A 57671-nucleotide genomic window follows, 5' to 3' on the forward strand; every position below is an offset into this window, starting at 1 on the left:
CCCCATGCCATAGCGCGGCCATGTTCGTCGATGCCGCCGCGGCCCTTCTGTCATGGTATGACGTCCACGCCCGCACGCTGCCGTGGCGGGCGCCCCCCGGCGCGCCCGCTGCCGACCCCTATCGCGTCTGGCTGTCGGAGGTTATGCTGCAGCAGACCACCGTCGCCGCCGCCCGCGCCTACTTCCTGCGCTTCACCGAACGCTGGCCCACCGTCGAGTCGCTGGCCGCCGCCGGCGAGGAGGCGGTGATGGCCGCCTGGGCGGGCCTCGGCTATTATGCGCGGGCCCGCAACATGCTGGCGTGCGCGCGCGCAGTGGCGGCGGCCGGCGGCCGCTTTCCGGATACGGAAGCCGGGCTGATCGCGCTGCCCGGCATCGGCCGCTACACCGCAGCCGCCATCGCCGCGATCGCCTTCGGCCGGCGCGCGGTGGTGGTGGACGCCAATGTCGAGCGGGTCGTCGCCCGCCTGTTCGCGATCGAGACGCCGCTGCCGGCGGCGCGCGCCGCGATCCACGCCGCCGCAGATGCGATCACGCCGGATGCGCGCGCCGGCGATTTCGCGCAGGCGATGATGGATCTGGGCGCCACCATCTGCACCCCCCGCGCGCCCGCCTGCGCGATCTGTCCGCTGCGGGAAGGGTGCGCCGGCGTGCGCACCGGCGCGCCGGAACGGCTGCCGGTGAAGCCGGCGAAGCGCGCCCGGCCGCGCCGCCACGGCACCGCCTTCTGGCTGGAGCGGGACGGCCACGTCCTCCTCCACCGCCGCCCGGCCAAGGGGCTGCTCGGCGGGATGCGGGCGCTGCCCAGCGGCCCGTGGACGCCCGCCGACGCCGATATGGCGGACACGGCCGCCGACGGCGGCATGGCCGACGCGCCCGCCGCCGCCGCGTGGCGGGCGGTGGGGCGGGTGGAGCATGTGTTCACCCACTTCGCCCTCGATCTCGCCGTCGTCGCCGCCGAGGCGGAGGGGCGCCACGCGGCCGGCGACGCGGGCGAGGGCGAATGGTGGCCGGTCGATCGCATCGCCGAGGCCGGCCTGCCCACCCTGTTCGCCAAGGCGGCCACCCTCGCCTGCGCCGCCCGCTCCCGCCCTGCTCCTGGAGACCAGCCTTGACCGATCTCACCCCCGGCTTCACCGGCTCGCCGCTCGACCGGCTCGATCACGAGCGCGACGATCCGGCGGCGCTGGCCGCCCATATCGCGAACCCGCGCGCCCGGCTGCTGCTGCTCGACGGGCTCGATCCGATCGTGGGCGCGGACGGCACGCTAGCCTGGGGATCGCTGGCCGATGCGCCGGCGGACGCGGAACTCGCGCTGCTCGGCCTGATCGAGGGCACGCCGCGCTTCGCCGCATTGACGATGCCGCCGGCCGATCGCGGCGCCTACCCGATCTTCGCCCTGCTCGCCGCGCTGCCGCCGGGCGAGGCGGCCACCTATGCCGCCGCCCGCAGCCTGATCGGCTGGCATGCGCGCAACCATTTCTGCGCCCGTTGCGGCACCCCCACGGCGGTGATGCGCGCCGGCTGGGCACGACGCTGCACCGTGTGCGACGAGGAGCATTTCCCGCGCACCGACCCCGTCGTCATCATGCTGGCCGAACATGGCGGGCGGGTGCTGGTGGGCCGCCAGCCGCGCTTCCCGGCCGGGCGCTACTCGGCGCTCGCCGGCTTCCTGGAGGTGGGCGAATCGCTGGAAGAGGCGGTCGCGCGGGAACTGCACGAGGAGGCGGGCGTGCGGGCGACGGCCGTGCGCTACGTCGCCAGCCAGCCCTGGCCGTTCCCCTCCTCGCTGATGATCGCCTGCATCGCCGAGGTCGCCTCCGACGAGATCGTGCTCGACACCAAGGAGCTGGACCATGCGATGTGGGTCACGCGCGAGGATGTCGCCGCCTCGCTCGCCGGCGATCCCGCCGCGCCGTTCATCGCGCCGCCGGCCTATGCCATCGCGCATACGCTGTTCGTGGCGTGGCTGGCCGGAAGATAGCTCCCCTGCCGGGGGGGGTAGGCGTCCGGGCTGGATCGACATCGAGCTTTCTGCATGTCCGCTCATCCTGAGGAGGGGCTGAGCTGAGGCGAAGACCCGTCTCGAAGGACTTCCCCTGTATTCGAGACGCCATGTCGACACGCTCAATGGCCCCTCAGGATCAGCGGTCGGCGTGAAATGCGATTGAGATCGGCTTGATCTGCCCGATGTCGATCCGGCCTAGCCCAGCTTGCGCTCCCGCGACTGCGGATAGGTGCCCAGGATGCGGACCCACTTGGTGTGGAACGCCAGTTCCTCGATCGCACGGCGCACGGCGGCGTCGTCCGGATGCCCCTCGATATCGGCGTAGAACTCGGTCGCGGCAAAGCTGTCGCCGCGCTGGTAGCTTTCCAGCTTCGTCATGTTGATGCCGTTCGTGGCGAAGCCGCCCATCGCCTTGTAGAGCGCGGCCGGCACGTTCTTCACCGCGAAGATCAGCGTCGTCATCGATCGCGCGGCCGGCGGGCGATCCGGCTGGTCCAGCGCCAGCACGACGAAGCGGGTCATGTTGTGCGCCTCGTCCTCCAGCCCCTCGGCCAGGATGTGCAGGCCGTACAGCGCGGCTGCGGCGCGCGGCGCGATGGCCGCCGTCTGCGGGTCGCCGCGCTCCGCCACCAGCGCGGCGGCGCCGGCGGTGTCGGGATAGGGGATCGGGCGCAGCCCGCGCCTGCGCAGCCAGTGGCGGCACTGGCCCAGCGCCTGCGGATGGCTCGTCACCTCCGCGATCACGGCCGCCGGATCCAGCCCCATCAGCGCGTAGCGGATCGGCAGGAAATGCTCGCCGGTGATCACCAGCCCCGATTCCGGCAGCAGGAAGTGCATGTCCGCCACGCGGCCGTGCAGCGAATTCTCGATCGGGATCATCGCGCAGTCGGCCCGCTGCTCGCGCACCGCGTCGATCGCATCCTCGAAGCTGAAGCAGGGCAGCGCCAGCCCCTGCGGAAACGCTTCCGCCACCGCGATGTGCGAGTTCGCGCCCGGCGCCCCCTGGAAGGCCACGGCGCGTTCCGGCGCGGCGGCCGCGGCGGCGGTCATCTCCGCGACGAGCGCGCGGGCGGGTGCGGGATAGCTTTCCATGATGGCGGCGAGCGATTAGGCCGGTGGGGACTGCACCGCAAGCGCGCTTGCGGTAGGACACTGGCGAATCTAAAGGGATCGCGCTTCGCGCATCCAGTGTAGCGCGAGCGAGGAGGTTTCGAGGGGCATGGACGACCGCACGAACACGATAGCCGGCTGGGCGCTGGCCGGCGGTATCGCCGCACTGGGCCTCTCGATCGTCACCGGCGAATATTTCCACGAGGGCCGGCCCGAGAAGATGGGCTACACCGTGGAAGGCGTCGAGGAAGAGGGCAGCGCCGAGGCCGGCGCCCCCGCCCAGCCGGTGGAATTCTACCTCGCCAGCGCCGATCCGGCCAAGGGCGCGGACGTCTTCAAGAAGTGCGCCGCCTGCCACAATGCGGACAAGGGCGGCGCCAACGCGCTCGGTCCGAACCTGTGGGGCGTGCTCGGGGAGAATATCGGCAAGGGCGCAAACGGGTTCGCCTTCTCCGATGCGCTGGCCGGCAAGGGCGGCACGTGGAACTGGGGCAATCTGAACGAGTGGCTGACCAGCCCGAAGAAGTTCGCCCCCGGCACGAAGATGACGTTCGCCGGCCTGGGCAAGCCCGAGGATCGCGCGAACGTGATCGCCTATCTGAACAAGCAGAGCGATTCGCCGCTGCCGCTGCCGGCCGCACCCGCCGCCGGCGCGGCCCCGGCCGCCGGCGCTCCCGCAGCGGGCGCCCCGGCCGAGGGCGGCCCGGCCAACGCCACCGGCGCGCCGACCGCCGAGGCCGGTGCCACCGCTGCCCCCAAGGGCAAGGACGTGCCGGTGCAGATCGAAGCGCAGGCCGCCAAGAGCCCGCAGGGCAACATCCACGGCGAGGCGGCCCCGGCAACCTCCGGCACCGCCACGCAGGAACGACGCTGACGACGCGAAGCGATCGTTGAAGCGGGCGGCCGAGGCGATGCTCCGGCCGCTCTGTTCATGGCGGATATGACCAGCGCAAGATGGCGCGGCACTTGCGCCATTGCCTCCGTCGCAACCTGAAGCTGACTCAGCCGGCCTAACGCATCCGCTCAGGCCGGGGCTCGCTGAGTACCGCGAGGTGCCGTCGCGAAACACGCCCAAGCCAGCCTTGGCGGTGAGCCCTGACCGTATTTGATCCGTCTCGACACCCACCCGTCATTCCAGCGCAGGCTGGGATCCATGTCTCTCAACCTTTACCGACGGCTCCTGCGGCGACGATATCGGCTCCAGCCTACGCTGAAGCGACAGGGTGAGGTGTCGGCGGGCCATCGAGACCTGTCGGCCGAGATCCATGAGATCGGTCGTCCGGAATGGACGGGTTCAAACGACATTCCAGCCCGCGCCGCTCAGATCTCCACCTGGCTGCCCAGTTCCACCACGCGATTCGTCGGCAGGCGGAAGAATTCCATGGCGCTTTCCGCGTTGCGCAGCATCCAGGCGAACAGCTTCTCGCGCCAGATCGCCATGCCGGGGCGGGAGGACGCGATCAGGGTCTGGCGGGCGAGGAAGAAGCTGGTGTCCATCATCTTGAACTGCGGGCCGCACTGGGTGGTGTCCGCCAGCGCCGCCGGCACGTCCGGATCCTGCATGAAGCCGTAGCGCAGGATCAGCCGGTAGAAGCCCTGGCCGAGATCCTCCAGCGAGGAGGTGCGCGCCTGCTGGCCCACATAGGGCACGTCCTCGATCTTCACCGTCAGCAGCAGCACCCGCTCGTGCAGCACCTTGTTGTGCTTGAGGTTGTGGAGCAGCGCGTGCGGCACGCCGTCTGCCGAGGAGGTCATGAACACGGCCGTGCCCGGCACCCGCACGGCGGAATTGGCGGCCGACTTCACGAACACCTTCACCGGCATCGCCGCCTCGCGCATCCGCGCGATCATCAGCTGCCGGCCGCGCGCCCAGGTGGTGAGCATGACGAACGCGATCGAGCCGACGAGCAGCGGGAACCAGCCTCCATCCGGCACCTTGGTGAGATTCGAGGTGAAGTAGACGCCGTCCACCAGCAGGAACACGGCGATGAACAGCCCCGCCACCAGCTTCGGCCAGTTCCACACGCGGAACACCAGCACCGCCAGCATGCAGGTGCTGATGAACATCGTGCCGGTGACGGCGATGCCGTAGGCCGCCGCCAGGTTGGACGATTCGCGGAACATCAGGACGAGCAGCATCACCATGATCATCAGCGCCCAGTTGGCGCTGGGCACGTAGATCTGCCCGGCGGCGGACGCGCTGGTGTGGGCGATCCGCACGCGCGGCATCAGACCCAGCTGCACCGCCTGCTGCACCACCGAGAAGGCGCCGGTGATCACCGCCTGGCTGGCGATCACCGTGGCCATCGTCGCCAGGATGACCAGCGGCAGGCGCCACTGATCGGGCGCCATCAGGAAGAAGGGATTCTCCGCCGCTTCCGGCGCGCGCAGCAGCAGCGCGCCCTGCCCCAGATAGTTCACCATCAGCATCGGAAAGACGAGCCACAGCCACGCGACGGAGATGGGCTTGCGGCCGAAATGGCCCATGTCGGCGTACAGCGCCTCCGCCCCCGTCACCGCGAGCACGACCGAGCCGAGCGCGAGGAAGGCGAGGACGTGATCGTGCAGGAAGAAGCGCACGCCCCATACCGGGTTCAGCGCCCACAGCACTTCCGGATTCTGGATAATGCTCATCACGCCGAGCACGCCGAGCGCGAAGAAGTAGACGAGCATGATCGGGCCAAAGAACCGCCCGATCAGCGCGGTGCCGTGCGATTGCAGCACGAACAGGCCGATCAGGATGGCCAGCGCCAGCGGCAGCACGAAGGGCGTGAAGCTGGGCTCCACCACCGTCAGGCCCTCGATCGCCGACAGCACCGAGATGGCCGGCGTGATCATGCAGTCGCCGAAGAACAGCGCCGTCGCCAGCACGCCCAGCAGCACGAGCCCCGCCGTCCAGCGGCCGCCGCCGGTGCGCCGCTGGATCAGCGCCAGCAGCGCCAGGCTGCCGCCCTCGCCCTTATTGTCCGCGCGGAGGATCAGGAGGACATATTTGATCGTGACGATCAGGATCAGCGACCAGAAGATCAGGCTGAGCACGCCGTAGATGTGCAGCGGATCGACGACCAGCCGGTGGTGGCCGACGAAGATCTCCTTCATCGCGTAGAGCGGGCTGGTGCCGATATCGCCATAGACCACGCCGATCGCGCCCACGGCGAGCGACATCAGCCCGGCCTTCTCGTGGCCGGACCCGCCATGCTCGACATGCTGCATCGGTAGATCGGTAACGGCTGCCCCGTTGACGCTCATCGACGGATGGACCTTGCCATGCGCATCGCCTGCCTGCCCATCTTTCCCGCCCCATCACGCCGGAGCGACGCGCGGCGCCTAGCATGGCCCCAATCCGCCTGCAACAAGCCGCGGCGGGGCAGGTTCCTGCCCCGGTGGCGGACAATCGTCCGGTGGCGATCGACGAGGATCGACAGCCACCCCGCGCCGCCCGGCCGGCGGGAACAGGAGCGGAACATCGGGCGTTGGGCCCGCATCTTCAATGGAGTGCCGCGATGTCGACCGAAAATCCCAAGACCCACCCGACCTCCAACGCGGAGAAGGATCCCGACGACTGGACCACCGGCGACGAGCCGATGACCGGCGCGCAGGCATCGTACCTGAAGACCCTGAGCGAAGAGGCGCACGAGGAGTTTGACGACGGCCTGAGCAAGGCCGACGCCTCCAAGAAGATCGACGCGCTGCAGGAGAAGACCGGACGCGGCAAATAGCCGACGCCGGGACAGGATCGCTACTGGCCCATCTGCTGCTGCGCGCGCAGCTGCACCAGGCGCTGCTCCACGTCGGCCCGCCACGGCGCGCCGGCGGGGGCACGGTCCAGCAGCGCCTGCCACGTCGCCTCCGCGCGATCGAGCTGGCCGGCCTGGGCGAAGGCGAGGCCGAGGAAGAAGGGCGGGCCGGGATGATCCGGCGCCAACGCCGCCGCCCGATCGAAGGCGAGGCGCGCCGCGGGCGACATCAGCCCGCCGCCATAGATCACCAGCGCATTGCCCAGACCGACCCACAGGTCGGCGCTGCGCGGCCTTTTCTCCAGCCCGCCGCGCAGCACGGCGATCGCATAGGCATCCAGGCCCTGGCGGTGGAAGGCGTCGGCCGTGTCGAGCACCTGGGCGTCGCTGCCCATCATGCTCATCATGCCCTCGCGCGATTTCGAGAACTCGCTGTCCGGCTGCTTCGCCTCCGCCTTGGGCGGCGTCGGCTTGCCGGGCAGGCCGGGGCTGCCCTGCCACGCATAACCCGCCACGCCCAGCAGCAGGGCGGCGGCGACCAGCTCCAGCGCGCCCTTCGGCAAGGCGGCGAAGCGCCACAGCGCGACGCCGACGGCGAGCGCCATCGCCAGCAGGATGATCCAGCCCATCAGCGCGCGCCCCGCCGCCGCAGCCGGCCCCGCACCAGGAACAGCCCGGCGCCCAGCAGCAGCAGCGGCATCGCCCAGAGCGGCCACGTCTCGGCATCGAGCGGCGGATCGTAGCTGACCCACTTGCCGTAGCGCGCCACCAGCCACGCGCGGATATCCTCCGGCCGCTCCCCCTCGGCGATCTTGCGGCGGACGAGCGCGCGCATGTCGCCGGCCATCTCGGCATTGCTGTCGGCGATCGACTGGCCCTGGCAGACGAGGCAGCGCAGCGTCTCCATCAGCGCCGCCGCCTGCGCCTCCTGCCGGGGATCGGGCAATTGCGTATCGGCGAGAGCGGCGGACGGCAGCAGCGAATCGGCATGCGCCGGCGCGGCGAGCAGAAGCGCGGCGAGCAGGAGCGCTGCATCCCACCCAGACGCACCCGTCATCCCGGACTTGATCCGCGATCCACGGACACGAAGCGATCGAGATCGCGAGCGGACCGCCGTCCATGGATCCCGGCCTTCGCCGGGATGACGGATGAGGGGAAATGAGACGCTCACTCCGCATTCCGGACGGCGGCCAGTATCGCCGGCACGTCCTCGGGCCGGATCTCGCCGATATGCTGGTGGCGGATGATGCCCTTACCGTCCACGACGAAGCTCTCCGGCACGCCTGCCGATCCCATGGCGATCTGCACGCTCGATTCGCGATCGCTGCCGATCGCGCGATAGGGGTCGCCCCATTTGGCGAGGAAGCCGGCCACGTCCTCCGGCCGGTCGCGGATGGCGATCGCGTCGATCGGCACGCCGGCCTGGGCCAGTTGCAGCAGCTGCGGCGCCTCGGCGGCGCAGGGCACGCACCAGCTGGCGAACACGTTCAGCAGGCGCGGGCGGCCCTGGCGGAATGCCGCATCGGCCAGCGGCGGGTGGCCGGGCGCACCCTCCGGCAGGGTGAAGCGCGGGATCGGCTGGCCGATCATGTGGGACTTGATGTCACGGCTGGTCGGCTTCAGGAGCCCGCTGGCGAACATCGCGAGAAAGATCAGGAACAGGATCAGCGGCGCCCACAGGATCAGCCGCATCCCGCGCGATGCGCCGCTCCGCTCCGCTCCGCTCATGCGTAGGCCTCGCGCGGGGCGCTCCGCCGCTCCCGCCGCACGCGGCCGACCAGCGAGAGGAAGCCGCCGAACGCCACCAGCCCGCCGCCGGCCCAGATCAGGGTGACGAACGGCTTCCACCACAGGCGCAGCTGCCAGCGCCCGTCATCGTCGCCCTTGCCCAGCACGACGTAGAGCTGCCCGTCCCACAGGGTGCTGATCGCCGCCTCGTTCGTCTCGGTGGGCGGCGCCCAGAAGCTGCGCGCCTGCGACTTCAGGACGAGCGGAGCGCCGCCGTGGCGGGTGGCCGAGAGCGTCGCCTCGATCGCCGTCCAGTTCGGCCCGGCGATCGGCTGCACGCCGTCCAGCCGGATGCTCCAGTCGCCCACCTTATGCACCTCGCCGACGCGGGCGGCGACGAGCGTCTCCTTGATGAACGCGCTCTCGGCGGCCATGCCGGCCAGCGCCACGGCGATGCCGAGGTGCGAGACGACCATGCCGTAGGTGAACAGCGGCGTGCGGCGCAGGTTGCGCTTCCACAGCGGCGCGATGCTGGCGGCGGCGACGCCGGCGGCGAGCACGAGGCCGAGCAGCGGGAAGATGCCGATCGGCGGCGCCAGCAGCACGACGGCGAGAAGCGCCACCGCCACCAGCAGCACCGGCAAGGCGAGCCGGGTGGCGAGCGTCCTCAGTTCGTCCCGCCGCCAGCGCATCAGCGGCCCGGCCGCCATCACCGCGACCAGGATCAGCGCCAGCGGCCCGGCGGCGGTGTTGAAATAGGGCGGGCCGACCGAGAGCTTCTCGCCCGTCACCGCCTCCGCGCCGAGCGGATAGAGCGTGCCCACCAGCACGATGCCGAGGATGGCCGAGAGCAGCAGGTTGTTGATGACGAGCGCGCCCTCGCGGCTCACCGCGTCGAAGCGCGATCCCTCGCGCACCGTGCCCACGCGCAGCGCGAACAGCGCCAGCGCCCCGCCGATATAGAGCACCAGCAGCGCCAGGATGAAGCTGCCGCGCCGCGGATCGACCGCGAAGGCGTGCACCGAGGTGAGGATGCCGGAGCGGACGAGGAAGGTGCCGACCATGCTCATCGAGAAGGCGACCACCGCCAGCATCACCGTCCACGCGCGCAGCCCGTCCCGCGTGGCCAGCACCGTGCACGAATGGAGCAGGGCGGTCGCCGCCAGCCACGGCATCAGCGAGGCGTTCTCCACCGGATCCCAGAACCACCAGCCGCCCCAGCCGAGCTCGTAATAGGCCCAGTAGCTGCCGGCGGTGATGCCCAGGGTCAGCATGATCCACGCCGCCAGCACCCAGGGCCGCATCGCCCGCGCGAAGGCCGCGCCGACATCGCGCGTCACCAGCGCGCCGACCGCGAAGGAGAAGGCGACCGACAGGCCGACATAGCCGAGGTAGAGCGTCGGCGGGTGGAAGGCGAGGCCGGGATCCTGCAGCAGCGGGTTCAGCCCCTGCCCTTCCTCCGGCGCCGGAAACAGGCGCGAGAACGGGTTGGAGGCGAACAGCAGGAAGGTGTAGAAGCCCAGCCCGATAAAGGCCTGCGCCGCCAGGGTGGCGATCAGCGTGCGCTCGTTCAGGCGATGCTCGAACAGGGCGACGGCACCGCCGGCGACGGCGAGGATCGTCACCCACATCAGCATCGAGCCCTCGTGATTGCCCCATGCGCCGGCGAACTTGTAGAGCAGCGGCTTGGCCGAATGATCGTTGGCGGCGACGAGCGCCACCGACAGATCGACCCGTACGAACACCGCGATCAGGCAGATGAAGGCGATCGCCGTCAGCACCGCCTGCACCAGCGCGATCGGCCGTACCGGCGCCAGCAGCGCCTCGCGCCCACGCGTCAGGCCGATCGCGCCCATGCCGAATTGCAGCAGCGCGAGCGCCGCCGCCAGCCACAATGCCGCGAGCCCCGCCTCGGCGATCACGTGCGCCCGCCCCCTCTTGTCGTCGCGGCGCCGGTGTCCAGGCTCTCCGACTTGTGCATCTCGCCGGCCACCTGCGGCGGCATGTAGCGCTCGTCATGCTTGGCCAGGATATTGTCGGCGACGAAGCGGCCGGACGCCTCGAACCGCCCTTCCGCCACCACGCCGGAGTTTTCCTTGAACAGGTCCGGCGTGATGCCGCGGAACACGACCGGCACCTTTTCCACCCCGTCGGTGACGACGAAGTCGATCGTCACGCCGTCCGCTGCCCGGCGGATCGATCCGCCCTCCACCATGCCGCCCAGCCGCACCGCCTGCCCCACCGGCAGCCGATCCTTCTTCGCATCGGCCGGCGTGTAGAAATAGGCGGCCTGATCCTTCAGCGCCGACATCGCGAGCAAGGCCGCGCCGACGATGGCGACGATGGCGAGCAGCGCCAGCACCAGCCGCTGATGCTTGGCCTTCATCGCCCGCGCCCCTTCAGCGCGTCCGCGGCCCGCTCCGCGCGGCGCATCGCCGCGAAGCTCCAGAGCGTCAGCCCCGCCGTGCCGCCGAGCGCGATCGCATAAGCGGCGATGATGAACGGCCAGTGGTTCATGATGCGGGCTCAGTCATGCGCCATCCGCTTCAGCCGCGCCTCCACCTTGCCCTCGGCCAGCAGCGCCCGCATCCGCATCAGCACGATCGCGGCGAACAGCAGGGAGAAGCCGATCAGGGCGATCGGCAGCGGCCACAGCATCGACCCGTCGATCGTCGACTTCGTCAGGGTGATGCTCTGGCCCTGGTGCAGGGTGCGCCACCACAGCACCGAATAGTGGATGATCGGCAGGTTCACCGCGCCCACCAGGCCGAAGATCGCCGCCACCCGGCTCGATCCGCCGCGCTCGGAACTGGCGCCCGCCAGCGCGACATAGGCGATGTAGAGGAAGAACAGCACCAGCATCGAGGTGAGCCGCCCGTCCCACTCCCACCAGGTGCCCCACGTCGGCCGGCCCCAGATCGATCCGGTTGCGAGGCATATGGCGGTGAACAGCGCGCCCGGCACGGCGATCGCCCGCGCCGCCACGGCGGCGAGCGGGTGACGCCACACCAGCTGCATCAGGCTGGCCACCGCCAGCCCCGACCAGCCGGCCATGCCCAGCCATGCCGCCGGCACATGGACGTAGAGGATGCGCACGCTCTCGCCCTGCAGATAGTCGCGCGGGGTAACGAGCAGGCCGGAGACGGCCGCCACCGCCACCAGCAGCGCGCCGCTCCACCCCAGCCATGGCGTCAGCGGCCGGGCGAGTGCGAGGAAACGATTGGGATTGGCGAAGATGTGCATGCGGGTGGCGCGCTATTAAAGCAGCTTTGGGTCGGGGGGAAGCATGCGCGCGACTTGCCGCGCGACGAGCGAACCGCCTATGCGCGCGATCACAGCCCCGAAAAGATCATGCGATCCCCCGCACCTCCCACTCCCGCGCAGGAGCGACGCCTTGCCGGCATCGCGCTGCGCGTGGCCGCCGTCACCGCCTTCGCGGTGCTGGCGGCGGCGATCAAGCTGTCGTCGGCGCGGGACGTGTCGCTGGCGGAGATCATGTTCGCCCGCAACGCCTTCGCCATGCCGCTGATCGTCGGCTGGATCGCGGCCGGCCCGGGCCGGGCGGCGCTGCGCACGCGGCGCCCCGCCGCGCACGTGATCCGCGCCGCGCTGGGCCTCGGCTCGATGGCGCTCAACTTCGGCGCGATCATCCTGCTGCCGCTGGCCGATGCCACCGCGATCGGCTTCTCCGCGCCGCTGTTCGCCACCCTGCTGTCGGCGCTGCTGCTGGGCGAGGCGGTGGGGCCGCACCGCTGGGCGGCGGTGGCGCTGGGCTTCGTCGGCGTCGTCGTGGTGATGCAGCCCGGCGGCTCCGCCATCCCGCCGCTGGGCCTGGCGATGGCGATCGTCGCGGCGCTGGGCGTCGGTACCGTCAACATCACCCTCCGCCAGATCAGCGCGACGGAGGGCGTCGCCACCACGGTATTCTGGTTCACCGCCGCAGGGCTGGTGGTCGGCGCCTTGCTGATGCCCTTCTTCGCCACCGCGCACGATCCGGCGACATGGGGGCTGATGATCGTGATCGGGCTGGCGGGCGGCGTCGCGCAGATCTGCCTCACCGGATCCCTGCGGCTGGCGCCCGTCGCGGTGGTGGCACCGTTCGATTATGTGCAGCTGCTATGGGCGTCGCTACTCGGCTGGGCGATCTGGGCGACGCACCCCACGCCGCACATGGCCGCCGGCGCGGCGCTGATCGTCGCGAGCGGGCTCTACACCCTGTACCGGGAGCATCTGTTCCACCGCGAACGCCTGCCGGCCACGCCCCCGGAAGGCTGAGCGGCGGCGGTGGCCGGCCGCTCAGATGCGGGCGGCCGCCAGGATCGGGCCGCCCGTGCCCGCCTGCACCAGGATCGCGCCGCGCCACACCGGATCGGCCGGCGCCGGAATGGAAACCCGCGTCGCCGCACCCGTCCACGTGCCGACCGGGGCGAGGGTACGGACGATGTTGCGGTGCGGCAGGGTTCGGCCCGCATTCTCGCCCGCCTTCACCGCCACCGCCAGCGTGCGCGGATCATAATATACCAGCCAGACGGTGGCCGGCGGGCCGCCGCGCGCCGCGCCGATTGACACCTGCGCGCCGGCCCGCGCGATCTCCGGCCCGCCGCCCGGCCGATCGAGGCGGCGGATGGTATCGGCCAGCTGCGCCGGATTGCCGCCGACGATCGCACCGCGCCCGTTGACGATCATCTGCGGCGTGGCGACGTTGCCGCGCCCGGCCGCGCGGGCGTAATCTCGCTGGCGGGCGGTGAAGGCGGGCTGCGCAAAACCGTCCTTCCAGCCGAGCTGATCCCAGTAGGTCACGGCGAAGCTCAGGGCCAGCACGTCCGGCCGGCCGGCGATGGCGTTCAGATTGGCGTTGGCCGGCGGGCAGGAGGAGCAGCCCTGGCTCTGGAACAGCTCCACCACCGCCGGATGGGCCGGATCGGCGGCCGTCGCCGGCCCTGCGGCCAGGGTGATCGCCGCGACGAGGGCGGCCATCGGCGCACCGGCCAGTTTCGCTTCAGTCATCGCGCCCTCCTGTGTTTCCTGTTCGTAAACGCCGCACCCGATGAATCAGATCAGCGTTGAGAACCTTCATAGATTGTTTCCCCAAAGTTTCAGCATTCGCCGTCGAATCTTCAGGAACCCGCCGTGATGTTGCGCGTGCGAAGGGCAAATGATCGAAAACTGCGACATTCTTGTCACAGTATCGCGCTTGTAGCGGCATCTGTCTTCTTCGCGGGGTTTCGAAAGCGCCGGGGGCGAGCTAGACAGCGCAGGTTCATCAAAATTGCCCGGAGTGCTGCCATGTATCGACCTCGCCTTGGACTCGCGCTCATGCTTTCGGCGAGCGCCTATACGATCGCCGGTGCCGGCGCCGCTCAGGCGGTGACGCTGCAGGCGGTGCGCGGCGGTACGACGCTGGTCACGCTCGACAGCGCCACGCCGGCCACGGCGACCAACACGGTGACGATCACCGGCCTCGGCTCCGGGCAGACGATCGCCGGCATCGACTATCGGCCTAGCCCGCTCGCCACCTCGGCCAACGCGTCGCGCCGCCTGCTCTACGCGATCAGCAACACGGGCCAGCTCTATGCGGTGAACGGCACCACCGGCACCGCCGTCGCCGTGGGCGCCACTCCGGCGGTGAACCTTGCCCTCGTCGGCAACCCGGCCGTGGGAATCGACTTCAACCCCACGGTCGATCGCATCCGCCTGGTGACGACCAACCGGACCGACTATCGCCTGGTGCCGGATACGGGCGCCCTCGCCGCGACCGACGGCAACCTGACCTATGCCGGTACCGACCCGAACGCCGGCGCCGTGCCGGTCGTTTCCGGCGCCGCCTACACCAACAACGTGCCGGGCGCGACGACCACGACGCTCTACGTGATCGACACGCGCGGCGGCACGGCGGCGGCGCGCCTGGCGACGCAGGGTCAGGGCGCCGTATCGCCGAACAGCGGCACGCTGTTCACGGTGGGCTCCACCGGCGTCACGACGAACAACAATGTCGGCTTCGACATCGCGACCAACGGCACCGCTTATGCCACGCTGACGAACCCGACGACGGGCGTCACCTCGCTCTACACGATCAACCTGGCGACCGGCGTCGCCACGTCGGTCGGCGCGCTGGCCGGCAACACCACCTATGGCGGCCTCGCCGCCACGGTGCTGGCGCCGTTCCAGTCGATGGGCGCCACGGCCAACCAGCAGGCGGCGGGCGCCGCGCTCGATCGCTTCACGATCGCCACCGGCGGCCTGCTCGCGCCCAGCGTGGCGGGCCTGTTCAACGGCATCGACAGCCTCACCGGCAACCCCGGCGCACAGGCCGCCGCCCTCCAGCAGCTCACCCCGGCCGCCTACAGCCTGCTGCCGGATATCGCGCTGAACGCGATCGAGGTGCAGGAGACCACCGTGCTGCGCTACACGCGCGATCTGCGCGGCAACGCGACCATGCCCGACGGCTCCGTCGCCACGCTGGACGAGGCCGGCAAGATCGGCGCCTGGGTGTCCGGCGGCTCGCGCTTCGGCCGCTACAAGGGCGATGTCGACCGCTACGGCGCCGATACGGACGAGTATCACTTCCTCGGCGGCGCGGACTTCCGGCTCAACCCCAAGATCGCGTTCGGCGGCTTTGGCGGCTACAGCAAGGTCAACGGCAACACCGCGCCGTTCGGCCGCGGCAAGGCGGATCTGCGCAGCTTCTTCGGCGGCGCCTACGGCACGGCCGCGGTCGGCCCGCTCTACATCGATGCGTGGGGCAGCTACACCGATCTCGATTTCGCGCTGGAACGCTCGATCTCGATCGGCAACTATGGCACCACCCTCACCGCCCGCGCCTCCAAAGGCCGGGTGTGGACGGGCGGCGCCGCGACCGGCCTCAGCTTCCAGCTCGGCAATTTCGAGGTCGAGCCGTTCGGCGCGGTCCGCTACTCCGACATCCGCATTCGTGGCTTCACCGAAGTGGGCGGTGGTGCCGGCGGCCTGACGATCGGCGACTTCGATCGCGTGTCGCTGCGCACCAACGCCGGTGCCCGCGTCGGCACCAAGTTCGAGGTGATGGGCGCGATCGTGCGGCCGCAGCTGCGCGGCGGCTGGTATCACGAGTTCCGGGATCAGGCGCGCGTGATCACCGCCGCGTTCAACACGCCGGGCATCGCCAATCCGTTCAGCTTCACCACCACCCCGCTGAGCGGCGACTATTTCAACGCCGGCGCGGCGCTGAACATCTCGGGCAACGGCCCGGTGTCGATGGTCGCGGACTTCGACTCGCAGTTCGACGACGATCGCGAATATTACACGATGACGATCGGCGCCCGCCTGGCCTTCTGATCGGCCGAGCGATCGCAAAAAGGGGCGCGGCATCCACGGATGCCGCGCCCCTTTTCGTTCCGGCCGCCGACCGGTACTTCGATCCACTGAAGCCTAATCGCCGCTTCCCGAGGGGCGGATCAGATGCAGTTTCGGCGCGCCATGATCTCCGCCCGGTCCCTCCAGCGAGCTGAAGCCTGTCTCACCATCCGCAGGCGACAGCTTCGGACGGGACACAAACGGGCTCCAGTCTGCGCTGGAATGACTTGGGGATCGCACATGCCGGCACTCGCCCGCCTCGCAGGCGCGTGCGCGCGTCGACACACCGCGTCGCCAGGCTCCACGAGCGAGACGAAAATGGGCGGCGGAACCGAGGTTCCGCCGCCCTTTTTCTGCGGCACCGGCACTGTCCGGCACCGCGCTTATCAAGCCTTGGTCAGCTGACCTTGGCGCAAGCCGTAAGGTTCAGGCCGCGGAAATCGTCCGACAGGGCCGTGGCGAGCTCCGTGAGGTCGGCGGTGAACTCCGGCACCCACTTGCCGGTGATGTCGACGGCGGGGCTGTCGTCGTTGAACGCCGTCTTCTGGGCGGAACGGACGAGCGCCGTCGCCACCGCCGGGAAGCCCATGCGATCGACCCGCGTATAGGCCGACGGCGCATCGGTGCGGAACACGAAGCCGCTGCCGGTGCCGGGCACCGTCGTCACGCCCTGGGCGGGCGCGAGATAGGGGAAGCCGGCCGGCAGCGGCACGTCATTGCCCGACGGATTCAGCGGGATCTTCGCGAACGTATCCGCCCCATGCGTCTTCAGATCGAGGAAGATCGCGGCGAGGGTGACGTCCACCACCGGATCGCTGAGCCGGCGGCCGTTGGGGAAGCCCTGCGCCGCCGCGAGGTTGAGCTGCAGCACGTCCGGCACGACGAGATCGGCCACCTTGCGGGTCGCCGTCACCTGCTGGGTGAGGCACGGCGTGACATCCAGCGCGGAGCCTGTCTGCCCGCCGGAGCTGCTGGTGCTGGTGCTGCCCGAGCCGCCGCTGCCACCGCCGCCGCAGGCGGTGAGGGCGAGCAGCGCCGCGAGCGCGAACGGGGTGGTCCTGCCAAGCATGGTCATGGTTCAAGCCCCCTGGATGCGGCGGGTTTCAGCCCAGATCTGGATCGGGTTGCTCCCGTTCTCGATCGCGCTGCGCGGGAATTCGATGACGAACGAGGTGTCGTTCTTGCCAGCGAAGAAGTTGCGCGTGTTCTTGATGCTCAGCGTGCCGGTCGCCTTCGTCTCGTTGAAGCCCTGGAGATCGAAGAAGAAGGGATCGTCGAACAGGCCGGCGGTCGCCTTCACGACCGTGCCGTTCGCCAGCACCGTCTGCACCGGGCCGGAAACCGTGCCGGTGGCGCCGGGAATGCCCTCGAACTGGACGCCCCAGTTGCCGGCGGCATCGCGCCCGTAGCGGATGTTGATGTCCCGCTCGCTCGTCTCGGGCTTGCCGTCGTTCGAGATGTGGACCTGATAGATCACGTTCCGATCGTAGACCGGCCCGATGCCCTGCGGCTGCGGGCCGGCGCCGGTCACGGCGATCGTCACCGTGGTGGCCGTGTTCCACGCGAACACGTCGGCGATGTCGGCGGCCGAATCTGCCGTGGGGTTCACGGCCGGGTCCGTCCTTGCCGGCGGATCGAGATGGTCCGCCGCCTCGGCCGACTGATAGACCCACAGGCCCCCGGTCGCGACGACCGCGAGCGCGGCCGATGCCAACGCGGCTGTCGCTTTCCTCATACGCATTGTCGTGTCCTCCGGATTGGCAGATTGCTTGTGTCTGTTTTTAAGCACGACCAAGACCTTCCGTCCGATAATCGCGGCCGGAAGGCAAGTCTTAATCGAGCGTTCAGTCACTCGGCGAAGTGCTTCCGAAGATGATACGTCTCGGAAATGGGGGAGGCGACGCCTCCCCGCTCTCTCAGCCGACGATTTCGTCGGGCTTGAAGAAGTAGGCGATCTCGATCGCGGCATTCTCCGCGCTGTCCGATCCATGCACCGAATTGGCTTCGATCGACTCGGCGTGCACCTTGCGGATGGTGCCCTCGTCGGCATTGGCCGGGTTGGTCGCGCCCATGATCTCGCGGTTGCGGGCCACGGCGTTCTCGCCCTCCAGCACCTGCACCACCACCGGGCCGGAGATCATGAAGCCGACCAGATCGTTGAAGAACGGACGCTCGCGATGCACCGCGTAGAAGCCCTCGGCCTGCTCCCTGCTCAGCTGCAGGCGCTTGGAGGCGACCACGCGCAGGCCGCCTTCCTCCAGCATGCGGGTGACGGCGCCGGTCAGGTTGCGGCGGGTGGCATCGGGCTTGATGATCGAGAACGTGCGTTCGGTCGCCATGGCGATCGGCTCCATCGGTTCGGGGAGGGTGGAAAAGTGGCGGCTCTCTAGGCGTTCGCCGCCCGGCCGGCAAGGTGCCCGCCCCTCCCGAACACCGTCCTGCGTTGGGCCACCCGGTGCCGCTCAGGCCACCTTGCCCCAGCGGCCCGCCTCGTCCTGCCGCCAGAAGTTGCGCTCGATGCCCTCGCGCGGGGCCAGCGCCTTCCACGCCTGCCGGGCGGCGGCGATCGTCGCCTCGTCGAACAGGTGGAAGGCGCGATCGAAGGCGAGCGCCTCGTCGCGCCAGGCCCCGTCCGCCAGCGCGATGTGGCGGGCGCCGTTCAGCGGCTCGGGCGCGGTCGCGATCAGGATCGGCTGGTCGGCCTCGCCGCCCTCCCCGGCCAGCCCGTGCGGCAGGAAACTCTCCGGCGCGACGCTCCACAGCGCGGCGTCCAGCGCCGCCGCCTGCGCGTCGTCCGCCGCCACCACCAGCAGGCGCCCGCCGCCGTCCAGGATCCGCTCGGCGATGCGGGCGATCACCCGCTCGGGCGCGCCCGCCGCGAGATGGTAGAAGTCGACCTGCACCCGCGCGCCGCTCAGCCCTCGAAATTGTCGGCGACGAAGCGATCGAGCAGGCGCACGCCGTAGCCGGTGGCGCCCTTGTCGTGCAGCGTGCCGGGCTTGGCCGCCCACACCATGCCGGCGATGTCCAGATGCGCCCAGCGCACGCCTTCCTCGATGTACCGCTTCAGGAATTGGGCGGCGGTGATCGATCCGCCGTCGCGCGGGCCGACATTCTTCATGTCGGCGATCGGCGAGTCGATCAGCTTGTCATAGGGCTCGCCCAGCGGCAGCCGCCACAGCTTGTCGCCGCTGGCGAGGCCCGCCGCCCGCAGCTGGTCGGCCAGCGCATCGTCGTTGGCGAACAGGCCGCCATGCTCGTGGCCGAGCGCGACGATCATCGCCCCGGTCAAGGTCGCGAGGTCGACGATCGTCGCCGGGCGGTAGGTGCGCTGCACCCAGGTGAGCGCGTCGCACAGCACCAGCCGCCCCTCCGCGTCGGTGTTGATCACCTCGATCGTCTGGCCGGACATGGAGGTGACGACGTCGCCCGGGCGCTGCGCCTTGCCGTCCGGCATATTCTCCACCAGGCCGCACACCCCGACGACGTTCACCTTCGCCTTGCGCGCGGCCAGCACGTGCATCGCGCCCGCCACGGCGCCGGCGCCGCCCATGTCCCACTTCATGTCCTCCATACCGGCGGCGGGCTTGATCGAGATGCCGCCGGTATCGAAGGTCACGCCCTTGCCGACGAGCGCCAGCGCCGGATCGCCCGCGGCGCCGCTGCCGTTCCAGCGCATCGCCAGCAGCCGCGCCGGCCGCTCCGAGCCCAGCGACACGCCGAGCAGCGCGTTCATGCCGAGCGCCGCCATCGCCGGCTCGTCCAGCACCTCTATCTCCACGCCCAGATCGCGCAGCGCCAGGCACCGCTCGACGAAGCTCTCCGGATAGATGATGTTCGCCGGCTCGGTCACGAGGGTGCGGGTGAAGGCGATGCCGTCCGCCAGCGGCTTCAGCGCGTCCCACACCGCCTGCGCGCGCGGGCCGCCGCCGACGATGATGATGCCGGTGAGGCTCACCTTGGACTTGGGCGGCACCTTGGTGCGGTAATCGTATCGCCAGCCGCGCAGCACCGCGCCCAGCGCGACATGCGCCGCCGCCTGCGCGGGATCGGCCGCGTCCAGCGCGGAGACGTCGATCACCAGATCGGTCTCGCCCGAGGTGAGCAGGCGGGCGGCGAGCGCGCCGCCGGCTTTCTCGAACCCGCCTGTGCCATCCTTCGCGAAGGTGCCGGTGCCGGTGAGCAGCACGCGGCGCGCCTCTCCGTCCTCCGGCACGAACAGCTCGGCGATGCCGCCCGCCTCGCCCTCGAAGCGGGCGGCGGCGATGGCGCGGCGGCCGATCGCGGCATGCGCCGGATCGAGCCCGCCGAGCCGCTCGGCCGTTCCCCCGCCGGCCACCAGCAAGGCGAGGACATGGGCACCCTGGGGGCGCGCGTCGGCGAAACTGACCTGCATGAGCGTGAGACCTCTTTTCTCTGTTGCGGCCTGTCTAGAACGGGAAGCGCCGGGATTGAAGCACCGTTGCGCCCATGCCGGTCGTGCGATAGGCGGCGGGAAGAGCGGATCGGGGCGCACGACCATTGTGAAAAGTTTGCGGCTGAGTTCCTTCGCCCTGCTCGCGATCGCCGCCGTGCCGGCCCACGCCCAGGATCTCGGCGATCGCCCCGTCCCGCCGCCGCCCTCCGGCTCCGCGCCGATGCCGGCGAACGACCAGGAGGTGACGTTCAGCGCCGCCGCGCTCGATTATGACGACAACACCCAGATCGTCACCGCCAGCGGCGACGTGCGGATGCTGCGCGCCGGCAACCGCCTGCGCGCCGACAAGGTGGTGTGGAACCGCCAGACCGGGCGCGTGCGGGCCGAGGGCAACGTCGCCGTCGTCAATCCGGGCGGCGACACCGCCTATGGCGACAGCATCGAGCTGACCGATACGCTGCGCGACGGCGTGGCCGAGAACATGCTGCTGGTGCTGGAGGGCGGCGGCCGCCTGGCCGCCCGCCACGGCGAGCGGGTGGACGGGCGGACGACGCTGGAACATGCCGCCTACACCCCCTGCGCGGTGGTGGACAGCGACGGCTGCCCCAAGGATCCGGTGTGGAAGATCACCGCCGTGCGGGTGATCCACGATCCGCTGAAGCACCGCATCGCCTACAAGGATGCGCGGCTGACGATGTTCGGCGCCACCATCCTGTGGCTGCCCGGCCTCTCCCATCCCGACGGATCCGGTGGCGGTGGCAACAGCGGCCTGCTGGTGCCCGATTTCCGCTACAGCCGCACCAACGGCGCCGAGGCGGCGCTGCCTTATTACTATCAGATCGCGCCCAACCGCGATCTCACCATCACGCCGCACGTCTATTCCGAGGTGCTGCCCGCGCTGGAGGCGAAGTATCGCGCGCTGACCGGCAACGGCGCCTACCAGATCTCCGGCATGATCACCGAAGGCTCCCGCCTGCCCGCCGGCGCGCCTTTGGACACCGGCGACCGCAGCCGCGACGTGCGCGGCTATCTGGACGCCAACGGCCGCTTCCAGCTCGATCCCGCTTGGAGCATCAGCGCATCGAGCCGGCTGGCGACCGACAAGACCTTCCTGCGCCGCTACGACATCTCGCGCGACGATCGCCTGCGCTCCACGATCAACGCCGAGCGGATCGACGCCAACAGCTATCTCTCGATCGCCGGCTATGCGACGCAGAGCCTGCGGGTGAACGACGTCGGCGGCCAGCAGCCGATCGCCCTGCCGGCGATCGACTATCGCCTGCGCCTGGCCGATCCGATCGTGGGCGGGCGGATCGAGCTGCAGGCCAACAGCCTCGCCATCCTGCGGACCGACGGCCAGGATACGCAGCGCGCCTTCGCCAGCGCCCGCTGGGATCTGCGCCGCTACACCCCGCTGGGGCAGGAGGTGGTGCTGACCGCCTACGGCCGCGGCGACGTCTACCACACGGCGCAGACCGCCAACACGGTGACGGAGAGCTATCGCGGCACCGCCGGCTGGACCGGGCGCGGCATCGCGGCCCTGGCGCTGGACGTGCGCTGGCCGTTCGTGGGCGAGGTGTTCGGCGGCACCCAGCAGCTCACGCCGCGCGTGCAGGTGGTCGCCTCCCCGCCCACCGCCAACCTGCGCATCCCGAACGAGGATGCCCGCGCCGTGGACCTGGAGGACAGCAACCTCTTCGCGCTCAACCGCTTCCCCGGCTATGATCGCTGGGAGGACGGCACCCGCGTGACCTACGGCGTGGAGTGGCAGTTCGATCGCCCGCGCTTCTCCTTCCGCACGATCGTGGGCCAGAGCTACCGGCTGACCGACAAGCCCAGCATCTTCCCGGTCGGCACCGGCCTGTCCGGCCGCTACTCCGACATCGTCGGCCGATCCACGCTGCAATATGGCCGCTTCCTGGAAGTCACCCACCGCTTCCGGCTGGACAAGGACAATCTCAGGTTTCGCCGCAACGAGGCGGACGTCACGATCGGCAGCCGCCGCACCTACTTCTCCGCCGCCTATCTCCGCCTCAACCGCGACATCGACACCGCGATCGAGGATCTGCGCGATCGCGAGGAGGTGCGGCTGGGCGGCCGCATCCAGCTTGCGCGTTACTGGTCGGTGTTCGGCTCCACCGTGATCGATCTCACCGGCCCGGCCGAGGATACGACCTCGCTCTCCGATGGGTTTGAGCCCGTGCGCCACCGTCTCGGCCTGCTCTACGATGACGAGTGCATGGAACTGGGCGTCACCTGGCGACGCGACTATGAGCGGATCGGCGATGCGCGGAAGGGCAATACCTTCCTGTTGCGGGTGGCGCTCAAGAATTTGGGCCGCTAAGCGTGCGTTCAGCCGTTCCGGCGCAGATCGTCGGCGTTATGGCATGAGATCGATGGGGCAAGAGTGACGCTTACAGGCAAGACGCTGGCAGGCAGGACGGGTGCGAAGCTGGGCGTGGCCGCCCTGGCCGCGGCAGCCACGTGGATGGCGGCGATCGCGCCTGCGCAGAGCGTCGACGAGCCGATGGAGGCGCCGTCGATGGGTCTCAATCTGCCCACCGATGTGACGATCTTCGGCAAGTCCGATCCCACGATCCACAAGGCGACCGCGATCGTCAACGGCTCGATCATCACCGATACCGACGTGGACCAGCGGCTGGCGCTGGTGCTCGCGGCCAATGGCGGCAAGGTGGAGGGCGAGGAGCGCGACCGGCTGAAGCTGCAGGTGCTGCGCAACCTGATCGACGAGACCCTCCAGATCCAGGAGGCCGCCGCCCAGAAGATCGAGATCAGCAAGGCCGAGATCGACCAGACCTACAATCGCGTCGCCGGTAACTTCAAGCGCAGCCCGGCCGCCTTCGCTGCCTATCTGGCCGAGCAGGGATCGTCCGAGCGGTCGATCAAGCGCCAGATCGAGGGCGAGCTTTCGTGGCGCCGCGTGCTCGGCCGCAAGGTGGAGCCCTTCGTCGCGGTGGGCGAGGACGAGGTGAACGCCGTGATGGCGCGGCTCAACGCCTCCAAGGGCCAGGCCGAGTACCGCATCGGCGAGATCTTCCTCTCGACCACGCCCGAGACCAGCAACGACACCCGCGCCAACGCCGATCGCATCATCCAGCAGATCAAGCAGGGCGCGTCGTTCGTCGCTTATGCCCGCCAGTTCTCCGAGGCGTCCACGGCGGCGGTGGGCGGCGATCTGGGCTGGGTGCGCGCCGAGCAGCTGCCCGAGCCGATCGCGGCGACCGTGCAGACGATGACGACCGGCCAGATCAGCGAGCCGGTGACGGTGCCTGGCGGCTACTCGATCATCGCGCTGATCGACAAGCGGCAGGTGCTCACCGCCGATCCGCGCGACGCCGTGCTCGCGCTGAAGCAGATCGCGATCAGCTTCCCCAAGACGATGACGCAGGCGCAGGCAGCCCCGAAGGTGGAGGCGTTCGCCACCGCGCTGAAGGCCACCGCCGGCTGCGGCAAGGCGGACGAGGTGGCCAAGGCGGTCGGCGGCGAGGTGGTGGACAACGATCAGGTCCGCATCCGCGATCTGCCGCCGCAGCTGCAGGAGGTGATGGTCAACCTCCAGGTCGGCCAGTCCACCCCGCCGTTCGGCTCGCTGGCCGATGGCGTGCGCGCGCTCGTGCTGTGCGGGCGGGACGATCCCAAGGGCGCGGGCGCGCCCTCCTACGACGCGATCTACTCGCAGATGGAGGAGGAGCGGGTGAACCGCCGCGCCCGCCGCTACCTGCGCGATCTGCGTCGCGACGCGGTCGTCGACTACCGATGAGCCGAGCCGGGGGCCGGCCGCGGTGAGGCCGCTCGCCGTGTCGCTCGGCGATCCCGCCGGTATCGGGCCGGAGATCGTCGGCAAGAGCTGGGCGCGGCGCCATCAGCACGGCCTCACCCCGTTCTTCGCCGTGGGCGACGCGCGATCGATCGAGGCGGTGTGGGACGGCCCGGTCGTCCGCGTCTCCTCGCCCGAGGAGGCCGTGCGCTATTTCGACGACGCGCTGCCGCTGATCCAGGTGGAGGATGCCGGCCCGATCGAGCCCGGCCAGCCCAACCTGCCGGGCGCGCGCTGCTCCCTCGACTCGCTGGAGATGGCGGCCGGGCTCACCCGCTCGGGCGCGGCCAGCGCGCTCGTCACCGGGCCGGTCAGCAAGGCGCAGCTCTACGCGATCGGCTTCGATCATGCCGGGCAGACCGAGTTCGTCGCCGAGCGGTGCGGCGTCTCGCCGGAGAATGCGGTGATGATGCTGGCCGGGCCGAGCCTGCGCACCGTGCCGATCACCACCCACGTGGCGCTGCGCGACGTGCCGGACATCCTCTCGATCGAGCTGATCGTCGCCAAGGCGCGCGCCACCGATCGCGGCCTCACCCGCAATTTCGGCATCGAGCGGCCGCGCCTGGCCATCGCCGGCTTCAACCCTCACGCCGGCGAGGGCGGCGCGCTGGGCCGCGAGGAGATCGAGCTGATCCTGCCCGCGATCGAGTTCCTGCGCGCCGAGGGGATCGACGTGGTCGGCCCGCTCGCCGCCGACACCATGTTCCACGCCCGCGCCCGCGCCGCCTATGACGCGGCCCTGTGCCTGTACCACGATCAGGCGCTGATCCCGCTGAAGACGCTGCATTTCGACGAGGGCGTCAACATGACCCTGGGCCTGCCGATCGTCCGCACCGCGCCGGACCACGGCACCGCCTTCGACATCGCCGGCAGGGGCGTGGCGGAGCCGGGCGCGATGATCGCCGCCATCGCCATGGCGCGCAGCGCCGCCGACTGGCGCGCCCAGCAGGCGTGAGCGCCTCCCCCGCCCTCCCCCCTTTGCGGGAGGTGATCGCCCGCCATGGCCTGAGCGCGAGCCGGGCGCTGGGCCAGAATTTCCTGCTCGACGGGCAGTTGCTCGATCGCATCGCGCGGGTGCCCGGTCCGCTGGCGGGCGCGACCGTGTACGAGGTCGGCCCCGGCCCCGGCGGGCTGACGCGGGCGCTGCTGGCCACGGGCGCGCACGTGGTGGCGGTGGAGCGGGACGATCGCTGCCTGCCGGCGCTGGCCGAGCTGGACGCGGCGTTTCCGGGCCGGTTGCGGGTGATCCCCGGCGATGCGCTGGCGATCGACGAGGCGGCGGAGGCGGGCGCCGGCGCGCACATCGTCGCCAACCTGCCCTACAATGTCGGCACCGCGCTGCTGGTGCGCTGGCTGACCGCGCCGGCCTGGCCGCCCTTCTGGGCCTCGCTGACTTTGATGTTCCAGAAGGAGGTGGCGGAGCGGATCGTCGCGCGCGCGGGCGGCGAGGCCTATGGCCGGCTGGCCGTGCTGGCGCAGTGGCGGGCGCGGGCGAGCCTGGCCTTCACCGTCCACCGCTCCGCCTTCGTGCCGCCGCCGAAGGTGATGTCGGCGGTGGTCCATCTGGTGCCGGCGGCGCAGCCCGCCGGCGTGGACGTGGCGACGATCGAGGCGCTGACCGCCGCCGCCTTCGGCCAGCGGCGCAAGATGCTGCGCCAGAGCCTGAAGGGCATGGCCGGCGCGCTGACGGCGCTCGACGCCGTCGGGATCGATCCGGCGCGCCGGGCGGAGACGCTGTCGGTGGACGAGTTCGTGCGCGTGGCCCGCGCGATCGAGGCCGCGCGGTGGTGATCGGCCGGGTGTCGGCCGCCTTGCTGGCGCTGGCCGCCGCCGCGCCGGCCGAAGCGCAAGGGGATGGCGCCGCGCTCACCGCCGCCCGCTTCCGCAGCGAGTGCCTCTACTGCCACGCGCGGGCCGCGCCGGAGGGTCTGGCGCCGGAGATCATGGCGGGCCTGCGCCCGGTCGCCGGCCTGCGCCCGCGCGACGCGATGCCCGGCCTGTTCTGCCGCCGGCGCTGCACGCGGTGCGGTTCGCCCGACGGCGGCGCGGCCGGGGCGGCGCGCTGAGCGGCGGCTCAGGCCGCCTGCACGCCTTCCACGTCGACGCGCTCGGCATCCGCCCGCAGGCCGATCACGCGAACGCGCTTGCCGACGAGGTCCACCGGCGTGCGGTGCAGGTCCAGCCGCCAGAGCCCGCCCGCATCGCGCCGCAGGGCGAAGCCACCGCCGACGCGGAGGAGCATGCCGGTCTCGTCGATGCGCTCGTCCGCCACGATGTCTCCTCCCTTGCCCGCCTCAGTCGACGAACAGCAGGGCCGGCGTCTCGATCAGGCGGCGCACCGCCTGGATGAAGCTTGCCGCGTCCCAGCCGTCCACCACGCGATGATCGAAGCTGGACGAGAGGTTCATCAGCTTGCGCACCTCGATCCGGCCATCCACCACCGCCGGCCGCTCGACGATGCGGTTGACGCCGACGATCGCCACCTCCGGCCGGTTGATGACCGGCGTCGAGACGATGCCGCCGAGCGGCCCGAGCGAGGTGAGTGTGATGGTCGACCCGCCGAGTTCCTCCCGCGATGCCTTGCCGCGCCGGGCGGCGTCGGCCAGACGCACGATCTCCGCCGCCAGCGACCAGAGGTCGCGCCCGTCCGCATCGCGGATCACCGGCACCGTGAGGCCGGCATCGGTCTGCGTTGCCAGGCCGAGATGGACCGGGCGGTAGCGCGAGACGATGTTCCCCTCGTCGTCGTAGCGCGCGTTGATCATCGGGAAGTCGGGCAGCGCGCGGGTGATCGCCTTGATGAGGAACGGCAGCAGCGTGAGCTTGGGCCGATCGCCGCGCGCGGCATTCATCGCCTGGCGCAGCGCCTCAAGCTGGGTGACGTCCGTCTCCTCGACATAGGCGAAGTGCGGGATGCGGCGCTTGGCTTCCGCCATGTTCTCGGCGATGCGGCGGCGCAGGCCGGTGACGCGCACCTCCTCGACATCGTCGTCGCCATCGTCCCGGCGCTGCACCGGCGAAGCCGCCGCCGCAGACGCGGGCGACGCGGCGTAGCGCAGATAGGCGTCCAGATCGGCGTGGCGCACGCGATCGCCATGGGCCGGCCGCACGCTCGTCAGATCGACACCGAGATCCTTCGCCCGGGCGCGGACAGCGGGAGAAGCCAGCACGCGGCGCGTCTGCCCCTCGGCCGAAGCGGCCTCGCGCGGGGCGGACGGGGCGGCCTGGCGCGGCGCGGCCGCTGACGGCGCGGCGCGGGGCTCCGCCGGCGCGGCGGCGGGTTCGGGCTTCGGCGCGGCGACCTGCGAGGCTTCGGGCGGGGCCACCGCCACCTCCGGCTCCACGGCGCCGCCGGCCTCGTCCGCGCTCTCGAACACGGCCAGGACGGAGCCGATCGCCAGCATGTCGCCCACCGCGCCGGCGATCTCGACCACGGTGCCCGCGACCGGCGACGACATTTCCACCGTCGCCTTGTCGGTCATCATGTCGGCGAGCGGCTGATCCTCCTCCACCACGTCGCCGACCTGCACGTGCCACGCGACGATCTCCGCCTCGGCGATGCCCTCGCCGATGTCCGGCAGCTTGAAGTTGATGCGTGCCACCTAGTCCTCCATCACGCGCTTGATCGCCTGCCCCAGCCGCACCGGGCCGGGAAAATAGGCCCATTCCAGCGAGTGGGGATAAGGCGTGTCCCACCCGGTGACGCGCTGCACCGGCGCCTCCAGCGAGTGGAAGCAATGCTCCTGCACCAGGCTGGAGAGTTCGGCGCCGAAGCCGCTGGTCTTGGTGGCTTCGTGGACGACGATGCAGCGGCCGGTCTTCCTCACCGAGGCGGCGATCGTCTCGATATCCAGCGGCACCAGCGTGCGCAGGTCGATCAGCTCGGCATCGACGCCGCTGTCCGCGATCACGCCGGCGGCCACGTGCACCATCGTACCGTAGGCCAGGATCGTCAGGTCGTCGCCGGGGCGCACGATCGCGGCCTTGCCCAGCGGGATGCGGTAATGCCCCTCCGGCACGGCGCTGGCCGGATGTTTGGCCCACGGCGTGACCGGGCGATCATAGTGCCCGTCGAACGGGCCGTTGTAGATGCGCTTGGGCTCGAAGAAGATGACCGGATCATTGTCCTCGATCGCCGAGATCAGCAGGCCCTTGGCGTCGTACGGGGTGGACGGGATCACCGTCTTCAGGCCCGCGACATGGGTGAAGATGCCCTCGGGGCTCTGGCTGTGGGTCTGCCCGCCGAAGATGCCGCCGCCGAACGGCGAGCGCACCGTGATCGGCGCGGTATATTCGCCGGCGGAGCGGTAGCGCAGCCGGGCGGCCTCCGACACGATCTGGTCGAGCGCGGGGTAGATATAGTCGGCGAACTGGATTTCCGGCACCGGCCTGAGGCCGTAGGCGGCCATGCCCACGGCGACGCCGATGATGCCGCACTCGGTGATCGGCGTGTCGAACACGCGCGTCTTGCCGTACTTGCGCTGCAGGCCCTCGGTCGCCTTGAAGACGCCGCCGAAATAGCCGACGTCCTCGCCGGTGACGATGATGTCGGGATCGCGATCCATGCACACGTCGATGGCGGAGTTGATCGCCTGGATCATGTTCATGGTGCGGGTCTCGCCGGCGTCGCTCATATCCCCGCCGCCTCGCGCTCGGCATGCATCTGGGCCGATTGCTCCTTCAGGTGCCACGGCATCTCCTCGAACACGTCCTCGAACATGGTGTCGAAGGGCTGGTGCATGCCGTCGCCCAGGATACCCTGCTTCTCCGCCTCGCGGGCGGCGGCGCGCACCTCCTCGGCCACCTCTTTGTCCATCGCGGCGTGGCGATCCTCGTCCCACGCGCCGATGCGGATCAGGTGCGCCTTCAACCGCGCGATCGGGTCGCCGAGCGGCCAGGCGGTGCGCTCCTCGGCGGAGCGGTACTTGGTCGGGTCGTCGGAGGTGGAATGGCCTTCGGAGCGATAGGTGAAATGCTCGATCAGGGTGGGGCCGTGATTGCCGCGCGCCCGCTCGGCCGCCCACTCGGTGGCGGCGTAGACGGCGAGCGCGTCGTTCCCGTCCACCCGCAGCCCGGCGATGCCGTAGCCCACGGCGCGCGCCGCGAAGGTGGTCGCCTCCGCCCCGGCGAAGCCCGAGAAGGACGAGATCGCCCACTGGTTGTTGACCACGTTCAGGATCACCGGCGCGCGGTAGACGCTGGCGAAGGTGAGCGCGGAGTGGAAATCCCCCTCCGCCGTCGATCCCTCGCCGCACCAGGCGGTGGCGATGCGCGTGTCGCCCTTGGCGGCGGACGCCATCGCCCAGCCGACCGCCTGCGGATATTGCGTGGCGAGATTGCCGGAGATGGAGAAGAAGCCCGCTTCCCTGGCCGAATACATGATCGGCATCTGGCGGCCCTTCAGCCGATCGCCGGAGTTCGAGTATATCTGACACATCATGTCGGCGAGCGGCCAGTCCCGCGCGATCAGCACGCCCTGCTGGCGGTAGCTGGGGAACACCATGTCGCCGCGATCCAGCGCGTGGGTGGCGGGGATGCACGTGCCCTCCTCGCCGGTGCACTTCATGTAGAAGCTGGTCTTGCCCTGGCGCTGGGCGCGGTACATCCGCTCGTCGAACGCGCGGGTAAGGGCCATGTGGCGGAGGATGCGCAGCAGCCTATCGGGCGACAGCCGCGGATCCCAGGGGCCGACGGCGTCGCCCTGCTCGTCCAGCACGCGGACTAGGCCGTAGCTGTGACCGCGCATGTCGTCCGGCGCGGCATCGATCGGCGGGCGCGGTGAATCGCCGGCGGGCGGGATCTCGAAATGGGTGAAGTCCGCCGCGTCGCCGGGGCGGAAGCGCGGCTCCGGCACGTGGAGAGTCAGCGGAGGGAGGTTGCGTCCTGCGCGATCGTCGGCCATCGGTCCCTCCTCAGCGCGAATGCGATACTGTCTGCATCGCAGAACCGGCACCGGACAGCGCCGGTTCCGGTTGTTCCTTTGTTGTGCAGACTTGTTATTTTATTTCAACGCTGATCACCAGCTTTTTTTACATGCGGATCGTCCGTGTAGGTCGTCGGCAACCGGCAGACGGCCTTCAGCCCGCCTCCGTCGCGATTGCGCAGGATCAGGGTGCCGCCATGATCCTGCACGATGCTGCGCGCGATCGTGAGGCCGAGACCGATGCCGCCGGTGTCGCGATTGCGCGAGGGATCGCCGCGGACGAAGGGCTGGAAGACATGCTCGATCCGGTCGGGCGCGAGGCCGGGTCCGCGATCGGCGACCGTCAGCACCGCTTCGCCAGTTTCCGCCGACAGCGAGAGGGTGACGCCGCCGCCATAGGCCACGCCATTGTCGATCAGGTTCTGGACGAGCCGCTCCAGCGCCACCGGATCGCCGGCGATCGTCACCGGCCGCACCGCGTCCAGCCGCACCGGCCGCCCCACCTCCTGCTCCGCATCCGCCATGCGCCGGACGAGCGTGTCGAGCGACATGGGCCGGATGTCGCCCGCCCGCGTGCTGCCGCGCACGAAGCCGATCGTCGCCGCGATCATGGCGCGCATCTGCTCGATATCCTCCTGCACCTTGTCGCGCACCGGCTCCGGCGCGGCCTCGATGCGAAAGGCGATGCGGGCGAGCGGCGTGCGCAGATCGTGCGCGATCGCCCCCATCATCGCCGTGCGCTCCGCCACATAGGCGGCCAGGCGATCCTGCATGCGGTTCAGCGCGTGGGCGGTGACGCGAAGCTCGGCCGGGCCTTCCTCCGGCACGCTGGGGCTCAGCGGATCATGCCCCATGCGATCGGCGGCGGCGGCGAAGCGGCTGATCGGCCGGGTGAGCAGGCGGGCGAACACCCAGGCGAACGGCACCAGCATCAGCGCACACAGGGCGAACCACAGGATCATCCGACGCTGCCACGCCGCCAGCAGCGGCGCCGGCGGCGTCCGCACCACACGCCAGCCGCCGTCCGTCTCCATCGCGGCGACCAGCGTATCGAAGAACAGCGGCTCGCCGCGCCGCATCGGCACCAGCCGCCGCGCGCGCCGGCGCTGCGGCAGGTCGGCGCGCTGATCCGGCTCGAAATACAGCAGCACGCGGTCGCGCGGCACGCCGATGCGGGCGGCCAGCATGCCGGTGAAGCGCGGATCGCTCGTCATGTCCGCATCCGGCACCGGCGCGGCGGGCTGCCGGGTTACGGAGAGCGCCCGCTCCCGCCCGCCGCGCTCATGATCGCGCCCGGCGAGCGCATCGGCGATATCGGACAGGCGGTTGAAATCGGGGCGTGGCGGATCGAACAGCACGAACATCGCCACCGTCATCGCCTGCGAGGCGACGAGGCTGGCGAGCAGCAGCAGCAGGGTCGCCCAGAAGATCGGCAGGCGACCGAGCCGGCGGATCACTCGTCCACCCTGAGGGTGAACATATAGCCTTCGTTGCGCACGGTGCGGATCGGATCGTCCGGCCCCAGTTTCTTGCGCAGGCGGCTGATCGTCACGTCGATGGCGCGATCGAAGACGTCGCTGTCCGCGCCCTTGCCATGCTCGATCAGCTGGTCGCGCGTCAGCACCCGCTGCGGGCGATCGAGGAAGGCGGCCAGGGTGCGGAACTCGGCGTCGGTCAGCGGCGCGGGCGCCATGCCGGGGCGCGACACCTGCCGCTCGACCAGGTCGAGCGTCCAGTCGCCGAAGCGGCGGACCGGGCCGGTGGGCGTACCCCCTTCGCGCCGGCGCAGCACCGCGCGCACGCGGGCGAGCAGCTCGCGCGGGTTGCAGGGCTTGGGCACGTAATCGTCCGCCCCCACCTCCAGCCCGATGATGCGATCGGTATCGTCGCCCATCGCCGAGAGCATGATGACGGCCGGGCCGCCCGGCCGGCGCAGGCGGCGCAGGATCGACAGGCCGTCCTCGCCGGGCATCATCAGATCGAGAACGATCAGGTCGAAGCGGCCGGCGGCGAGCCTGACGTCCATCTCCGCGCCGCCGGACGCCGTCTCGACCGAGAGGCCGTTATTGCCTAGGAAGTCGCCGATCAGGCCGCGCAGATCGGCATCGTCGTCCACCACCAGGATGCGGGGCTGCTCGCTCATCGCGGGCGCTTCGGCGGCGGGGCGACGCGCGTCGGGTCGCAGTTCGTGGCGGCGGACTGCGCCGGCGTCTTCGGCAGGGTCGCGAGGGTCAGCGCTCCGGCCTTGGCCTTGTCCAGCTGGGCGAAGCGATCGGCGGCGGCGGCGCGGAACTCGGCCAGGCTGACGCCGCGATTGAAATCCGCGTCGGCGGCGGCGACCGGCTCGGGGATGTTGAGGAACGCCCAGCGGCCGGCGCCCAGCGGATCGCCATAGCCCTCCGCCTTCTTCCGCTCCGCCCGCGTCGGCGGGCGCATGCCGGCGGCGCCGCGCGGGGTGTAGAGGCGGATCTCGGGCGCGATGTCGCGCTCGTAGGCGGTCACTTCGGATGGGATCAGCTCGCCGTCGCGATCGGTGTCGAGCCGGGCGAAGAATCTGTCCGCATCGGCGGCGAACTCGGCGGGCGTGATGCGGCCGTCGCGGTCCGCATCCAGCCGGACGAACCAGACCGTCATCGGGTCGGGCGCGTCCGGCCCGGCGCGGAACGGCTCGCCCATCGGCGCGATGAACAGCTGCGCGGCCTTGGGCGGGCATGGCGGCAGCTTCTTCGCGGCCTGCGCCGGCGGGGCGAGGAGCGTGGCGAGCGTCAGGACGATCGCAAGCCGAGTTTGGATTGATGCGCGCAGAGACGCGGAGACGCCGAGTGGTTGCAGCCGCGGCGAAGCCGCATCGTCCTCAGCAGCGCGAAGCAAACGGCCATGGTGGGAAGGCGCGTGCGGCGCGGCGCTCCGCCTCTGCGCCTCCGCGTCTCTGCGCGCATCGAAAAGCCGCAAGCGGCACGCGAGCGAGAAAAGCCGGCCGCTCATTCGTGCCTCAGCGCGTCGATGGGGTTGAGCGAGGCGGCGCGGCGGGCGGGGAAGTAGCCGAACACCACGCCGATCAGCGCCGAGAAGACGAACGCCAGCAGGTTGATCTGCGGATCGAAGATGAACGGCACCTTCAGCACCGGCGCCAGCGCGACCGAGCCGATCAGCGCCAGCAGCAGCCCGACGACGCCGCCGAGGCACGCCAGCGCCACCGCCTCGACCAGGAACTGCAGCAGCACCTCCCCGGCGACGGCGCCGATGGCGAGGCGGATGCCGATCTCCCGCGTCCGTTCCGTCACGGAGACGAGCATGATGTTCATGATGCCGATGCCGCCCACCAGCAGCGACACCGCCGCCACCGCGCCCAGCAGCGCCGTCAGGATCTGCGTCGTGCCCTGCAGCGTGTCCGATATCTGCTTGGTGTCGAAGATGTTGAAGTCGTCCTCCTTGCCGCCGGTGATGTTGCGCCGTTCGCGCAGCAGCTTCTGCACGGATGCCTGCACTGTGCCCGTGTCATACGCCTCGTCCACGGAGACCATGATGTTGCGGATGTCGCGGCTGCCGGTGAAGCGGCGCTGCACCGCCTTGATCGGCATGATGACGACATCGTCCTGATCGTTGCCGAAGCCGCCCTGCCCGCGCGTGACGAGGGTGCCGATCACCTCGCACGACATATCCCTCAGGCGGAAGCGCTGGCCGACCGGATCGCTCTGGCGGAACAGGTTGGTGACGACGGTGGAGCCGAGGATGCACACCGCCTTGCCGGCCTGCTCCTCCGCCGGCGTGAAGATGCGGCCGGCCGAGAGCTTCCAGTCCTGCGCGGTGAAATAGTCGGCGGTGGTGCCGTTGATCGTGGTCGACCAGTTCGCCGCGTTGGCGACGGCGATGCCGCTGGACTGGGCCTGCGGCGCCACCGCACGCACGCCGGCGATCTGGGTGCGGATCGCCTCCACGTCGTCCGGCTTGAAGTCGGGCGGCTGCGGGCCGCCGCCGCCGCGCCCGAAACCCTGGCCTGGCCGGATCTGGAGGATGTTCGAGCCTAGCGAGGCGATCTGCTCCTTCACCGCCGCCGTCGCGCCGTTGCCCAGCGTCACCATCGTGACGACGGCCGACACGCCGATGACGATGCCGAGGATGGTGAGGAAGGAGCGCAGCAGATGCCGCCTGATCTCGCGAATGGCGAGAATGATGGTGGTGCCGAGCATTACCGGCATTCCTCCCCGGCACGGGGAGGGGGACCATCCGCAGGATGGTGGAGGGGGAGTGAGGCAGGCGCAGCCTTCGCCGGAAAGGTCGGCGCGCGCCGCCCGCCCCCTCCACCGGCTACGCCGGTTCCCCTGCCCGTGCCGGGGAGGATCATGCGGCCATCTCGCGGGCGTTCGCCTCGCTTCTGTCCACCAGGCCGTCCTTGAAGTGGATGATCGTGTGGGCGAAGGCAGCCATGTCCGCCTCGTGCGTCACCATCAGCACGGTGATGCCACTGTTGCGGTTCAAGTCGGTCAGCAATTCCATGATCTCGATCGAGCGTTCGCTGTCCAGATTGCCGGTCGGCTCGTCGGCCAGCAGCACGTCCGGATGGGTGACGATCGCGCGGGCGATGGCAACGCGCTGCTGCTGGCCGCCGGAAAGCTCGGCCGGCGTATGGTCCCACCAGTCGGCCAGCCCCACCTTGTCCAGCGCGGCGAGGCCCAGGTCGCGCCGCGTCTTCTTGTCCTCGCCGCGATAGAGCAGAGGCAGCTCGACATTCTCCAGCGCGGTGGTGCGGGCCAGCAGGTTGAAGCCCTGGAAGACGAAGCCGAGATAGCGCCGGCGCAGCAGCGCGCGCTGGTCGCGATCCAGCCGCTCGACATGGTGGCCCTTGAACAGGAAGGCGCCGGCGGTCGGCACGTCGAGGCAGCCGAGGATGTTCATCGTCGTCGACTTGCCCGAGCCGGACGGCCCCATCACGGCGACGAAATCGCCGGCCATGATGTCCAGATCCACGCCCTTCAGCGCCTGGAACGCCGTTGCGCCCTGGCCGAACGTCTTGGTGACGCCGCGCAGCGCGATGATCGGCGGCGGCTCAGTCGCCATCGCCCTGCCCCGGCGGCCTGCCCCGACCGCCCGCTCCGCCCGAAGTGGCGCCACCCGCCTGAGAGGGCGCGCTCTCCGGCGCGGGGCGGATCGGCTGGCCGCCGGGCTCGCCGGGGGCCGGCGCGGTGCCGGCGGAGCGGCGCTCGCGCGGGGCGGCGCGGTCGCCTGCCTCGCCGGCCTGATCGTCGCGCCGGGCGCCGCCGCGCGCGGCCTCGTTCGTCTGGCCGGCGGCGAGCTGGCCGGTGATGATCTCCATACCCGGCGCCAGGCCGCTGCCCGTCACCTCCGTCTCGCTGCCGTTGGTGTCGCCGACCGTCACCTGGATGGCCTGCGGCTTGCCGTCGTCGCCCAGCGCATACACGGTCTGGCGGCTGCCGCGGCCGATCGTGGCGCCCTTGGCCGCCGCCCCGCCGCCCCGCCTGGGCCGCGGCGGCGCGAGCACCGAGGTGACGCCGCCGCCGCCCTGCCCCTTGCCGGCGCGATCGGGCGAGAAGCGCAGCGCCGCATTGGGCACCAGCAGCACGTCCGTCTTCTCCGCCGTCACGATGTCGGCCGTCGCCGTCATGCCGGGCCGCAGCGCCAGATCGCGATTGTCCACCGTCAGCCGCGCCGTATAGGCGACGACCGAGCCCGAGGTGCTGCTGCTAGCGGTGGTGCCGGACGACGAACTGGTGGACGAGGACGAGGCGTTCGCCCCCACGTCCACCCGCTCGATCAGGGCGGGGAAGGTGCGGCCGGGAAAGGCATCGACCTGGAAGGTGGCGCGCTGCCCCTTGGCGACGGTGCCGACATCGGCCTCGTCCACCTTCACCTCCAGCCGCATCTGGCCGAGATCCTCGGCGATCTTGAATAGCACCGGCGCGTTGAGCGACGCGGCGACCGTCTGTCCCGGCTCGATCGAGCGGGAGAGGACGACGCCAGTGACGGGCGACAGGATCGATGCCTTGGCCAGCTGCGTCTCGGCCGAGGACAGCACCGCGCGCGCCTGCGCGACGGCGGCCTGCGCGGTGGCGATGCCGGCTACGGCGCGGCCATTGTCGGCACGCGCGGCATCCAGCTCGGTGCCCGAAGGCACCTTGCCGCCGGACAGGCGATACACCTCCATGAAGCGGGCGAGCGTGGCGCGGCTCTGCTGGGCCGTCGCCTCCGCCGTCTGCACCTGCGCCTGGGCCGAGGCGAGCTGCGCCCGGCTCTGGTTCACCGTGTCGAGGAAGCGGGAGGTATCGAGCCGCGCCAGCACCTGCCCCTTGCGCACGCGATCATTGTTGTCGACGAACACCTCGGTCACGAGGCCCGACAGTTCGGAACCGACCTCCACCTCGTTAGTCGGCGCGAGATTGCCGGTGGCCGAGACGCTGACGGTGAGGTTGCCGCGGCGCAGCGGCTGGGTGGCGTAGCTGACCGCCACGTCGCTGCCGAACAGCAGCCGCGCCGCGATCCACAGCACCAGCAGCACGACGAGGGCGACCGCACCCCATTTCAGGTAGCGCGCGCGCCGCGACGGCGGGCGCGCGCCGAGAAAGTCGTCGAGCGCGGCCTTGTCGTCGGGGTCGGCGGCGCCTGACGAGGCGAGCGCGGAAGTGGTGGGCTGGTCCATCAGGGTCTCGTCGTCGATGCGGTCTGCGTCGCCGGGGCCGGCGCCACCTGCCACCCGCCGCCCAGCGCCTTGAACAGCTGCACCGTCGCGGTGGCGCGATCGGCGCGCGCGCTCGCCCGGCCGTCCTCGCTGGAGAGCAGGCTGCGCTCGCTGTCCAGCAGCGTCTGGAAATCGATCAGGCCCGCGCGATACTGACTGCGCGCGTAGATCACGGCGTTGCGCGAGGCATCCTCGGCGATCAGCAGCTCGCGCTCGCGCCGTTCGGACGAGGCGAGCGAGGTCAGCGCATTCTCCACCTCCTCCAGCGCCAGCAGCACCGTCTGGCGGTAGGTGGCGAGCGCCGCGTCCGTCGCCGCGCGCTGGCCGGCGATGCGGGCGCGGATCTGCCCGCCCTGGAAGATCGGCGCGGTGATGCCGGCGACGAGGTTGCCGAGCGCGGCGCCGGGCAGCCCGCCGAGCGACGTGTCCGATCCGGCGAACGTGCCGGACAGGCGCAGCGCCGGGTAGAGATCCGCCACCGCGACGCCGATGCGCGCGGTCTCCGCCGCCAGCGTGCGCTCGGCCGCGGCGATATCCGGCCGGCGCTGCATCACTTCGGCCGGGATCGCGACGGCGGCCGGCGCCAGCGGCACCGGCGCGCCGGGATCGAGCATGGCGGTGACGGCGCCCGGCGCCTCGCCCAGCAGCACGGCCAGCCGGTTCGCCGCCGCGACGTAACTGGTGTCCAGGCTGGGAATCGAGGCGGCGGTGGTCGCCCGCAGCTGCCGCGCCTGCTCCAGATCCAGCGCGCTGACGAGGCCGGCCTGCACCCGCCAGCCGACGATCTGCAGCGTCTCGTCCTGCGAGGCCAGGTTCGCCCGGGCAATGCCCAGGCGCGACTGGGCGAGCCGCGCCTGCACATAGTTGAGCGCCACCTCCGACGCGATGCTCAGCTGCACGTCGTGCAGGTTCGCCTCGCTGGCCGCAGCGTCCGCCCGCGCCGCCTCCACGGATCGGCGGATGCCGCCGAAGATGTCCGCCTCCCATCCAGCATCGAAGCCGGCGCGGTAGACGGTGGTGTCGCCGCCGGAGGAGAAGGTGTTGCCCGTCGTCGGATCGACGAAGCTCTGCCCGTCGCGCCCAACGCTGCGGTTGACCGAACCGGACAGGCCAACCTGCGGCAGCCCGGCGCCGATCGCCTGCCGCACCGCCGCGCGCGCCTGCCGCAGCCGCGCGCCCGCCACGGCGACGTCCAGATTGGCGACGAACGACTGCTCGACAAACTGGCTGAGCACCGGATCGTCGAACCCGCTCCACCAGCGTATGGGATCGACCAGCGGCATGGCCGGCCGTTCCGGCGCGGCGGCGAAGCGATCCGGCACCTGCAGCGCGGCCGCCGGCTGCGGCCGATAGTCCGGCCCCACGGCGCATGCCGCCAGCGGCAGCAGCGCCGCCAGCGCGAGCGATCGTGAGCGGTGGCCGGGCGAGGCGATGGTCATCTGTCGCGCCTTCGCCGGCGCGGCTTGCCGCGGGATTTCAGGATCGACACATTCGCCGCCACCGCCGCCGCCACCACCACGTCCACCGCCATAGGCAGGGGCGATCGGCGCCGGCGGAAAATCGTCATGCCACTGCATCGCGCCTGCATAGAGTGGTTTGCGCGCCGGTGGAACCGCCCGCCGCCGGCCGCCGGCCCCGCGGCGCCCACCCGCGATCAATCCGGGCTCGCCGGTCGGCCGGGGGCTGGCTATGCTCGGCCGAAACAGGCGAGAGGAGACGGGCATGAAGCTGGGATCGTTGACGGGCGGACGCGACGGCCGCCTGATCGTGGTGAGCCGCGATCTCGCCTGGTGCGCCGACGCCACCCACATCGCCCCCACCCTGCAGGCGGCGCTGGACGCGTGGGAGACGGTGGCGCCGCGGCTGGAGGCGCTCGCCACAGACCTGGCGCACGAGGCGATCCCGATGATGCGCTTCCACGAGCGGCAGGCAGACGCGCCGCTGCCGCGCGCCTTCCAGTGGGCCGACGGCTCCGCCTACGTCAACCATGTGGAGCTGGTGCGGAAGGCGCGCGACGCGGTGCTGCCCGAGAGCTTCTGGCACGATCCGCTGATGTACCAGGGCGCCTCAGACCGCTTCCTGCCGCCGCGCGGGCCCATTCCGCTGGCCGACGAGGCGTGGGGCTGCGACTTCGAGGCCGAGGTGATCGTGGTGACCGGCGACGTGCCGCAGGGCGCCGACCGCGCGACTGCGCTCGCCGCGATCCGGCTGATCGGCCTCGTCAACGACGTGTCGCTGCGCAACCTGATCCCGGACGAGCTGGCCAAGGGCTTCGGCTTCGTCCAGTCCAAGCCCGCCTCCGCGCTGTCGCCGGTGCTGGCGACCCCCGACGAGCTAGGCGACGCCTGGGCCGACGGGCGGCTGCGCGGCATCCTCTCGGTCGATCTCAACGACCGCCCGTTCGGGCGCGCCGATGCGGGCGTGGACATGACCTTCGATTTCGGCACGCTGATCGCCCATCTGGCCAAGACGCGGAGCATCGGCGCCGGCAGCGTCATCGGCTCCGGCACCGTCTCCAACCGGGCGGCCGACGGCGGGCCGGGGCGGCCGGTGGCGGACGGCGGCCTCGGCTACAGCTGCATCGCCGAGCAGCGGATGGTGGAGACCATCTCCGGCGGCGCGCCGGTGACGCCCTTCCTGAAGGCGGGCGACCATGTGCGCATCCGGATGGACGACGCGCACGGCCACGCGATTTTCGGCACGATCGAGCAGACCGTCGCCACCGCTTGACCGGCGGCGGCGTCGCGTCCCGGGCCGACTGTGCCGGTGCGGGACGCCGGATCGACTCTCCCCTTTGATTCGAAGGCCTTGCAATTCAGAGGCCGTTCAACCGGGTCGTGCGTTATTCGCGCCAGGATCCGCACGGATTGAACCTCTCGGAGAGTGGCATGGCACTTTGGAACGGCAGGAAGGCGGCGATCGGCCTCGCGCTCGCCTCGGCATTCGCGCTCGGCGGCTGCTATGACGACGGCTACGGCTATGGCGGCGTCTCAGCCGGCTACGGCTATTATGACGACGGCGATTATGGCGGTTACGACGGCTATGGGCCGGCTTACTACGGCGGCGGCTACGGCTATCCGGGCTATGGCTGGTACAACGGCTTCTATTATCCGGGCAGCGGCATCTACGTCTACGATCGCGGCGGATCGCGCCGGCGCTGGAACGACAATGACCGGCGCTACTGGGAGGGCCGCCGCGCCCAGGCCGGCAACTGGCGCGGCCGCGGCGACGGTCGCCCCGGCGACGGGCGCTGGAACGGCCGCCCCGGCGACGGGCGGCCAGACGGCCGGCCCGGCGACGGACGACCGGGTGGCTGGCGATCGGGCGATGGCCGGCCGGGTGACGGGCGGCCAAGTGACGGGCGGCCCGGCGGCGGCCGCTGGAACGGCGGCGATCGCGGCGCCGGCGACGGTCAGGCGGCGGTGACGCCCGGCGTTCCGGCCGGCTCCGGCTGGCGCGGGCGCGGCGACGGCGGATGGCGCGGACGCGGCGGGACGGGCGCGATCGACGGCGCGCCGGCCGGCGGCCAGGCCGGCTTCCGCGGGCGCGGCAGCTGGGGCCAGCCCGGCCAGTCCGTTCGCGCGGCGCCGGCGACACCGCGCGCCGAACGCGCCTTCGGCAATTACCAGCGCGGCGGCGGCCGCAGCGGGCGCAGCCAGCCGGCGCAGTGAAATCGCACGCGGCCCGGCTTGCGGAGCCGGGCCGCACAGGCTAGGAGCCCGCCCTTCCAGGACGCGGAGCGGTGGCCGAGTGGTCGAAGGCGCACGCCTGGAAAGTGTGTAGGGGTTAACAGCTCCTCGAGGGTTCGAATCCCTCCCGCTCCGCCACTGGTTTGTATAAGTTGCTGATAATGCTTGGCTTTTTGCATTACCTGCCCGCCACCCAACATGGCAACCAACATATTGATCGCGTTGCATTTGGTCGCTCAAATGGATTAGCCCTCTGGCTCTGCCGCAGGACGATCAATGCACGACTCAACGCTCCACCCGAAGACGATCGCTCGCCAGTTTCGGAAGTCTGATTTTCAGCCCGGCGTCCTTTACCTTCAAGCAAATGAGAAGGGGCAGGCGATTGAACGAGCGATGGATATTTGTCGGACCGGATTTAATCGAGCAGACTTGCATCGCGGTCACGTCGGCGGAAAGGCAGTCTACCAGCATCGTGTAATCGAGCAGGCACTGATTATCCGTCATATTTCAGAGAGCCTTCGACGTGTAACTGGAGTTCGCCAGTCAGACCGCCAAGAGATAATCAAAAGCCTTTCTCGCTTGGCTGGCCAAGGGCTCGGCTTCAACGCCTTGAAACTTGATATCAAATCATTCTACGAAACCGTCAACGTCGGAGAAGCGCTGGAAACCCTGCGGCGGGACGCCGCATTCTCGCGTCAGAGTATTCATCTTCTTCAATCCTTTTTCGATGCGTTGGCTGCGAGGCAGATAACCGGACTGCCTCGGGGGCTTGCAATTAGCGCAACGCTTGCGGAATACGTGATGCGGCCCTTTGATCGCGCCATCTCACAGCTGCCTGGGGTGCGATTCTACAGCCGCTTTGTAGACGATATGATCTTAATTCTAGGGGAGGATGTGGATCCCCACCAAATCAAGGCTCTGGCCCAATCGTCACTCCCATCTGGCTTAGCCCTTAGTAGATCGAAGTGTGCTACTGAGATCTTCTCTCCATTTTCTAATCAAAGCAGCCGATCAGAGGAAGCTGCTATCATATTTCTGGGATACAGGATCGGAGTTGGCGGGGTGTATCGGATAGATAACCGCTTCAAGCGCGATGTTTATCTCGATATTGCTCCATCAAAAGTAAGGAGGATTAAGAGGCGACTTTCGCGAGCCTTTCTATCATTCAACGACGGAGGACCGTTCTCCGACCTTCTAGATCGAGTTAAGATGTTGACCAGTAACCACGGACTCAAGGACTACGACAGCGGCCAAACCCGTTACGTGGGTTTAAGATACAACTACGGGCTAATTGATGCAACGGGATCGGCCGCACTCAACTCCCTTGATCGCTTTTTATTAAACGCGGTTGTCAACACTCACCCTTCCAACCGGTTAAAGCCGATTCTTACAGGGGCGCAGCGAAAGAAAATCCTAGGGTTAACGTTCCGTGCTGGTTTCGAAGACAACCGCTTCTTTCAATTCTCTGATGATGATATCAGACGCATAATACGGTGTTGGGCTCATGCGTAAAAAGATCGTTCAGAGGGGCAACATGCGCCGTGGCGATTACATGCGCGCCGTCGTCACTGACACGCTCCCGGAAGAGGTTCCGATTATCTTCTCCAATGATGGATTCTACAAAAATCTGACGGGCGGCCTACCAGAAACCGGACCTGAACGTGAGTTCTCTGACATTCTGGTCGATGGACCAGACGGTTACACAATCCCATACCGCTATAACGTCCTAAGAGATCAGTTTAGGACTCGGGGACTAAGCCTTTTACACCCCGCCGCTCAGCATTCGGTCACACAGTTCTACTCGGACTATGACGCCCTTATATGCTATTACGCGAGACAATCGGAGTTTTCTCTGCGCTCACCTCGAAAAGTGGGCAGCACTTACTTCATAAGGGGCATCGATAGCAATAGAAACCGCTACCGCAGTCATACCATTGATACTGTCTCGATGGAAAAGAGCGTTTCGAACCCTGCTTCATACTTTGCGTATGATAGGACCACCCGGGCTCATCAGTTTTTCGACTCCAACGAATACCTTCATCTAGAAAAGAAGTTTGAGGTATTTAGGATGCTCGACGTGGCCAAGTGCTTTAACAGTATATATACCCACACAATATCTTGGGCTGTAAGCGACATTAAGACGTCTAAGGACAATACGAGCGCATCGACCTTTGGGAACGACTTCGATCGTTTGATGCAGCGGATGAACTATAATGAAACGAATGGTATCTGCATTGGGCCCGAGGTAAGCCGCGTATTCGCTGAAATTATATTTAGTGATGTGGACAGAATTACGTTAGGTACTCTGACCAAATCGGGTTTATCTGTTCGGTCCGATTATGATGTGCGGAGATATATAGACGATTACTATATCTTCGCCGCCTCAGAATCTGTCGCTGACAAAGTGGCGGCAGCCATACAATCGGCAATGAGTAAATTTAACCTCCACCTCAATCACCAGAAAACCAGAACGATCCGTCGCCCCTTCACAACCCCGAAGTCAGAAATAATTTCGTCTGTGAATATGAAACTGAATGCATTTTTCTCGAAGTTCATCTCTTACCACCTCAGTGACACCACACGATTTGCGAAGCCAAAAAGGATTTTACGCTCAGATGCGTTAATTCGCTCTTTTGTGTCTGATGTTAAAGCATCCTGTATGATGCATAACACCAGCTACCATATGGTGTCCGACTATATTGTATCAGCCCTACAAAAGAGGGTGATAGACCTTTCTGATAGTTATCAGCTTGGATCAATATCTAACACGACGGACGATGAATATATTGCTGCACTAATGCTACTCATAGAGTGCTCATACTTCTTCTACACGGTGAACCCGACTGTGAGAGCATCACTCAATCTCGCGCGATCAAATGTTGTGGCCAGTCGCCTTGTAAGTGCTGAGATGCCAGATAGGCTGAACCACCTGTCTGAGACAATTGTTCGCTGGACGATTGATCTAGCAAAGTCATTAAACAACGGTGGGAATCATAGGTCGCTGACGGCCATCTCCGTCGAACTCTTGAACGTCTTACTGCCCATGAAAGAGATAGCTGAGAACGAACCGCTCGTAGATGTCGTGATTGGACGCATCTGCGAGGATATTCCTCAGTTTGAGTATTTTGAGATTGTCTCTCTTCTCTACATCCTTGGCGATGCTCGCAAACATCGTGACTTACGGCGGCTTATTTTTAATAGGGCGAAGGAGATCATCTCTCGAAGTCTTGGGCCTAAGATAGATTCTCAGGCAGCCCACATCTGCCTCGACCTCCTTTCTTGCCCCCATCTGCCGCTCGACAAGAGAGCATCTTGGTTCAACTCACTCCGGTCGAGGTGCGGTCTCCCACGAGTGCCCCGAGCGCAAAGCCAAGCGGCCGTCCGGCGTATGGAGAGCCACCCTTGGTTTGTGCAGTGGAGCGGCTTAGACCTGCTGAGCGTGTTGACCAAAAAAGAGTTGAGCATCGTTTATTAAGCGTTAAAACGAAGGGCGGGATTGCACCGGCACTTGCGGGCGGTTCGCCGCCCTATTCTCCCGTCCAAAGGGGATGCAGCGACGACTGCGATCCGGGCGACGGTGATGAGCCATCGTGCACACACTAAACGTGCCGGTGCAATCTCACTGAGGACGTCCCAGAACTTTGCCTCAGGTAGGGCTTGAAAACGGTGGAAACCGTGTCGGGGTCCGTAGCCGCTATGGAGCGTAAGGGATTTGCTCGGCTTGTCGATCGGCTGGAAGCTGGTGACGTGCTGATCGTCACCAAGCTTGATCGCCTTGGCCGTAATGCGATTGATGTACGAGCTACGGTGGAGAAGTTGGCCAGCGAAGGCGTGCGGGTCCATTGCCTTGCCCTTGGAGGGGTAGACCTAACCAGCGCCGCCGGGAAGATGACAATGGGCGTAATAACCGCCGTAGCCGAGTTCGAACGTGACCTTCTTATAGAGCGTACCAAAGCAGGGCTTAGCCGCGCGAAAGCCGAGGGAAAGGCCCTAGGACGCCCGTCTGCCCTTACCGGGGATCAACAACAGGCGATCCGCGCGGCACGCTCTAGCGGGCTTTCCCTTGGCGCATTGGCTAAACAATATGGTGTAAGCCGCGCGGCCATTCAGCGGGTAGAAAAGCGGGCGGCCTAATCGGCACAGCGAGAATGTGTGGAAAGCGGACCTATGATTTCAGTCCTTAATTGACCATCGAACGACAGCGAAAAAGCTGTACCATCGCCACGACCCCATAGGCAATAATTGCCCCGATCATTAGGAACGAATACCAATCCTCAAGAGGATTCAAGCTTACTGCTGCTACCGCTACAGCAAAGAGGCCGAACGCTAGCAAATACCTCTGACGCGCTCTTGGTAGCTCGTAATATAGTCGCTCAAGTCGCTCCCTACGCTCCTCCGGTCCACGTATTGTAGCATAGCTCACAACTCTCATGGCCATCATACCGTCAAAGAGGAAGAGCACCCCGAGTAAGAACACGGGCTGGCCATAGTTCCGGGGCAGGATGGATTCCGGCAGAGCTAGTGCCAAGCCGAGAATAGCAGAGCCGCCGATCAACGCGGGCCATTTGGTCTCTAGTAACTTCATCAAAGCACCTTCGCGCAATCTCGCGATGTTCGCTAGTGGGCGTTTTCGGCGAGGTGGTGTTGGCGCAGGTTGGAACCATCGCCGACATGCTGATGCGGGGCGAGACATTGAAACTGCCCATTGCAGGCGGTGATGCGTTTCGAGTTAACAAGGTTGCAACCGGGTGGGGCTTCCATGCCGTCCTAATAGTACGGATCGCCCTCTTCATTGCCACTGACCTGACGGTGTTCAGCCACCTGTTTTAATTCAGATGCCGATTCGTCCGCAAGTGGGCTGGTAGCTGCCCGCCGGCTTGAACGTCTTGGCATGGTGGAAAGCCGACAATCTAGCATATAGGTCTGGGCATGGAACCACCTAGCCGATATCCCCAAACGAGGTCGGGTCATCTGGGCCTCGGTTGCCTTGTCGGTCCCGCCGCGCTAATCGGAACTGCAATGATTGCTGACTACCCCGGACCGCCCGGATCTTTCGGATTTGCCGAATTTTTTGGATGGTGGGCGATTTGTCTTGGCGTCGGCCTCCTAAGTGCACGCTTAGCGGATCGTTGGCGAAATGCAGCGCCACGGCATCACTTGCTCCTTATTCCCTCTTTACTCTTACCAATATTGCTAACTACGTTTCTCTTTTGGGATATTCATCCCAACACTTCGGGCAAGATCAAGGAGTTTGTAGAGTATTCAATGCAGGCGATTGGTATATTGGCCCTATGTCTCGTCGTTGGCGGACTGTGTCGGATCGGATGGCGTTCACTTTGTCGCTGATACCCGCAAGTGGGCGACTGCTGCCGGATTGCTTTTCCGCCCGATAGCTGTCGGTCTGGTGTCGAGCGGATTGCGCGTCGCTAGCGTCTGGAACGGCGATAGCCGGTGGGCAGCGGATCTAAGTGCCGAACCTGAGCATATGCGTCCTGCACCGTACTCCTGCGATCAGCATAAGCAGGGTGGCGACCGTCCAGAGCGACCTTGGCGAACCAATGCTTCCATAGTTGTAAACGTCGCTCGCGCTAACGACCATGGTCCCCATTATGATCGTGCTGACCAGCGCGCTTCGATGGCCAAAGTAGAATAGCAAAACACAACCGCACGCAAAAATCCAAACAATTACATTCGCGGCGCGACGCCATATCGGAAAGTCGACGTGGTAACCGGACCGTATCCCGCCATCGATTGTTAAGACGAGATCATAACCGCGCCCTAGATAAATAAAGTTGAGTGCCGCGAAGATTGTGAGGGCGCTTGCCAAAGCGAATGCGACGGCGAGGATCACGGTTTGGCGTGGCATTTTGATAGCACTCCTTAACCGAGCAACCGGCGCAACTTGCAGTGTCTACTATTAGGGCGTTTCCGGCCGCGCCGCTATCTCACTTTGTCAGGTCATCGCGAGGCTGGCATGATCATCGCCCATCCTTTCACGCCACACCTTGAACATCGCATTCGCCCCTGGGCTTGTCGAACGCTGCAAGGGGTTCCTAGAGCTAGGAACAGATCGCGGGCAAGCCATACAACCTCGCGATGGCAGCGGCATGTGATAGTGACGTGCGTATGATCCTTTAGAAGCGCCTCCAAGGGCTCGCCAAGGGGATCGTGCTTCACAGCATCGCGAACAACCGCAATTGGTTCGGATCGTCGCATTCTGGCGCAGGAGGCCCTACAGCGCCGCCTTCTATCGTCACGGCTAAAGCCGTATATTCCAGCGACCATAGATCATCATGCGGGTCGGTGCGGACGCGAAGTCCATTCTCCAACTCATCGATCGCAATTGATCCTGAGTCGACCGTCCATTCTGCACCCGCCGTTCTGATCGTGATTCGCATGATTCGCTCCCTGCTGCCTCGATAGAACATATGGGGAACGGCCTTCAAGATGGTTTGGTCGGTATCAAACCGTCAAACGACGGCGTGCCTCGGCTCGAAAGCCTTAGCGCTGTTGAAGGGGGGTATGTCCTAGAGGGTGCGAAAGACGATCTTCAGGTGTCCATCCAGTGCCGGCCTAGGATGTACTCGATCCTCACACATAGCGGTTGGTAGGCTCTTGCCGATCCCCGGCTTGTCGGGCAACGTTATAGGGCAGCCGGTAAGTGTCGGCTGTGGGGCGTGGAATCCCCTTGCTACAAGGTCCGGTCGAACTTTCGGCCGGGCGCCTGTCGCCATGTCCAAGGCTCTGCCTAAAAGCGGTAGGGCCTTGTCCTTGTGCGAGGATTCCAACGCCCGGCTTAAGCCGGGTATGCCTCTATCGAATGAGGAGGCGGTATGACCATCGCAGTTATGATCGTTCTGGTTTTTGCAATCTCCATCTCCATCGCCATACCAATGACGATCAGCGAAAACAGAAGACACAAGGCTCGATTGAAAGCAGCACGCGAACAGATCAGCGAAAGCTTTGGCAGCGGCGACTATTACCTTAATGCCGAGACCATGGACCGAGTCGGCGTTAACTGGGAAACAAAAAAGATCATGATCGGGTGCGGGCTTGGAAGCACCTATCTTATGGACTTCCGTCAACTTCGCCAGGTCGCCCTTGATGTTAATGGTATCACTGTTGAAACGACTAATGGCGTAATTAAGACACGCCGTGGTTCACAAATGATCGGGGGCGCCGCCGGCGGGCTACTTCTCGGTCCTGCCGGCCTCCTTGTTGGTGGACTTTCGGCCGGAAGCCGGACAAGCTCAAAAACGATAGAAGTAGAGAAGGTCCGTTCCGTAAGCTTAAACGTTGAAATACGCGATCGTACCAAACCAATCCACACGATCACGTTTTTTAACGCAGGCGCAACGGAGGGAATAGACAAGGCAAGCCCGCTTATCACCTCAATCTTGGAACAGGCTCGTCACTATAATGCGCTTCTAGAGCAGATTGTCGAAAATAACGAAATGTCTCCTGAGGTGCTGGATATGGTTGGTGCGACAGTGATACCCTTCTTAGCCAACTTGCTAGATACAGAGGATGAACCATCTTCATCTTCTTCGATCGCGAGTAGCAGGAAGGAGCTAGAGAAACAGAAATCTGAATTGGCGGCATGGATTGCTGCTCGGAAGGCTTGAACGATCGCGTATAGGATGTGGAGATTATAGCAATCGCGACCCACAAGGATTATTCCCGCACTTATGCCAAGGGACTAGCTTTGGTGGGCCACTAACGTATGAACTCCAAAGTCGTAGAGACATACAGGGGTGCTCCAATCGGCTACTCATCATCTGAACAGCCGAATTAAAGCAATCATCACAGTTAACGTTTGCGTACGGTGGACAAGAGCGGAGCGTTTTGATAGAATTGCTTTTACAGCGCCCCTTACCTTGGCTGGAACGCTTAAACTACCAAGCCAAATAGCCTTCCGGTAGGCTCATATATACCGAGCTACATATTTCCGAATGAACCTATGTTGGCGAAGGCATCCAAGATGCTGATGAGCAGCTAGGCCATCTTTAATCTAGCTGCGTGATATAATCTTGATAAGACACTATTCGAGTTTGCTACGGGGGAACTTAAAACGCTTTATGCGAACCTTCCGACCCTCCCGATGAACTGATATCGTTCTAGGGAACAACCTAACCTTCAAAGGGCTGATGCTTTGTCCTAGTGCTTTCACTAGGTATCACATGGGGTGGCTTCCATTCCGTTCTTTTCAAGAGACGGGCAAAAAGGCAGTTAGGGTATACGTAGTCTGTAAAACGATATTAGGGTAATTATTCGCAAGATATATAAATAACCTCCCACAGGTTGTTTGGTATCACCCTAGCGGAAGGAGAAGCTGTGTCTAAAGCAATTCTGTGATCAGCAACGTTTATAGATATTAAGCCTTATTTATATTCAGAAGCGGATTTAAAGAAACTGGCTTAACATCCGTCTTTAGAGATGTTGAATTTGTTCTACAAGTAAACATACCTTCGTTCTAACAGGAAATAGAACTACGAACGTGCAAGATTTAGAAGTTCACACCCTAATTTCGCTACCACTCTCCTATCAGGGAACCTCTGAAGTGCGGTAATCCTCGAAGATGCAAATCTTTATGCCATCGATAGATAGAGCCCCTTCTCGACGAATTATCTTTATAGTCCACTCCGCTATTTCATAGCATTGATCCCAACTTACATTGCTAACATTCAGACCCATATTGCCACCAATTAGATAGACACGCTCGTTATAGCGTTTACAAACTTTATGCACGGCACTGAAAATATCCATGCTCTTGTTCAACGCCTTATCAAAGCGGATAGTAATCTGCATTTCATTACCTTTCGTCTTTACAGAAGTCTTCATGACAACAGGCATAATGTTAGAACTCGCTTGGATGGATGATTGCCCCATATGGGCAATTCCCGATCGATAATCGAAACCAATGCGGCACCGACGCCCAGTTCCTTCATCAGCTTTGATAGCATCGTATCCGATACCGGCCCGCCTTTTCCTTTTCCCATGAGCCGGGAAAGCAGATCGTCACCAGTTCGCTTAATGGCTGTATTTTTATTCTAGGATGCATTTGTATCGGTAAGACAAGCTATAGACCGAACAAGAATTCTTGATCCACCTTCATCACCATGTTTCCACGACTTAACAACCTTTGCCTGTCGAATGACAATCGGGTTCTGACCTTTACATTTAAGCCATCTATTGATGGCCTCGACATACACCGTGTTCATTATCAACTCCTCTGCGTATTTGGCTTGCCTCGTTTACGAACAGGATCATCCTGCGTAATAAAGACCAACCTCCAGTAGTAGGACGTGCCGCAAGCCATGCCGACACGGCGGCACGCCTCCAGCCCACGGCTCTTTTGCTTCCGATAAGGATTGGGCGCGGGAATTGCCCACGTGAGATCATGACATACAGTTGGGATTTGCTGATCCCGATGATTTCCAACAACTCTTTTCGGCGAATTAGTCCTTCGATCATCGCTCCGCCTCCTTGGCTGGTTGGGCGGCGCTTTAGTAGTCGATTCGCGACGTGTCCAGCAGAAAATCGCCTCGTATGCCGAAACTTATTTGATCTTACAACAACGAAATCACTAATCTAATTTGAGATACTTAAGTGATAACTTTAGACGAGATTATTATGCTGTTTAATTTTGCTGAATATACTGCGACCAATCATCCATCAGCTTTCGCCGCTTTGCAAAAAGGTCCGACCGTGCATATGCCGCCTCTGCCTTGTCCTTAATAACATGCGCCAAGGCAAACTCGATCACCTCGCGCGGATGGCTGGTTGCTTCGCCAGCCCAATCCCGGAATGAGGATCGGAAGCCATGTGGAACAGCGGCGATGCCAAGCTCCTTCATAAGCTTTGAAAGGGTCATATCTGAAAGAGGCTTGCCATCCTTCGTACCCGGAAAGACCAGATCATCGCCCTCACGGCGCAACGCTTTTGCTTCTTCCAAGATAGCTATGCACCGTGGCGGCAATGGCACCCGATGCGGACGCTTCGTTTTCATCCGCGTAGCTGGAATAATCCATTCGGCTTTCTCGATATCAACCTCGATCCATTTTGCCTCGCGCGTTTCTCCTGATCGCGTAGCAGTTAGGATAAGGAACTCTGTTGCCAGCTTGGTCGCTGTGCCAGCTTCGGACCTCCTTACTTTACTTATAGCATCCGCCACGGCCTCGTAAGGAAGGGCCGCGCGGTGCTTTACGCTGGAGCGATCATGCTTGGGCAAGGCTTTCGATATAGCTTCCGCCGGATTATCGCCGCGCCATCCTTGCGCCATCGCCCACTTCATCACCGTCCCGATACGTTGTTTAACCCGCCGCGCGGTCTCTGGGCGAGTGTTCCATATGGGCGTAAGCGCCGACAGCACGTCCGCATTCGTTACGGCGTCGATACGCTTAGTGCCAAAGATCGGGGAAGCGAACGCTTCTAGTGTGTTTAGCCATTGCTGACCGTGCTTGGCGTTACGCCATGTCGGGGCTGACAGATCGTAGACCTTTTGCGCACACTCTTTGAAGGTCAGAATGGTCGTAGAAGCCCTCCTAGACGCAAGAGGATCATCGCCAGCCCTTGCCTGCCTACGATGCTCCAAGGCCCTCTCACGGGCTTCTGCAAGGCTTACAAGCGATGTTGATCCTAGGCCTATATCGGTCCGTTTCTTATGGATCATCAACCTTTGTACCCATCGCTTCGCCCCCGATGGATCGACTTTCAGGTACAGGCCATTGCCATCGGCATAGAAGCCGGGCGTGCTAACGGTCTTCACAAACGCCGCTGATAGGCGCTTCTCACGATGCTGGCCGGCTGGCTTTATCCCTGACATAGCGCGATCTTACCCAACATCACGCCCAACATAAAGATCAGGAATATGCAGGATTGCTTTGGACTCTGCAGGACCATTAATCGACGTAAGCTACTGAAACGGCGGATTTCTATAGACTCTGTCGGACCACGTTGGACCACCAAACGGCGGACTCCCGCTCCGCCATCACTTTATCCCTGTTATTGAACGGCCTAACATCAAGAAGCACTTGAGCGCTTCAGCGGTTCGGACGCATCTTGCCGATGGGCTATCCGATGGCATCGTCAGCAGTTCTTGAACAACGTCGTGGCGCCGGTGGATGCGGCGACACGCTAGATCAAGCCGGGCGCGGACGAGCGACGCCGGCCATCGACGTGCGCGACCCTCAACCCACCTCCAGAACGACGGGCAACCTCTCCCAGCTGTTGACGACGTTGGAGGGAAATCGCACGGGCGCTCCGTCAAGCGAGACGGATCTGAAACGCTCTAGGAACTCCTCCATGAAGATCCTGGTTTCCAGTCGCGCGAGTTGAGCGCCAAGGCAGTTGTGCCGGCCGACACCAAAGGCGAGGTGGCGATTGGGGCGACGATCGATATCGATAGTGTCGGGTTCGTCGAAAACATCTTCGTCACGGTTGGCCGAAACATAGTACATCACCACCGGATCGCCCGCGCGAATGGCGACCTCTCCGATCTTCGTGTCCTCGCGGGCGGTGCGACGCATATAGTATATCGGCGACGTCCAGCGCAGAAACTCCTCGATGGCGAGCGGCAGGCGGCCGGGTTCCGCTTTCAGCGCGACATGAAGATCGGGGCGATCGCACAGTTCGAGCATGATGTTGGAGAGGAGAGTGCGGGTGGTCTCGTTGCCCGCGACCAGCAATTGCGCGAACTGCCCGGCAAACTCCACCTCGGCGAGACGCTCCTCCTTCTCGAAGGATCGCAGCATGTTGCGGACCAGTCCGCTGCCGCCGTCACCGGCGCTCTGCCGCGCGAGCTGAAGGCCGTAATCGCCGATCTTCTTCATCGCTTCGGCGAACGTCCTGTCATTCTCGGAGCGGACGACCGCGTCGCCCAGAGCGAGCATGTAGGAGCGATCGGCTTCCGGTACGCCGAGGAATTCGCATATCGTCAGCAACGGCAGTTCCGCGGCCATATCGTAGACGAACTCGCAGCGCCCGGCGGAAGCGGCGCGATCCATGATGGCGCGGGCCGTGATCCGGAGCCACCCCTCCAGTCTTGCCAGGCTTGTCGCCGTGAACCAGTCGCTCAGCTGAGCGCGCAGGCTGGTATGTAAAGGCGGGTCGGACGTCAGAAGCGATCCGGGTATCCCTTGGCCGCTCTCGATATCCTCGACGAAGACGCCCCTCGCGGAACTGAAGGAGCGCGTGTCGGTAGAGATGGACACGATATCCCGGTATTTCGTAATTGCCCAGAAACCCGGATATCCGTCCGCCTCGTGCCAGGATACCGGGCTGCTGGCCCGGAGTTCCTTGAAAACCTCGTGCGGAACACGGGGAACATAGCTTTCCCGCGCCGCGAGCCGGATCGGGCACGTGCCGCCCTTATCACCTGTCACCCAACCCTCCGCACCTTCTTAAATGGGAGTGGTCACTCTAGTTTTGTTGGACAGTATGTCAATCGGCGCCGGCGAGGTAGGCGATGCCCATCCGGATCGTCTCCGCCTCGAACTCGCCTGCGTTCACCGCGATCTGCGCGCCCGATACGGTCCCGTCGTGCAGGATCGCGAGGGCCGTGGCGTTGCGGAACAGCGTGTGGAAGTAGCGCGTGCGGTAACGAAGATGACGCCGACGGCCGATGTCACTGCTGCGAAGCGCCTCGTAGAGCCGGTTGGCCAGTTTCTTGTTGAGACCGAGCGTGCGCGCGGCGACGGCATCGTTCTCAAGGCGCACCGTTTCGATCAGCCTGACTATCGCCACGTCCTCGCGGAACTGCCCAAGGATGAGCTTGACGTAAGACGTGACGATCTCGGCGTGATCCACCGAACCGGATTCCCGCAGCCGTTGAAAATACTCGTCGAACACACTCAGGCGTTCACGATAATAGGCGTCCACGATCGTCATCAAGATCGTGTTCTTGTCCGGAAAGCGAGAATAGATCGCACCCGGCGAGGTGGCGGACGCCTCCGCTATGTCGCTGATGCTCGTATTCGTATATCCCCGGGTGAGGAACAGATCGATCGACCGATCGACGATGCGCTGGAGGGTCGCCCTGCTCCGCGCCTGCACCGGCATCGCGATCGTCGTCGATTTCGCGAGCCACTGCATGACATCGATCCTCGCGAGATTTCCTGGGTAGAACGCCATTCTGAACTCTCAAGAGGTGGAGGAGGGTCGCCCGCCGCATGATCCGCTCGATCATCCGGGTGCCGGATGCTCGCCCGACGGGTCGCCACGGATGGCCTGTACCACGCGCTCCGGCGGGATCAACGCGGGCGCCGGTCATGCCGGGCGATCACGCGGCCGGCAGGGCCGTCGCCTTCGCACATGGCCACGACGACTTATTCGCGGCCGAACAGCTTGGCCAGGTTGCGTGCGTCCAGCTTCACCCAGGTCGGCCGGCCGTGGTTGCACTGGCCGGAATGGGGCGTCACCTCCATCTCGCGCAGCAAGGCGTTCATCTCGCCGACGGAGAGGATGCGGCCCGCCCGCACGGAACCGTGGCACGCCATCGTCGCCGCGACATGATCGAGCCGCTCGCGCAGCGACAGCGCCTCGTCATAGGCGGCGAGATCGTCGGCGAGGTCGGTGACGAGGCCGCGCGCGTCGCCCGCGCCCAGCATCGCCGGCGTCGTCCGCACCAGCATCGCCTTCGGGCCGAAGCGATCGAGCGTCAGCCCCAGCTCGGCGAGTTCGCCGGCGCGCGCCTCCAGCCTGTCGCAGGCGGGCTCGTCCAGTTCCACCACCTCGGGCAGCAGCAGCGCCTGCGCCGGCACGCCGCCCTCGGCCAGGGCGCGGCGCATCCGCTCCAGCACCAGCCGCTCGTGCGCGGCATGCTGATCGACGAGGACGAGGCCGTCGTCCGCCTCGGCGACGATGTAGGTCGCCGCCACCTGCCCGCGCGCCACGCCCAGCGGATGGTCGTGCGCGTCGGGCGGCGGCGCGCTCGCCGGCTCGGCGCGCGCCATCGGGGCGTAGGCGTGGCTGCCGTCCCACACGGCCGACTGCGCGGGCGGGCCGGCGGCGTAGGACGGCGGGCGAGGCGGCGGCGCCGCGCCCCCTACCGGCCCGCGCTGCCACAGGCCGAGCGACCCGGCCGACGGCTGCTGCGCGCTGCGGTGTCCTGCCGCGTCCAGCGCGGCGCGCAGGCCGCCGACGATCAGCCCGCGCACCAGCCCCGGATCGCGGAAGCGCACCTCCGTCTTGGCCGGATGCACGTTCACGTCCACGTCCGCGCCCGGCAGATCGACGAACAGCGCGACCACCGGGTGGCGATCGCGCGCCAGCATGTCCTGATAGGCGCCGCGCACCGCCCCCACCAGCAGCCGGTCGCGCACCGGCCGGCCGTTGACGAACAGATACTGATGATCGGCCACGCCGCGGTTGAACGTGGGCAGGCCGGCCACGCCGCCGAGTCGCACGTCCTGCCGCACATGATCGAGCGCGACGCTGTTCTCCACGAGCGCGCGGTCGGTCAGCGCCGCCACCCGTTCCGCCCGGCTGTCGGCCGGCTGCACGGCGATCGCGCGGCGGCCGTCATGCTCCAGGGTGAAGCCGATCTCCGGCCGCGCCATCGCCAGCCGCTTCACCACGTCGACGCAGGCGGCATATTCGGCGCGGGCCGATCGCAGGAACTTGCGCCGCGCCGGCACCCGCGCGAACAGGTCGGCGATGCGGATGCGTGTGCCCGGGGGCAGCGCCGCCGGGCCCTCCCCCGCCAGCGCGCCGTTGTCGACGATGCGGTGCCAGCCGTCCGCCCCGCGCACCCGGCTCTCGATCGTCATGCGCGCCACGCTGGCGATCGAGGGCAGCGCCTCGCCGCGGAAGCCCAGCGTGCCGATCGACTCGATGGCGCCATCCACCAGGAGGGCATCGGGCAGCTTGGAGGTGGCGTGCCGCTCCAGCGCCAGCGCGATCTCGTCCGGCGCCATGCCGCAGCCGTCGTCCGTCACCTCGATGCGCGCCAGCCCGCCTTCGGAGAGGCCGATCGCGATGCGCGTGGCGCCGGCGTCGATCGCGTTCTCGACAAGCTCCTTCAGCGCACTGGCCGGCCTTTCGACCACTTCGCCGGCCGCAATGCGATTCACCAGATGCGGCGGGAGCCGGCGTATTGACATGGCACATCCTCTAGCCCAAGCGACGGCCTCCCGCGACCGCCATTCACCTTTTCCTGACGCAGCGCTAGGGCGTGGGCCGCGATGCTGCACCACAAGACGGGCGATTCGATGTTCTTCACGCGCTGGTTCAAATTCATGTCGCACGACATGGCGATCGATCTCGGCACCGCCAACACGGTCGTCTACGTGCGCGGGCGCGGCATCGTGCTGAACGAGCCGTCGGTGGTGGCGATCGAGACGCTCGACGGGATGAAGAAGGTCCGCGCTGTGGGCGAGGACGCCAAGCTGATGCTGGGCAAGACGCCGGGCACGATCGAGGCGATCCGCCCCTTGCGTGACGGCGTGATCGCCGACATCGACGTGGCGGAGCAGATGATCAAGCACTTCATCCAGAAGGTGCACGGCCAGCGCCGCTTCCCCCGCTGGCCCGAGATCGTGATCTGCGTCCCCTCCGGCTCCACCAAGGTGGAGCGGCGCGCCATCCGCGATGCCGCCTCCAACGCCGGCGCATCGCAGGTGTGGCTGATCGAGGAGCCGATGGCCGCCGCGATCGGCGCCGGCATGCCGGTGACGGAGCCGATCGGATCGATGGTCGTCGATATCGGCGGCGGCACCACCGAGGTCGCCGTGCTGTCGCTGCGCGGCCTCGCCTACACCACCAGCGTGCGCGTGGGCGGCGACAAGATGGACGAGGCGATCTCCTCCTACGTCCGCCGCAACCACAATCTGCTGATCGGCGAGGCCACGGCCGAGCGGATCAAGAAGGAGATGGGCATCGCCAAGATGCCGGCGGACGGGCGCGGCCAGACGATCCACATCAAGGGCCGCGATCTCGTCAACGGCGTGCCCAAGGAGATCACGATCAACCAGGCGCAGGTGGCCGAGGCGCTGAGCGAGCCGGTGTCCGCGATCGTCGAGGGCGTGCGCATCGCGCTGGAGAATACCGCGCCGGAGCTGGCCGCCGATATCGTCGATCAGGGCATCGTCCTCACCGGCGGCGGCGCTTTGCTGCAGGGGCTGGACGAGGTGCTGCGCGAGGAGACCGGCCTGCCCGTCACCGTCGCCGACGAGCCGCTGATCTGCGTCGCGCTCGGCACCGGGCGCGCGCTGGAAGAGCCCGTCTTCCGCGGCGTGCTGCAGACCGCCTGAGGATCAAGGCGCCGGCGCCGTGGCGACGCCTCCCCATCGGCGTCCCGGTTTCTCCCGGCGGGCGCAGTACGGCCTGTTCGCGGGGTATGTCGTCGCGGTGCTGGGGCTGCTCGGCGGGCTCGGCCTGATCCTTTCGGCCCGGCTCGATCCGGCGGGCTTCGCCCTGCTGCGCGGCGCCGCGATCGATGCCACCGCGCCGCTCTCCGCCGCCGGCCGCGCGGTGGTGATGACGCTCTCCTCGGCGGGAGACGGCGTGGCCGCCTATTTCGACGCCGCCAGCCAGAACCGCGCGCTCAGGACGGAACTGGATGCGGCGCGCGGCCGGCTGGTGGAGGCGCGGGCGCTCGACTTCGAGAACCGCCGGCTCAAGCGGCTGCTGCGGCTCACCCAGGATGCGCCGGGCACGATTGCCGTCGCCCGCATCGTCTCCTCCACCGCCACCAGCCCCCGCCGCCTGGCCGTGCTGCATGCCGGCGCCGGCGACGGCGTTCGCTCCGGCCAGCCGGTCCGCTCGCCGGAGGGGCTCGTCGGCACCGTCGTCGCGACCGGGCGGATCGCCAGCCACGTGCTGCTGCTCACCGACAGCGGCAGCACCGTGCCGGTGCGGCTGGCGCGCAGCGGCGTGGCGGCGCTGGCGACCGGCAAGGGCGACGGACGGATCGAGCTGCGCGCGCTGATCGCCGGGGCCACGCCGTTCCGCCGCGGCGACATCGCGCTCTCCTCGGGCACCGGCGGCGTCTTCCCGCCGGACATCCCGGTTGCGGTGGTCACGGCGGTGAACGGGGATGTCGCCACCGCCTGGCCGCTCGCCGACCCCGCCCGGCTCGATTATGCGACGGTGCTGGGCGTGTTCCAGCCGGATGTCCCACCCCCGCCGCCGCCCGCCAAGACGCCCGCGAAATGAGCATCGACGACGCCGCCCGCCCGCGCCTGCTGCCACCGCGC

At 67.0% G+C, this 57671-nt stretch carries 53 protein-coding genes, 1 tRNA gene and 1 pseudogene (1 of these 55 only partly in view); 22 read left to right on the top strand and 33 right to left on the bottom strand.

The features are described 5' to 3' along the window. The first annotated feature begins 20 nt into the window (after positions 1-20). Positions 21-1115 carry an A/G-specific adenine glycosylase gene (locus GNT64_RS11180; RefSeq protein ID WP_156679600.1) on the top strand — a complete coding sequence of 365 codons (1095 nt, stop codon included), beginning with the start codon at positions 21-23 and terminating at the stop codon, positions 1113-1115. After that, positions 1112-1984 carry an NAD(+) diphosphatase gene (gene nudC, locus GNT64_RS11185; protein ID WP_231638957.1) on the top strand — a complete coding sequence of 291 codons (873 nt, stop codon included), beginning with the start codon at positions 1112-1114 and terminating at the stop codon, positions 1982-1984. The genes GNT64_RS11180 and nudC overlap by 4 nt, the downstream gene beginning before the upstream one ends. Positions 1985-2203: 219 nt before the next feature. On the opposite strand, the gene GNT64_RS11190 is transcribed toward nudC, so the two are convergent. After that, positions 2204-3100, bottom strand: coding sequence for a prephenate dehydratase (locus GNT64_RS11190; protein ID WP_156679602.1), 897 nt, complete (start codon positions 3098-3100; stop codon positions 2204-2206). Positions 3101-3227: 127 nt separating this feature from the next. On the opposite strand from GNT64_RS11190, the pseudogene GNT64_RS11195 reads away from it, so the two are divergent. Continuing rightward, positions 3228-3857, top strand: a pseudogene (locus GNT64_RS11195) (c-type cytochrome); the annotation flags it as partial. A gap of 581 nt (positions 3858-4438) precedes the next feature. On the opposite strand, the gene GNT64_RS11200 reads toward GNT64_RS11195, so the two are convergent. Then, a complete protein-coding gene (locus GNT64_RS11200) occupies positions 4439-6367 on the bottom strand; it encodes a potassium transporter Kup (RefSeq protein ID WP_156679604.1) in 1929 nt (642 codons plus the stop codon). Between the two features lie 254 nt (positions 6368-6621). On the opposite strand from GNT64_RS11200, the gene GNT64_RS11205 reads away from it, so the two are divergent. Then, the gene (locus GNT64_RS11205; RefSeq protein WP_156681566.1) at positions 6622-6837 is read left to right on the top strand and encodes a DUF3072 domain-containing protein; all 216 of its coding nucleotides are present in this window, start codon (positions 6622-6624) and stop codon (positions 6835-6837) included. Positions 6838-6857: 20 nt separating this feature from the next. Here GNT64_RS11205 and GNT64_RS11210 read toward each other — a convergent pair whose 3' ends face one another. From GNT64_RS11210 to ccmC, 7 genes are all read right to left on the bottom strand, one after another. Beyond that, positions 6858-7484, bottom strand: coding sequence for a tetratricopeptide repeat protein (locus tag GNT64_RS11210; protein WP_197276955.1), 627 nt, complete (start codon positions 7482-7484; stop codon positions 6858-6860). Beyond that, positions 7484-7912, bottom strand: a complete 429-nt coding sequence (locus GNT64_RS11215) for a cytochrome c-type biogenesis protein (RefSeq protein WP_156679605.1) — start codon at positions 7910-7912, stop codon at positions 7484-7486. The genes GNT64_RS11210 and GNT64_RS11215 overlap by 1 nt, the downstream gene beginning before the upstream one ends. Before the next feature lie 110 nt (positions 7913-8022). Then, a complete protein-coding gene (locus tag GNT64_RS11220; RefSeq protein ID WP_231638958.1) occupies positions 8023-8583 on the bottom strand; it encodes a DsbE family thiol:disulfide interchange protein in 561 nt (186 codons plus the stop codon). Then, positions 8580-10505: a heme lyase CcmF/NrfE family subunit gene (locus GNT64_RS11225; protein WP_156679606.1), complete on the bottom strand. Its 1926-nt coding sequence runs from the start codon at positions 10503-10505 to the stop codon at positions 8580-8582. Before GNT64_RS11225 ends, GNT64_RS11220 begins: the two co-directional genes overlap by 4 nt. After that, on the bottom strand, positions 10502-10969 hold the full coding sequence (gene ccmE / locus GNT64_RS11230) for a cytochrome c maturation protein CcmE (protein ID WP_156679607.1): 468 nt from the start codon (positions 10967-10969) through the stop codon (positions 10502-10504). The genes GNT64_RS11225 and ccmE overlap by 4 nt, the downstream gene beginning before the upstream one ends. Beyond that, positions 10966-11100 carry a heme exporter protein CcmD gene (ccmD, locus tag GNT64_RS11235; RefSeq protein WP_156679608.1) on the bottom strand — a complete coding sequence of 45 codons (135 nt, stop codon included), beginning with the start codon at positions 11098-11100 and terminating at the stop codon, positions 10966-10968. The genes ccmE and ccmD overlap by 4 nt, the downstream gene beginning before the upstream one ends. A 9-nt stretch (positions 11101-11109) precedes the next feature. Continuing rightward, complete coding sequence (gene ccmC, locus GNT64_RS11240) at positions 11110-11826, bottom strand: heme ABC transporter permease CcmC (RefSeq protein WP_156679609.1); 717 nt, start codon at positions 11824-11826, stop codon at positions 11110-11112. 54 nt (positions 11827-11880) lie between these two features. Between ccmC and GNT64_RS11245 the strand changes: the two genes are divergently transcribed. Beyond that, positions 11881-12858, top strand: coding sequence for a DMT family transporter (locus GNT64_RS11245; protein WP_231638959.1), 978 nt, complete (start codon positions 11881-11883; stop codon positions 12856-12858). A 21-nt stretch (positions 12859-12879) separates the two neighbouring features. On the opposite strand, the gene GNT64_RS11250 is transcribed toward GNT64_RS11245, so the two are convergent. Continuing rightward, positions 12880-13590 carry a DUF1223 domain-containing protein gene (locus tag GNT64_RS11250; protein ID WP_156679610.1) on the bottom strand — a complete coding sequence of 237 codons (711 nt, stop codon included), beginning with the start codon at positions 13588-13590 and terminating at the stop codon, positions 12880-12882. A gap of 309 nt (positions 13591-13899) precedes the next feature. On the opposite strand from GNT64_RS11250, the gene GNT64_RS11255 reads away from it, so the two are divergent. After that, positions 13900-15897 carry a DUF4394 domain-containing protein gene (locus GNT64_RS11255; protein ID WP_197276956.1) on the top strand — a complete coding sequence of 666 codons (1998 nt, stop codon included), beginning with the start codon at positions 13900-13902 and terminating at the stop codon, positions 15895-15897. A gap of 415 nt (positions 15898-16312) precedes the next feature. Here GNT64_RS11255 and GNT64_RS11260 read toward each other — a convergent pair whose 3' ends face one another. The 5 genes from GNT64_RS11260 to GNT64_RS11280 form a co-directional block, all read right to left on the bottom strand. Next, entirely contained in the window at positions 16313-16990 is a 678-nt protein-coding gene (locus GNT64_RS11260) for a DUF4331 family protein (RefSeq protein WP_156679612.1), read from the bottom strand. 3 nt (positions 16991-16993) lie between these two features. Next, entirely contained in the window at positions 16994-17650 is a 657-nt protein-coding gene (locus GNT64_RS11265; protein WP_197276957.1) for a DUF4331 family protein, read from the bottom strand. A gap of 181 nt (positions 17651-17831) precedes the next feature. After that, a complete protein-coding gene (gene ndk, locus GNT64_RS11270) occupies positions 17832-18254 on the bottom strand; it encodes a nucleoside-diphosphate kinase (RefSeq protein ID WP_156679614.1) in 423 nt (140 codons plus the stop codon). A 123-nt stretch (positions 18255-18377) separates the two neighbouring features. Then, complete coding sequence (locus tag GNT64_RS11275) at positions 18378-18818, bottom strand: DNA polymerase III subunit chi (RefSeq protein WP_156679615.1); 441 nt, start codon at positions 18816-18818, stop codon at positions 18378-18380. Positions 18819-18829: 11 nt separating this feature from the next. Further along, positions 18830-20311: a leucyl aminopeptidase gene (locus tag GNT64_RS11280; RefSeq protein WP_156679616.1), complete on the bottom strand. Its 1482-nt coding sequence runs from the start codon at positions 20309-20311 to the stop codon at positions 18830-18832. 127 nt (positions 20312-20438) lie between these two features. On the opposite strand from GNT64_RS11280, the gene GNT64_RS11285 reads away from it, so the two are divergent. The 5 genes from GNT64_RS11285 (at position 20439) to GNT64_RS11305 (ending at position 26236) form a co-directional block, all read left to right on the top strand. Further along, on the top strand, positions 20439-22676 hold the full coding sequence (locus GNT64_RS11285) for an LPS-assembly protein LptD (RefSeq protein ID WP_422396588.1): 2238 nt from the start codon (positions 20439-20441) through the stop codon (positions 22674-22676). Positions 22677-22820: 144 nt separating this feature from the next. Further along, positions 22821-24113 carry a peptidylprolyl isomerase gene (locus GNT64_RS11290; protein ID WP_156681570.1) on the top strand — a complete coding sequence of 431 codons (1293 nt, stop codon included), beginning with the start codon at positions 22821-22823 and terminating at the stop codon, positions 24111-24113. 22 nt (positions 24114-24135) lie between these two features. After that, positions 24136-25125, top strand: a complete 990-nt coding sequence (pdxA, locus tag GNT64_RS11295) for a 4-hydroxythreonine-4-phosphate dehydrogenase PdxA (RefSeq protein ID WP_156679618.1) — start codon at positions 24136-24138, stop codon at positions 25123-25125. 32 nt (positions 25126-25157) lie between these two features. Beyond that, the gene (rsmA, locus tag GNT64_RS11300) at positions 25158-25961 is read left to right on the top strand and encodes a 16S rRNA (adenine(1518)-N(6)/adenine(1519)-N(6))-dimethyltransferase RsmA (protein ID WP_231638960.1); all 804 of its coding nucleotides are present in this window, start codon (positions 25158-25160) and stop codon (positions 25959-25961) included. Continuing rightward, entirely contained in the window at positions 25955-26236 is a 282-nt protein-coding gene (locus tag GNT64_RS11305; protein WP_231638961.1) for a hypothetical protein, read from the top strand. The genes rsmA and GNT64_RS11305 overlap by 7 nt, the downstream gene beginning before the upstream one ends. Positions 26237-26244: 8 nt before the next feature. Here the strand turns inward: GNT64_RS11305 and GNT64_RS11310 are convergent, their stop codons facing one another. The 11 genes from GNT64_RS11310 to GNT64_RS11360 all read right to left on the bottom strand — a co-directional run bounded on the left by GNT64_RS11310 (position 26245) and on the right by GNT64_RS11360 (position 38226). After that, a complete protein-coding gene (locus GNT64_RS11310; RefSeq protein WP_156679620.1) occupies positions 26245-26442 on the bottom strand; it encodes a DUF5818 domain-containing protein in 198 nt (65 codons plus the stop codon). A 22-nt stretch (positions 26443-26464) separates the two neighbouring features. Next, the gene (locus GNT64_RS11315; RefSeq protein WP_156679621.1) at positions 26465-27772 is read right to left on the bottom strand and encodes a dihydrolipoamide acetyltransferase family protein; all 1308 of its coding nucleotides are present in this window, start codon (positions 27770-27772) and stop codon (positions 26465-26467) included. Then, positions 27773-28777: an alpha-ketoacid dehydrogenase subunit beta gene (locus GNT64_RS11320; protein WP_156681572.1), complete on the bottom strand. Its 1005-nt coding sequence runs from the start codon at positions 28775-28777 to the stop codon at positions 27773-27775. It abuts the gene before it with no gap. A 23-nt stretch (positions 28778-28800) separates the two neighbouring features. Continuing rightward, on the bottom strand, positions 28801-30072 hold the full coding sequence (locus tag GNT64_RS11325; RefSeq protein ID WP_156679622.1) for a 3-methyl-2-oxobutanoate dehydrogenase (2-methylpropanoyl-transferring) subunit alpha: 1272 nt from the start codon (positions 30070-30072) through the stop codon (positions 28801-28803). Between the two features lie 104 nt (positions 30073-30176). Then, the gene (locus GNT64_RS11330; RefSeq protein WP_231638962.1) at positions 30177-31550 is read right to left on the bottom strand and encodes an ATP-binding protein; all 1374 of its coding nucleotides are present in this window, start codon (positions 31548-31550) and stop codon (positions 30177-30179) included. Next, a complete protein-coding gene (locus GNT64_RS11335) occupies positions 31547-32236 on the bottom strand; it encodes a response regulator (RefSeq protein ID WP_156679623.1) in 690 nt (229 codons plus the stop codon). The genes GNT64_RS11330 and GNT64_RS11335 overlap by 4 nt, the downstream gene beginning before the upstream one ends. Next, positions 32233-32964 carry an EF-hand domain-containing protein gene (locus tag GNT64_RS11340; protein WP_231638963.1) on the bottom strand — a complete coding sequence of 244 codons (732 nt, stop codon included), beginning with the start codon at positions 32962-32964 and terminating at the stop codon, positions 32233-32235. The genes GNT64_RS11335 and GNT64_RS11340 overlap by 4 nt, the downstream gene beginning before the upstream one ends. A gap of 110 nt (positions 32965-33074) precedes the next feature. After that, positions 33075-34283: an ABC transporter permease gene (locus tag GNT64_RS11345; RefSeq protein ID WP_156679624.1), complete on the bottom strand. Its 1209-nt coding sequence runs from the start codon at positions 34281-34283 to the stop codon at positions 33075-33077. Between the two features lie 151 nt (positions 34284-34434). After that, positions 34435-35151 (bottom strand): ABC transporter ATP-binding protein, encoded by a 717-nt coding sequence (locus GNT64_RS11350; RefSeq protein ID WP_156679625.1) that lies wholly within the window; start codon positions 35149-35151, stop codon positions 34435-34437. Beyond that, positions 35141-36748, bottom strand: a complete 1608-nt coding sequence (locus GNT64_RS11355; protein ID WP_156679626.1) for an efflux RND transporter periplasmic adaptor subunit — start codon at positions 36746-36748, stop codon at positions 35141-35143. The genes GNT64_RS11350 and GNT64_RS11355 overlap by 11 nt, the downstream gene beginning before the upstream one ends. Further along, on the bottom strand, positions 36748-38226 hold the full coding sequence (locus GNT64_RS11360; protein WP_156679627.1) for an efflux transporter outer membrane subunit: 1479 nt from the start codon (positions 38224-38226) through the stop codon (positions 36748-36750). The genes GNT64_RS11355 and GNT64_RS11360 overlap by 1 nt, the downstream gene beginning before the upstream one ends. Positions 38227-38509: 283 nt before the next feature. Here GNT64_RS11360 and GNT64_RS11365 point away from each other — a divergent pair, with 283 nt between their 5' ends. The 7 genes from GNT64_RS11365 to GNT64_RS11395 all read left to right on the top strand — a co-directional run bounded on the left by GNT64_RS11365 (position 38510) and on the right by GNT64_RS11395 (position 45306). Continuing rightward, positions 38510-39517 carry a fumarylacetoacetate hydrolase family protein gene (locus GNT64_RS11365; protein ID WP_156679628.1) on the top strand — a complete coding sequence of 336 codons (1008 nt, stop codon included), beginning with the start codon at positions 38510-38512 and terminating at the stop codon, positions 39515-39517. A 158-nt stretch (positions 39518-39675) separates the two neighbouring features. Beyond that, a complete protein-coding gene (locus tag GNT64_RS21900) occupies positions 39676-40458 on the top strand; it encodes a peptidase (RefSeq protein ID WP_231638964.1) in 783 nt (260 codons plus the stop codon). Positions 40459-40523: 65 nt separating this feature from the next. Continuing rightward, positions 40524-40614, top strand: a tRNA-Ser gene (locus GNT64_RS11375). Between the two features lie 138 nt (positions 40615-40752). Further along, complete coding sequence (gene drt3a, locus GNT64_RS11380) at positions 40753-41988, top strand: antiviral reverse transcriptase Drt3a (RefSeq protein WP_156679629.1); 1236 nt, start codon at positions 40753-40755, stop codon at positions 41986-41988. Next, complete coding sequence (gene drt3b / locus GNT64_RS11385) at positions 41981-43951, top strand: antiviral reverse transcriptase Drt3b (RefSeq protein WP_156679630.1); 1971 nt, start codon at positions 41981-41983, stop codon at positions 43949-43951. The genes drt3a and drt3b overlap by 8 nt, the downstream gene beginning before the upstream one ends. A 191-nt stretch (positions 43952-44142) precedes the next feature. Next, positions 44143-44610, top strand: coding sequence for a recombinase family protein (locus tag GNT64_RS11390; protein ID WP_231639528.1), 468 nt, complete (start codon positions 44143-44145; stop codon positions 44608-44610). Positions 44611-45096: 486 nt separating this feature from the next. After that, positions 45097-45306 (top strand): hypothetical protein, encoded by a 210-nt coding sequence (locus GNT64_RS11395; protein ID WP_156679631.1) that lies wholly within the window; start codon positions 45097-45099, stop codon positions 45304-45306. Positions 45307-46649: 1343 nt separating this feature from the next. Here GNT64_RS11395 and GNT64_RS11400 read toward each other — a convergent pair. Further along, complete coding sequence (locus GNT64_RS11400) at positions 46650-46874, bottom strand: hypothetical protein (protein ID WP_156679632.1); 225 nt, start codon at positions 46872-46874, stop codon at positions 46650-46652. A 435-nt stretch (positions 46875-47309) separates the two neighbouring features. Here GNT64_RS11400 and GNT64_RS11405 point away from each other — a divergent pair, with 435 nt between their 5' ends. Beyond that, a complete protein-coding gene (locus tag GNT64_RS11405; protein WP_156679633.1) occupies positions 47310-48101 on the top strand; it encodes a hypothetical protein in 792 nt (263 codons plus the stop codon). Between the two features lie 919 nt (positions 48102-49020). Here GNT64_RS11405 and GNT64_RS11410 read toward each other — a convergent pair. The 6 genes from GNT64_RS11410 to mutL all read right to left on the bottom strand — a co-directional run bounded on the left by GNT64_RS11410 (position 49021) and on the right by mutL (position 55577). After that, complete coding sequence (locus GNT64_RS11410; protein ID WP_156679634.1) at positions 49021-49317, bottom strand: hypothetical protein; 297 nt, start codon at positions 49315-49317, stop codon at positions 49021-49023. Positions 49318-49665: 348 nt separating this feature from the next. Further along, positions 49666-49950 (bottom strand): helix-turn-helix transcriptional regulator, encoded by a 285-nt coding sequence (locus GNT64_RS22285; protein WP_156679635.1) that lies wholly within the window; start codon positions 49948-49950, stop codon positions 49666-49668. Positions 49951-50116: 166 nt separating this feature from the next. Continuing rightward, complete coding sequence (locus GNT64_RS11420) at positions 50117-51244, bottom strand: tyrosine-type recombinase/integrase (protein WP_197276958.1); 1128 nt, start codon at positions 51242-51244, stop codon at positions 50117-50119. Positions 51245-51665: 421 nt separating this feature from the next. Next, positions 51666-52859, bottom strand: a complete 1194-nt coding sequence (locus GNT64_RS11425) for a cytochrome P450 (protein ID WP_156679637.1) — start codon at positions 52857-52859, stop codon at positions 51666-51668. 58 nt (positions 52860-52917) lie between these two features. After that, entirely contained in the window at positions 52918-53535 is a 618-nt protein-coding gene (locus GNT64_RS11430) for a TetR/AcrR family transcriptional regulator (RefSeq protein WP_197276959.1), read from the bottom strand. 266 nt (positions 53536-53801) lie between these two features. Beyond that, positions 53802-55577 (bottom strand): DNA mismatch repair endonuclease MutL, encoded by a 1776-nt coding sequence (gene mutL, locus GNT64_RS11435; protein ID WP_156679639.1) that lies wholly within the window; start codon positions 55575-55577, stop codon positions 53802-53804. A 108-nt stretch (positions 55578-55685) separates the two neighbouring features. Here mutL and GNT64_RS11440 point away from each other — a divergent pair, with 108 nt between their 5' ends. The 3 genes in view from GNT64_RS11440 to GNT64_RS11450 are tightly spaced (at most 19 nt apart) and all read left to right on the top strand, a layout consistent with a single transcriptional unit that may run on beyond the window. Beyond that, entirely contained in the window at positions 55686-56726 is a 1041-nt protein-coding gene (locus GNT64_RS11440) for a rod shape-determining protein (RefSeq protein ID WP_156681576.1), read from the top strand. 19 nt (positions 56727-56745) lie between these two features. Continuing rightward, entirely contained in the window at positions 56746-57630 is an 885-nt protein-coding gene (gene mreC, locus GNT64_RS11445) for a rod shape-determining protein MreC (RefSeq protein WP_156679640.1), read from the top strand. Beyond that, a protein-coding gene (locus GNT64_RS11450; RefSeq protein WP_156679641.1) for a rod shape-determining protein MreD crosses the window boundary here: on the top strand, positions 57627-57671 show its 5' portion. 465 nt of this gene lie beyond the right edge of the window; the window shows 45 of its 510 coding nt (coding positions 1-45); its start codon is at positions 57627-57629; the stop codon falls past the right edge of the window. The genes mreC and GNT64_RS11450 overlap by 4 nt, the downstream gene beginning before the upstream one ends.

Source organism: Sphingomonas profundi (assembly GCF_009739515.1).
Taxonomy (GTDB): domain Bacteria; phylum Pseudomonadota; class Alphaproteobacteria; order Sphingomonadales; family Sphingomonadaceae; genus Alterirhizorhabdus; species Alterirhizorhabdus profundi.

What these genes read in the sequence shown, in the direction of transcription:
- GNT64_RS11180 (WP_156679600.1), top strand. Translation starts at nt 21, where the DNA reads ATGTTCGTCGATGCCGCCGCGGCCCTTCTGTCATGGTATGACGTCCAC.
- GNT64_RS11190 (WP_156679602.1), bottom strand. Translation starts at nt 3,100, where the DNA reads ATGGAAAGCTATCCCGCACCCGCCCGCGCGCTCGTCGCGGAGATGACC.
- GNT64_RS11200 (WP_156679604.1), bottom strand. Translation starts at nt 6,367, where the DNA reads ATGAGCGTCAACGGGGCAGCCGTTACCGATCTACCGATGCAGCATGTC.
- GNT64_RS11205 (WP_156681566.1), top strand. Translation starts at nt 6,622, where the DNA reads ATGTCGACCGAAAATCCCAAGACCCACCCGACCTCCAACGCGGAGAAG.
- GNT64_RS11210 (WP_197276955.1), bottom strand. Translation starts at nt 7,484, where the DNA reads ATGGGCTGGATCATCCTGCTGGCGATGGCGCTCGCCGTCGGCGTCGCG.
- GNT64_RS11215 (WP_156679605.1), bottom strand. Translation starts at nt 7,912, where the DNA reads ATGACGGGTGCGTCTGGGTGGGATGCAGCGCTCCTGCTCGCCGCGCTT.
- GNT64_RS11220 (WP_231638958.1), bottom strand. Translation starts at nt 8,583, where the DNA reads ATGAGCGGAGCGGAGCGGAGCGGCGCATCGCGCGGGATGCGGCTGATC.
- ccmE (WP_156679607.1), bottom strand. Translation starts at nt 10,969, where the DNA reads ATGAAGGCCAAGCATCAGCGGCTGGTGCTGGCGCTGCTCGCCATCGTC.
- ccmD (WP_156679608.1), bottom strand. Translation starts at nt 11,100, where the DNA reads ATGAACCACTGGCCGTTCATCATCGCCGCTTATGCGATCGCGCTCGGC.
- ccmC (WP_156679609.1), bottom strand. Translation starts at nt 11,826, where the DNA reads ATGCACATCTTCGCCAATCCCAATCGTTTCCTCGCACTCGCCCGGCCG.
- GNT64_RS11250 (WP_156679610.1), bottom strand. Translation starts at nt 13,590, where the DNA reads ATGACTGAAGCGAAACTGGCCGGTGCGCCGATGGCCGCCCTCGTCGCG.
- GNT64_RS11255 (WP_197276956.1), top strand. Translation starts at nt 13,900, where the DNA reads ATGCTTTCGGCGAGCGCCTATACGATCGCCGGTGCCGGCGCCGCTCAG.
- GNT64_RS11260 (WP_156679612.1), bottom strand. Translation starts at nt 16,990, where the DNA reads ATGACCATGCTTGGCAGGACCACCCCGTTCGCGCTCGCGGCGCTGCTC.
- GNT64_RS11265 (WP_197276957.1), bottom strand. Translation starts at nt 17,650, where the DNA reads ATGAGGAAAGCGACAGCCGCGTTGGCATCGGCCGCGCTCGCGGTCGTC.
- ndk (WP_156679614.1), bottom strand. Translation starts at nt 18,254, where the DNA reads ATGGCGACCGAACGCACGTTCTCGATCATCAAGCCCGATGCCACCCGC.
- GNT64_RS11280 (WP_156679616.1), bottom strand. Translation starts at nt 20,311, where the DNA reads ATGCAGGTCAGTTTCGCCGACGCGCGCCCCCAGGGTGCCCATGTCCTC.
- GNT64_RS11290 (WP_156681570.1), top strand. Translation starts at nt 22,821, where the DNA reads ATGGCGGCGATCGCGCCTGCGCAGAGCGTCGACGAGCCGATGGAGGCG.
- GNT64_RS11320 (WP_156681572.1), bottom strand. Translation starts at nt 28,777, where the DNA reads ATGAACATGATCCAGGCGATCAACTCCGCCATCGACGTGTGCATGGAT.
- GNT64_RS11325 (WP_156679622.1), bottom strand. Translation starts at nt 30,072, where the DNA reads ATGGCCGACGATCGCGCAGGACGCAACCTCCCTCCGCTGACTCTCCAC.
- GNT64_RS11335 (WP_156679623.1), bottom strand. Translation starts at nt 32,236, where the DNA reads ATGAGCGAGCAGCCCCGCATCCTGGTGGTGGACGACGATGCCGATCTG.
- GNT64_RS11345 (WP_156679624.1), bottom strand. Translation starts at nt 34,283, where the DNA reads ATGCTCGGCACCACCATCATTCTCGCCATTCGCGAGATCAGGCGGCAT.
- GNT64_RS11350 (WP_156679625.1), bottom strand. Translation starts at nt 35,151, where the DNA reads ATGGCGACTGAGCCGCCGCCGATCATCGCGCTGCGCGGCGTCACCAAG.
- GNT64_RS11355 (WP_156679626.1), bottom strand. Translation starts at nt 36,748, where the DNA reads ATGGACCAGCCCACCACTTCCGCGCTCGCCTCGTCAGGCGCCGCCGAC.
- GNT64_RS11360 (WP_156679627.1), bottom strand. Translation starts at nt 38,226, where the DNA reads ATGACCATCGCCTCGCCCGGCCACCGCTCACGATCGCTCGCGCTGGCG.
- GNT64_RS11365 (WP_156679628.1), top strand. Translation starts at nt 38,510, where the DNA reads ATGAAGCTGGGATCGTTGACGGGCGGACGCGACGGCCGCCTGATCGTG.
- GNT64_RS21900 (WP_231638964.1), top strand. Translation starts at nt 39,676, where the DNA reads ATGGCACTTTGGAACGGCAGGAAGGCGGCGATCGGCCTCGCGCTCGCC.
- drt3a (WP_156679629.1), top strand. Translation starts at nt 40,753, where the DNA reads ATGCACGACTCAACGCTCCACCCGAAGACGATCGCTCGCCAGTTTCGG.
- drt3b (WP_156679630.1), top strand. Translation starts at nt 41,981, where the DNA reads ATGCGTAAAAAGATCGTTCAGAGGGGCAACATGCGCCGTGGCGATTAC.
- GNT64_RS11400 (WP_156679632.1), bottom strand. Translation starts at nt 46,874, where the DNA reads ATGCGAATCACGATCAGAACGGCGGGTGCAGAATGGACGGTCGACTCA.
- GNT64_RS11405 (WP_156679633.1), top strand. Translation starts at nt 47,310, where the DNA reads ATGACCATCGCAGTTATGATCGTTCTGGTTTTTGCAATCTCCATCTCC.
- GNT64_RS11410 (WP_156679634.1), bottom strand. Translation starts at nt 49,317, where the DNA reads ATGAAGACTTCTGTAAAGACGAAAGGTAATGAAATGCAGATTACTATC.
- GNT64_RS22285 (WP_156679635.1), bottom strand. Translation starts at nt 49,950, where the DNA reads ATGATCGAAGGACTAATTCGCCGAAAAGAGTTGTTGGAAATCATCGGG.
- GNT64_RS11430 (WP_197276959.1), bottom strand. Translation starts at nt 53,535, where the DNA reads ATGCCGGTGCAGGCGCGGAGCAGGGCGACCCTCCAGCGCATCGTCGAT.
- mutL (WP_156679639.1), bottom strand. Translation starts at nt 55,577, where the DNA reads ATGTCAATACGCCGGCTCCCGCCGCATCTGGTGAATCGCATTGCGGCC.
- GNT64_RS11440 (WP_156681576.1), top strand. Translation starts at nt 55,686, where the DNA reads ATGTTCTTCACGCGCTGGTTCAAATTCATGTCGCACGACATGGCGATC.